This window comes from Stenotrophomonas lacuserhaii, from assembly GCF_039674585.1.
GTDB lineage: Bacteria > Pseudomonadota > Gammaproteobacteria > Xanthomonadales > Xanthomonadaceae > Stenotrophomonas > Stenotrophomonas pennii_A.
The window spans coordinates 1-57671 of sequence record NZ_JBDJNU010000022.1 but is presented as its reverse complement, the minus strand read 5'-3'; the positions used below and the strand labels follow the sequence as shown (position 1 = coordinate 57671).

Below are 57671 nucleotides of genomic sequence, written 5' to 3'. Positions count from 1 at the left end.
TCAACTTCGTGCCGCCCAACTGGATCAACACCTACCGCCACTGGATGACCAACATCCAGGATTGGTGCATCAGCCGCCAGCTGTGGTGGGGCCACCGCATCCCGGCCTGGTTCGATGAAGCAGGCACCTGCTATGTCGGCCGCGACGAGGCCGAAGTGCGGGCCGCCAACGGGCTGGGCGCGGACGTGGCACTGACCCAGGAAAGCGACGTGCTGGAGACCTGGTTCTCTTCGCAGCTGTGGCCGTTCTCCACGCTGGGCTGGCCGAACGAACAGGCGATGGCCGAGCGCGGCTTCGACCGCTACCTGCCGTCGTCGGTGCTGGTCACCGGCTTCGACATCATCTTCTTCTGGGTCGCCCGGATGATCATGGCCACCGACAACCTGACCGGCAAAGTGCCGTTCAAGGACGTGTACTTCACCGGCCTGATCCGCGATGGGCAGGGCCAGAAGATGTCCAAGTCCAAGGGCAACGTGCTGGATCCGCTGGACATCATCGATGGCATTTCGATCGACGACCTTGTGGCCAAGCGCACTGGCGGGCTGATGCAGCCGCGCATGGTGGAGAAGATCGAGAAGGCCACGCGCAAGGAATTCCCGGACGGGATTGCCGCGCACGGTGCCGATGCGCTGCGCTTCACCATCGCCGCGCTGGCCACCCACGGCCGCGACATCAAGTTCGACATGAACCGCGCCGAGGGCTACAAGAACTTCTGCAACAAGCTGTGGAACGCCAGCCGCTTCGCGCTGATGAACACCGAAGGCGCTGCGTTCGAAGGCGCACCGAAGCCGCGCACCGACGCGGAGCGCTGGATCCTCGCGCGCCTGGCGGCGACCACCGCAGAAGCACAGGGCCACTTCGCCGCCTACCGCTTCGACCTGCTGGCGCAGTGCCTGTATGAGTTCGCCTGGAATGAATTCTGCGACTGGTTCCTGGAGCTCAGCAAGCCCGCCCTCAACGGCGCCGACCCGGCCGATGCGGACAGCACCCGCCACACCGTGCTGTACGTGCTGGAAGCGCTGCTGCGCCTGCTGCATCCGCTGACCCCGTTCATCACCGAACAGCTGTGGCAGCAGGTTGCGCCGCGCCTGGGTATCAGTGGCGGTTCGCTTTCGCTGCGTCCCTACCCCAGCGCCGAAGAGTTCGCCGGTGACTACGCCCAGGCCGAAGCGGACGTGGAGTGGCTGAAGGCGGTGATCAGCGCCGTGCGCCGCGTGCGCAGCGAGCTCAACGTGGCCCCGTCCAGGCTGGTACCGCTGCGCCTGCAGGCCGGGCTGGAGCAGGACCGCGTGCGCATCGGGCGCTTTGCCGCCTCGCTGTCGTTCCTGCTGAAGCTGGAAACCATCCAGTGGCTGACCGATGGCGAAATCGCGCCGCCGGCCGCTCCCGCGATCGTCGGCGAGCTGAAGCTGCTGGTGCCGCTGGAAGGCCTGGTCGACCTGGATGCAGAGCGCGCGCGCCTGGACAAGGAACTGGCGCGCGTGCAGGGCGAAAAGGAAAAGAGCGAAGCCAAGCTGGCCAAGTTCACCGACAAGGTACCGGCGGCGGTGGTGGAGCAGGAGCGCGTGCGCCTGGTCGAATGGACCACGCAGTTGGCCGGCCTGCAGGAACAGCGCGCCAAGCTCTGACGCGCGGCGTGGGTCGTGACGGCCGCTGGCCGTCACCTCTGGTCGGTGACGACCATTTGACCTGGTGGGTGACGACCGTTGGTCGACACGCGCTTCGGGCGGACCGCTGCGCTCGCCGAGCATGGCTCGGCGCTACCTGGACACCGCCACGGAGTGACGGCCGCTGGCCGTCATGTGCCCCCCGCTTACAGCGGCGGCATCCGGTCGATGTCGTCGGCCACCAGTTCGATGGCCATCACCAGCGCATCCTCGCGGCCGTCGGCGGCGGGGTAATAACGCGGACGACGACCGATCTCGTTGAATCCTTCGCTGTGGTACAGCGACAGCGCCGGCGTATTGGTCGGCCGCACTTCCAGGAACACGCGCTGCACGCCGCGGTCGCGGGCCAGGCCCACGATGGCGCGCAGCAGTTGCCGCCCGCGCCCGCGTGACTGGTTGAGCGGGTCCACGCAGATGTTCAACAGGTGCGCTTCGTCGGCGGCGATGCTCAACAAGGCATAGCCGACCAGCAGACCGTCCTCTTCCAACGCCAGGCCCGGATAGCCCGCACGCAGGCAGTCCAGGAAGATGCCACGCGTCCACGGATACGGATAACCCCGCTCCTCGATCACCATCACCGCGTTGAGGTCGCTTTCGCGCAGCGCACGCACGCCGGCCTGCGCCGGATGGGCTACCGCGCTCATGCGCCGCGTCCCCTTTTGCGTAGCGCACGCAGCGTCGGCCACAGCGCGCGCTTGGCGGCTGGATCGGCGCGCAGGGTGTCCAGTGGCCAGCTGTCCATCAGGGCCTGCGTGGCCGGGTCATTGGGGTTGCAGCCGGAAGCACGCAGCAAGGCGATCTGCAGGCGGTCGGGCAGGCGGACCGATGGCCGGCGCACAGTGCCCGTGCGCGGCGCGATATCGCGGGTGGTATCGATCGTGTCCATGGCAGCCGGACGCGGTGCAACGGGCGCACGCGGGGCCGCCGGCGCCTGTCGCGGTGCAGCCGGCCGCGAAATCACCGGGGCGACGCTCAGTTCAACCGCAGGGGGCTCGATCGCCTGCGCCATGGCGGCCGCGGTCGCAGCCGCCTCGAGCTCGGCCGCCAGCGCGCCTTCATGCAGCACGCTGTAGCCCATCGCCTGCAGCCAGGCCTGCTGGGCCGGTGTCCAGAGAACGGGCAGCTCGTCGCTCACGCGGCGTCCGGACGCTTTCGCAGGCGCTGCATGGCCCACATGACCAGCCCGGACAGCGCATAGATGACGCCCACCGCCAGCAGGACGCGCGGCAGGTCGATCACCGCGATGGCGATGCCGATCGGCAGCAAGGCCAATACCAGGAACGGCACGCGGTCGGCACGCGGCCCCTTCGCGCCGCCGCCCTTGAAGCTCCAGAAGCGGATCCGGCTGACCATCAGCAGGGCCGACACCAGGGTCACCCCCAGCGCGACGTAGCGCAGCTGCTCACCGGTCCAGCCGAGGGTGCCATCAGCGAACGCCCAGACGAAGGACATCATCAGGCCGGCCGCGGCCGGGCTGGCCAGGCCGACGAACCAACGCTTGTCCACCACCGCCACCTGGGTATTGAAGCGGGCCAGGCGCAGCGCGGCGCAGGCCGCGTACAGGAAGGCAACCGCCCAGCCGACGCGGCCCAGCAGTTCGCCGTCGAACTTCAGCGAGGACAGCGCCCAGTGATACATCACCAGCGCGGGCGCCATGCCGAAGCTGACCAGGTCGGCGAGCGAGTCGTACTGGACGCCGAACTCGCTGCTGGTGCCGGTCAGGCGGGCGACCCGGCCGTCCAGCCCGTCCATGACCGCGGCCACGAACACCGCGATGCTGGCGTACACGAAATCACCGTTCGCCGCGGCGATGATCGCGTAGAACCCGGCGAACAGGCCCGCCGTGGTGAACAGGTTGGGAAGCAGGTAAATGGTGCGCGAACGCGGCGGCGGCGGTGTGATGGGATCCATCCCCCGAGTTTAATCGACTTGCCAGCCGACGGCTGCGGTGCTGCAATCACGCTTTCCCGCCGGTCAGGCCTGGAGTCCCCATGCGTACCCTGTTCTGCTTGAGTTTCCTGCTGCTGGCCAGCGGATCGGCGTTTGCCGGGCCGGTATACAAATGGAAGGACGCCAACGGCGTGACCCAGTATTCGGAGAGTCCGCCGGCCGGCAAGGCCTTTGAAACCCGCCAGCAGACCCGCGATCCGGCCAACCCGTCGGCAGCGGCGGCGACCGACGCCCCGCTTGCCCCGCAGTGCGTCACCGCGCGGGCCAACCTGGCGCTGCTCGATGGCAGCGGCCCGGTCATGCAGGACACCAATGGTGACGGCACGGCCGAAACCGCGCTGGACGACACCCAGCGCACCAACCAGCGGGCACTTGCCGAAGCGGCCGCCAAGGCCTACTGCCCGCAGGCCTGAACCCCGCCCGCCGCCCACGACAGGCGCCGGGCTGGCAGAATAACGGCTTCCGCCGTTAGATGATGCCGACGATGCGCCTGTCCCAGTTCCACCTGCACACCACCAAGGAAACCCCCAGCGACGCCGAGCTGACCAGCCACCGGCTGATGCTGCGCGCGGGGATGATCCGCAAGCTCGCCTCCGGCCTGTACATCTGGTCGCCGCTGGGCCTGCGCGTGCTGCGCAAGGTCGAGCGCATCGTCCGCGAAGAAATGGAAAATGCCGGCGCGGTCGAACTGCAGATTCCGACCATCCAGCCGCGCGAGCTGTGGGAAGCCACCGGGCGCTGGGAAAAATTCGGCCCGCAGCTGCTGAAGATCAAGGACCGCAAGGAGCAGGAATTCTGCTACAGCCCCACTGCCGAAGAAGCGCTGACTGATTTCGCGCGGCAGGAACTGTCCAGCTACAAGCAGCTGCCGGTCAATTTCTTCCAGATCCAGACCAAGTTCCGCGACGAGATCCGGCCGCGGTTCGGGGTCATGCGCGCGCGCGAGTTCCTGATGAAGGACGCCTATTCCTTCCACCTGCATGACGAAGACCTGGTCCGCGAATACGAAAACATGAAGGCCGCCTACAGCCGGATCTTCACCCGGCTGGGGCTTGATTTCCGCATGGTCCAGGCCGATTCCGGCGCGATCGGCGGCGATGCTTCGCAGGAATTCCATGTCATCGCCGATTCCGGTGAAGACGCGCTGGTGTTTTCCACCGGCTCGGATTATGCGGCGAACATGGAAGCGGCCGTGGCCGCCGAACCCGCCACCCGCGCGGCCGCCGGCGAGGCGATGCGCAAGCTTGAAACCCCGACCCAGAAGACCTGCGAAGAGGTGGCCGCCCTGTTCGGCCTGCCGCTGCAGCGCACGGTCAAATCGGTCGCGCTGATGGCCGGTGAAGCCTTCGTGCTGGCCCTGGTCCGTGGCGACCACGAGGTCAACGAGATCAAACTGGCCAAGGTGGCCGGACTGTCCGCCCACCGGTTTGCCACCGAAGCGGAAATCAGCGAACACCTCGGCTGCGTGCCCGGGTTCCTGGGCCCGGTGGGTCCGGCAAGGACGATCCGTGTCGTGGCCGACCCGGAAGTGGCCGCGCTCGCCGATTTTGTCGTCGGCGCCAACGAAGTCGGGTTCCACCTGGTCGGCGTCAACTGGGGCCGCGACCTGCCGGAGCCCGAAATCGCCGATATCCGCAACGTGCAGGCCGGTGACCGTGCCCGCGACGGCGGCGAGCTGAAGATTGCCCGCGGCATCGAAGTGGGCCACGTTTTCCAGCTCGGCCGTCAATATGCGAAGGCCCTTAATGCCACCGTGCTCGATGAGAATGGCAAGGCTGCCGTGCTGAGCATGGGCTGCTACGGCATCGGCATCTCGCGCATCGTCGCTGCCGCCATTGAACAGAACCACGACGACGCAGGCATCGTCTGGCCCGAAGCGATGGCGCCGTGGCAGGTCGTGGTGTGCGTGATCAATCCGAAGGGGGACGCCACCGTGTCCGCGGCCGCGGCCGAGCTGCTGGAAGCGCTGCGCGCCGGCGGACTGGATGCCGCGCTGGACGATCGCGGCCTGCGACCGGGCGCGATGTTCGCCGACATGGAACTGATCGGCATTCCGCACCGCGTGGTGGTTTCCGAACGCGGCCTCGCCGCCGGTACTTTCGAATATCGCTCACGCAGCGCGAGCGAGGCCGAGAGCCTTGATCGCGACAGCCTGATGCGTAAATTGCTGGGATAAAACAATAAAAGCCGGGTTAATCCCGGCTTTTCTTTTGGGCCCGCCCCGAAAAACGCCATTTCCCGTTTGTGCTTGAAGTAAATGCACATTACTCTTGGGCCCGAGCCAAGGACTGGCAGACCCTTTCCATATTGTCTGGAGCACTGCATGAGTATTGATCTTACCGGTCTGTCGGCCCGTGAACTGGGCGCACTGATCCGCACCGCCAAGAAGCAGCAGACCATCGTCGCCAAGCGTCGCCCGATCACCAAGGTCCGCGCCCAGCTGGAGAAGCTGGCCAAGGTCGAGGGCTACAGCATCGAAGAGCTGTTCGGCGGCGCACCGGCACCGCGCGCCCGCAAGACCGCGACCAAGGCACCGTCCAAGACCGCCGGCCGCAAGCTGGGCAAGGTTGCGCCGAAGTATCGCAACCCGGCCAACACCAAGGAAACCTGGACCGGCCGCGGCAAGCAGCCGCGCTGGCTGGCCGAGCTGACCAGCAAGGGCAAGAAGATCGAGGATTACCTGATCAAGAAGGCCTGAAAACCCTCGCGACCATGAGAAACGCCGGCTGCGAAGCCGGCGTTTTTTTTGTGCCCGCAACAGCGTGACGACCAACGGTCGTCCCACCACAGCCCACAGCCCTTCTTTCTTTTCATACGCGGCAGTCAGCGCCGGAATGTGTCAGGGCGCCGGGGGAGCAGGCTATCCGGGACACTGTGAGGCAGGAGCCGAACAGTAGCCTACAAGGACGTACTTGCGGCGTGTCCCGGATAGCCTGCTCCCCCGGCGCCCTATCCGTAGACAAAAAGAACCTGCCAGCCGCGAGGGGGTCCCACCCGTTCGCCAGCAACAAACCTACAACGTCTTCCGCGCCGGAATCAGCAGGTTCCCGAACAACAACCCGGCCACCAGCGCCATCACCACGTTCAACACGGTCAGGAACACCCCCTGCCCCGCCCCGACATCCTGCTGCTGGACCAGCGTCAGCACCCCGCGCAGGCTGGTACTGCCGGGCACCATCATGATGATGCCCGGCAGGCGGATGATCGCCCCGGGCCGCTGCACCAGCCGGCCAAACAGGTTGCCCGCCGCCGTCAGCAGCATCGCCGAAAGGAAGATACCCGCCGGCGCACCCCACGCATGCCCGGCGAATTTCGATATCGCATAGCCGGCCACGCAGGCCGCCAGCACCCAGGGGAAATCGCGCCGACTCGCCTTGAACAACATCGCGAAGGCGAAGGCCGCGATCAGCAACGCCGACCATTCCACCCACGCACCCTGCGGCCGTGACGCACGCACCACCGGATCCAACCCGATCACATCGGCCAGCGTCACCGCGATCATCGCGCCCACCGTCAGTTTCATGATCGTGGTCAGCGCACCGGCCACCCGGGCCGTGCCGGACACCCAGTGCTGGCTGGCCAGTTCGTTCACCGCATTGGTCAGCGACATACCGGGCAGCAGGATCACCAGCGAGGCGATCACCACCGTATTGAGGTTGAGCGCGCCGACATAGGTGGCCACCAGCGTGGCCACCAGGCCCGCCAGCAGGGCCGCCAATGCCTCACTGGCCTCCCTCGTCGCCGCACGCTTGCTGGTCCAGCGCCCAAGCAGGCCGATCAGCAATCCGATCGCCCCCGCAGTGGCGATGTCCAGCCAGGGCAGTTTCCACAGACCCGCCACGCCGGCCGCACCCAGGCTGTAGGACAGCACTTCCTTGATCTTGCCGCGCAGTCCGGGATCAGCGTCGAGCTGGCGCAGCGCGGTGTGCCCCTGGGCCAGACTCATCCTGCCGTTTGCGACATCTTCAGCGATACGGTCGGCCACGCTGAGCTTGTGCAGGTCGTTTTCGCCGGGCGCCAGCCGGATCACCCGGGTGATATCGCTGGAGCCGATCGCCTTGGCCGGATCGCTGAAGCTCAGGATGATCCCGGTCGGGTTCGACCAGGGTTCGCAGTCCAGCCCCAGTTGCTGCGCCAGCGCCACCACGGCGGCCTCCAGGCGCTGGGCGGTGGTCCCGTAGCTGTGCAGGCGCCCGGCGATCTCGCAGACGAACGCCACGCGTTGGGCATAGGTGGCAGGGGGCGAAGCGATCGGGGAGGGGGCGTCAACAGGCATGCGCGGTAGTATTACCCAGCCCCGCCCCGGGCAGAAGGATATTCGGACAGGACCTACGCTGCATGCGTCATGCACACGCTATGCTGCATTCTTGATGCCGACCATGACCTCCGACCAGAACCCGCAGATCGAACGCGATGCCGATGAGCCGGGCCGTATCCGCCTGTCCGGGCGCTGGACCCTGCACACCGCCCTGCAGTCGGCCGAGGTGCTGCGCGAGGTTCCCGAGGGACTGACCGCCATCGACGCCACCGGCATCGAGCAGCTCGATTCGGCCGGCGTGCTGCAGGTGTTGCGCGTGGCCCATCGTGCCGACCTGGGCCAGGACGCGCTGCAGTTCCGCGAAGAACACCAGGCGCTGGTCTGCACGATCGAGGAAGTGGCTGATGACCGGCCGAAGGCGAAGCGCGATTTCGGCGTGCTGGCCGCGCTGGAACGGCTTGGTCGCAGCATGCACGCCACCGGCCAGAACATCGTGGCCCTGGCCAGTTTCCTCGGCGAAAGCCTGGTCAAGGGCGCGCGCCTGCTGAAGGAACCACGTCGCTTCCGGCTGACCGCCACCGTGCACCAGATGGAACAGGTCGGGCTGGATGCGGTGCCGCTGGTGGCCCTGTTGTCCTATCTGGTCGGTGCGGTGATCGCCTTCCTCGGCTCGACGATCCTGCGCGACTTCGGCGCGGAGATCTACGTGGTAGAACTGGTCAACATCGCCTTCCTGCGCGAATTCGCCGTGCTGCTGACCGCGATCGTACTGGCCGGCCGCACCGCCAGCGCGTTCACCGCGCAGATCGGCGCGATGAAGGCGCGTGAGGAGATCGACGCGATGAAGACGCTTGGCCTGGATCCGATGGACCTGCTGGTGCTGCCACGCATCGTCGCGCTGCTGATCACCCTGCCGCTGCTTACCTTCATCGCGATGGTCGCCGGCCTGGCCGGCGGCATCACGGTGGGCGCGTTCGACCTGGATATCCCGCCACAGATGTACATCGCGCGCATGTACGACACGATGGAAGTGCGCAACATGCTGGTCGGCCTGTCCAAGGCGCCGGTGTTCGCGCTGGTGATCGGCCTGATCGGCTGCCTGGAAGGCCTGAAGGTCGAGGGCACGGCGCAGTCGGTGGGTGAGCGCACCACCTCCAGCGTGGTCCAGGCCATTTCCCTGGTGATCATCCTCGACGCCTTCGCTGCGTTGTGGTTCATGCAGATGGGCTGGTGACGGTGAACGACGAACACACCCCTGATGCGCGCGATGGCGACGAAGCGAAGCTGGCCATCCGCGTGCGCGGACTGGTCAACCGGTTCGGCAACCAGACCGTGCACGAAGAGCTGGACCTGGACGTGCGGCGCGGTGAGATCCTCGGCGTGGTCGGTGGCTCGGGGACCGGCAAGTCGGTGCTGATGCGCTCCATCCTTGGACTGCGCAGCCCGGACGAAGGGCAGATCGAAGTGCTCGGGCGCGACGCGCGCGGGGGTGACAGCGAAAGCCGCCTGCACATCCAGCGCAACACCGGCGTGCTGTTCCAGGACGGCGCGCTGTTCTCTTCGCTGACCGTCGGCGAGAACGTGCAGGTCCCGCTGAAGGAGCACCACCGCGAACTGCCCGAGCGCTGGCATTACGAGCTGGCGCTGCTGAAAGTGAAGCTGGCGGGCCTGCCCGCCGATGCCATCAACAAGCTGCCTTCGCAGCTGTCCGGCGGCATGCGCAAGCGTGCCGGGCTGGCGCGTGCGCTGGCGCTGGACCCGCCGCTGTTGTTCCTGGACGAGCCCACCGCGGGGCTGGACCCGATCGGCGCGGCGGCCTTCGACCGCCTGATCAAGACCCTGCAGGAAGCGCTGGGGCTGACCGTCTTCCTGATCACACACGATCTGGACACCCTGTATGCCATCTGTGACCGGGTAGCCGTGCTGGCCGACCGCAAGGTGGTCGCCAATGCACCGTTGGCCGACATCGAGAAACTGGACCATCCGTGGATCCAGGAATATTTCCACGGACCCCGCGCACGTGCTGCGCGCGGCGAACAGACCGAGAGTGCCTGAGTCATGGAAACCAAAGCCAACTACGTGCTGATCGGCGCGTTCACCCTGATCACCGGCCTGGCCCTGCTGGCCTTCGGCCTGTGGGCAGCCAAGTATTCGTCCGACCGCACCTGGCAGGAATACCGCGTGGTGTTCCGCGAGGCGGTCACCGGCCTGACCGTGGGCAGCCCGGTGCAGTACAACGGCATCGCGGTGGGGTCGATCATCGAGCTCAACCTGGTCCCGGACGACCCGCGCCAGGTGGTGGCCAAGATCCGCCTCAACTCCACCACGCCGGTGAAAACCGATACCCGCGCCAAGCTGGCGATCACCAGCCTGACCGGCCCGTCGATCATCCAGCTCAGTGGCGGTACGCCGCAGTCGCCGACGCTGACCTCGGTCAACCGCGATCCCGCGCCGATCATCCCCACCACGCCTTCGGCCCTGCAGAACATCACCGACGTGGCCAACCGCATCGTCGAGCGCATGGACCAGGTGCTGAGCGACCGCAACGTGGCCGCGATCAATGCAACGCTGGCCAATATCGAATCGATCAGTGGCGGGCTGGCCGACCAGAAACAGGGCACCCAGGCGCTGCTGCTCAGCGCGCGCAATGCCGCGCGCAGCCTGGACGAGACCCTGAAGACCACCAACGGGACCATCCAGCGACTGGACCAGAACCTGGTACAGGAGCTGCCGGGCATCATCGAAAAGCTGGACGCCACCATGACCAAGATGGATTCGGCGGCCGGCAACGCCAATTCGATCCTCGGCGAGAACCGGGCGGCCATCAACAGCTTCGCCAGCGACGGCCTGGGCCAGCTCGGCCCGACCCTGACCGAACTACGCGGCCTGATCCGCGACCTGCGCCGGGTCAGCGACCGCCTCGAGAACAATCCCGCGCGCTACCTGCTGGGCCGCGACGCACCGAAGGAGTTCGAACCCGAATGAAGCGCATGCCCTCCCTGTCCGTGACGCGCCTGCTGCTGCCCACAGCCCTGCTGGCCAGCCTGGCCGGGTGTTCGATCCTGTCCGGTGGTGACCGCAACGCAGTGACCATCTACTCGCCGGCCGTGCAGGTGCAGGTGGATCCGTCCTGGCCGACCGTGGCCTGGCAGCTGGTGCTGTCCAAGCCGAGCGCCACGCGCATGGTCGACAGCCCGCGCATCAACGTGCGGCCGAGCCCTTCGGAGCTGGAAATCTACGCTGGCGCGACCTGGGCGCAGCCGGCCACCGACATGATCGAAGACGCCCTGCTGCGCGGTTTCGAGGACTCCGGCCGTATCGCCGGCGTCGGGCGCGCCGCTGCGGGTATCCGCGCTGATTACCGCCTTGCGACCGACATCCGCCGCTTCGAATCGGATTACCGCGGCCAGCCGACGCCGACCGTGGTCATCGAGATCAATGCCAAGCTGATCCATGTGGTGGACCAGCGCGTGGTGATCGACCGGACCTTCCGCCAGGAACAGCCGGTGGGATCGACCGACGTGCCAGCGGTGACCGCAGCCTTCGAAAAAGGGCTGAATGCCCTGACCGCCGATGTGGTGGGCTGGGCGCTGAACAGTGGACAGAAGGATGCGGACGGCGGTTCACTGCGCTGATTGGTTGGCGCTTCGATCGTGCCGGTCGCTGGCCGGCAACGCCCGCTAGCGCGGTGTAATCAGGCGGAAGGTCAGGTTGATCCGTTCGGCCTGTACCCGGGCGCTCTTCGGCAGGGCGTGCTGGTAATGGGCCTGTGTATTACCGGCCATCACCAGCAGGTCCCCATGGCCGAGCAGGTAGGTAGCCTTCAGGGCGTGGTCATCGCGCCTGCGCAGCAGGAAGCGGCGCGCAGCGCCCAGGCTCAGTGAAGCAATCACCGGCTGCGCCCCCAGTTCCGCCTCGTCATCGCTGTGCCAGCCCATGCTGTCCGCACCATCGCGGTAGCGGTTGAGCAGCACGCTGTTGAAGCGCGTTCCCAGCTCCTCCTGCAATCGGTCACGAACGGGCAACAGCACGTCCGTCCACGGATGCGGCAGGAAATCCGCACCGGAATAGCGGTAACGCGCATCCGCATCGCCCATCCAGCAACTCAGCCGCGGTGAATCCACCAACCGCCCGAACATCCGGATCCGGTGCACTTCCCATGGAATGTCCCGCAGCAACGCTGCCTGCAGGGCCCCTGCCTGCGCAGGAGGCAGCCACCCTGCAAGGTGGTGCACATCGGCATCAGGCAGGTCCTGCGGGAACAGCGCGGCCATCAGCTGCGCTTGAACGCCACGCCGGTCTTTTCCACCAGCTCCGCTTCTTCAACGCCCGGCGCGGTTTCCACCAGCACCAGTCCGTCCCCGGTGACATCGAAGACCGCAAGGTCGGTGATGATGCGGTCCACCACGCCGACACCGGTCAGTGGCAGCGAGCATTCCGTCAGGATCTTGTGCTCGCCGTTCTTTGCGGTGTGCTCCATCAGCACAACCACACGCTGCACGCCGGCCACCAGGTCCATCGCGCCGCCCATGCCCTTGACCATCTTGCCCGGCACCATCCAGTTGGCCAGGTCGCCGCTGTCGGTGACCTGCATGGCGCCGAGGATGGCAAGGTTGACGTGGCCGCCGCGGATCATCGCGAAGCTGTCGTCGCTGCCGAAGTAACTGGCGCCCGCACGCGCGGTGACGGTCTGTTTGCCTGCGTTGATCAGGTCCGGATCGATCTCCGCCTCGGTGGGGAACGGGCCGATCCCGAGCAGACCGTTCTCCGACTGCAGCCAGACATCCACGCCGTCGGGGATATGGTTGGCGACCAGGGTCGGCAGTCCGATGCCCAGGTTCACGTACGCACCATCGGTCAATTCACGCGCAGCGCGCGCCGCCATTTCGTCACGGGTCCAGGCCATGTCAGTTTGCCTCCTGGCGCACGGTGCGTTGTTCGATGCGCTTTTCGGGCGTGGGGTTGTGCACGATGCGGTGCACGTAGATACCGGGCAGGTGCACCTGGTCCGGGTCGATGCTGCCGACCGGCACCACTTCCTCGACCTCGACGATGCACAGCTTGCCGGCCATCGCGCAGGCCGGGTTGAAGTTGCGCGCGGTGCGGCGGAACACCAGGTTGCCCGCTTCGTCGGCCTTCCACGCCTTGACCAATGCCACATCGGCGCGCAGCGCGGTTTCCATCACGTAGTGGCGGCCCTCGAACTCGCGGGTTTCCTTGCCCTCGGCCACCACCGTGCCGTAGCCGGTAGCGGTGAAGAACGCGGGGATGCCGGCCCCGCCCGCGCGCAGGCGCTCGGCCAGGGTGCCCTGTGGATTGAATTCCAGTTCCAGTTCGCCGGCCAGGAACTGGCGCTCGAACTCCTTGTTCTCGCCCACGTAGGACGAAATCATCTTGCGGATCTGGCGGGTCGCCAGCAGCTGGCCAAGGCCGAAACCGTCCACGCCGGCATTATTGGAAATCACCGTCAGGCCGCTGACCCCACTGTCGCGCAACGCGGCGATCAGCGCCTCGGGGATGCCACACAGGCCGAAACCGCCAACGGCCAGGGTCTGGCCATCGGCGACCACGCCCTGCAGGGCGAGCGCCGCGCTTGCATATCGTTTATCGCGCTTGCTGCCGGTACCGGAACTATCCATTGCGTTGCTGTCCCACGGTAATGATGACGGCATTCTACCGGCACCCCGGTGCCCGGCTGGGGTGCGGCGCAGCATTTGCCGCCGTGGGCGCAACTCGTAAACTGGCGGTCCCGGTCACGCCTGCATCCCGATGTGCGGCCAGATGCCGCCCTGTTGGAAAGATCGCCGATGTCCGTCCTGTTCGATGAAAATGATCTGTATCGCTGGCTCGACGAGCGCACGATCCACAAGGCGGCCGGCTACCTGGACAGGGTGTATGACCTGCGCATGGAACGGGACCTCCTGCATGCCAAGGTAGAGGGCACTGCCACCCAGCCTTATCGGGTAACCATCAACCTCAAGGCCAGCCTTCGTAGCCCGCACAGTCGCCTTCACGGCCGCTGCAGCTGCCCGGTAGGTGACAACTGCAAGCATGTGGCCGCGGTCATGATGTGTGCCCTGCACGGGCCGGATGAGGATAGCGAAGACGAGGAAATCGAGGCGACGTTACCGCAGCACGCGCAACCGGTTCGCGCAGAGCTGCTCACCCGTCTGTCCGAATGGCATGCTCAGCACGCTGCACGCACGGGGTCGGCTGCGGCAAAGCAGAACCCGAAAAGCGTTGCGTTCGTACTTTCCGTATTCCAGTTCCGCCTCGGCATCCATGCGTACAGGATGCGGCGGACGGCCGACGGCGCGCTGGAGCGGGAGAAGCTGCTCGAGATTACCCCGGAGCTGGTCATCGATCCCCCCGGATATGTTTCGCAACAGGACATCGCCGTGCTGGGGCAGCTGTGGTTGCGCCAGCAGCGCAAGGGCGGTCGGCGTGTAGCCGTGCAGCCGTTGCTGGACATGATCCTGGCCTCCGGCCATGGCTGGGTACAACACCCGGATAACCGGCAATTGCTGCCCCTGCGCGCGGGCCCCGCTCGCGCAGGTCACCTGGAATGGAACGCGGCCGACAGCCCGCTGGGCGTATGCTCCCGGCCGGTGCTGGAGGTGGACGGGAACGCCGACGGGGCGGTAGAAGGCCAGTGCGCCTGTTATCTGGACGAGAGAACCGGCGAGACGGGCCCGCTGCAGCTGGCGGTGGCCAGCCCCGACGCCGACGCTTTCCTTGGGCTGCCGCCGCTGCTGCCCGACGAGCATTCGCTTACCGCGCAGATGCTCCAGCAGCTGGATCCTGCTCTGCCCCTGCCGCCGGCCACCGCCGATGCGATGCCGATCGCCCAGGTGGATGGCATGGTCCCGCACCTGATGCTGCATACCGAAGAGCAACAGCAGACGTGGGGCGCGCGAAGAGGTGAGATGCAGCGGCTGGAGTTCGCAACGGTTTCCTTCGCCTACGGCGACCACTTCAAGCATCTCGATGATCCTTCGCGCTTCGTGCGCGGCGTGGACGGAACGATCGAGCTGCTGCCACGCGATACGACCGAAGAGGCCAGGCGCGAAAGCGAGTTGCGCAGCAGTGGACTCCACCGCCATCCGCAGTCGCCAGCGCTGCTCAGCGGGGCCGGTCCACACTTCCACCTGCGCTCCTACGACTGGGGCAGCTTCATGCTGCGCGAGCTGCCCCGGCTGCAGGAACTGGGGTGGGTGGTCACCGTCCCGGAGGATTTCCGGCACCGCATCACCGTGGTGGACAGCGTGCTCTGGGACGTGCAGCCCGATGACTCAGGCGCTGGCTGGCTGGACGTAGCGCTGGACATCGAAATCGATGGCCAGACGGTGCCGCTGGCCCCGATGCTGGCGCAGCTGCTGCAGACCGATCCGCGCTGGACGCGGGGCGCGCTGGATGCCATCGACGACGAGGAGCGCATCCTGATCGCCTCCCCCACGACGGGTGCGCTGTCATTCCAGGCGGGGCGGCTGAAGCCCGTCGTGACCCTGCTCGGCGACCTGTTTGGCAACGGCGCCGGGCCCCTGCGTGTTTCCACACGCGACAGGGGACGCCTGCAGGCCCTGCAACAGTCCGGAAGCCTGCAGCTGCGCGGCGCCACCGATACCGGCGCGATGGTCCAACGGCTGTTGCAGGAACCCACGCCACAACCGGTTGCGGCGCCCGTCGGGCTGGCTGCCGCCTTGCGTCCTTATCAGCAGGAAGGGCTGGCGTGGCTGCAGTACCTGCGCCAACAGGAGCTGGGCGGCATCCTGGCCGATGACATGGGCCTGGGCAAGACGCTGCAGACCCTGGCGCACGTGTTGCTGGAAAAGGAAGGGGGGCGGCTGGACCGGCCCGCGCTGGTGGTCATGCCGACATCCCTGCTGTTCAACTGGCAGGAGGAGGCCGCGCGTTTCGCACCCGGTCTGCGCGTGCTGGTCCTGCATGGCCCTGCCCGAGAGGCGCTGTTCGAACAGATTCCCGCCCACGACCTGGTGCTGACCACCTATCCGCTGGTGTGGCGGGATGAGGCCGCGCTGCAGGCGCATGCCTATCACCTGTTGATCCTCGATGAAGCCCAGCAGGTGAAGAACGCCAAGGCACGCGCGGCGATCACCCTGCGCACGCTGCAGAGCCGGCACCGGCTGTGCCTGACCGGCACCCCACTGGAAAACCACCTGGGCGAGCTGTGGACGCATATCGACTTTGTCCTGCCGGGCCTGCTTGGCAGCGAGAAAACCTTCAACCTGCATTGGCGCCATCCGATCGAGCGCAGCGGTGACGGCCAACGCGCGCAGCTGCTGGCGCAGCGGGTGCGGCCATTCATCCTGCGTCGGCGCAAGGACCAGGTAGCCACCGAGCTGCCACCCAAGACCGTGATCACCCGCCACGTGTCATTGGAGGGGGGCCAGCGCGACCTGTACGAGACAGTGCGATCGGCGATGCAGGAGAAGGTGCGCGAGGCCGTCGCCGGCCATGGCTTGGCCAAGAGCCACATCGTGGTGCTCGATGCGCTGCTGAAGCTGCGCCAGGTCTGTTGCGATCCGCGCCTGCTGCCCGGCGACGCCACGCCGCGCACGCAGGGTTCGGCCAAGCTTGACCTGCTGTTGACGCTGTTGCCGGAGATGGTGGAGGAAGGACGCCGCATCCTGGTGTTCTCCCAGTTCACGCGCATGCTGGAGCTGATCGCGCAGGCGCTGGACAAGAGCGGACTGGCGTTCGTCACCCTGACCGGCGACACCCGTGACCGGGCCACCCCGGTACGCCGGTTCATGCAGGGAGAAGTGCCGATCTTCCTGATCAGTCTGAAGGCGGGCGGTGTCGGGCTGAATCTGACAGCCGCCGATACCGTGATTCATTTCGACCCGTGGTGGAATCCGGCGGCCGAAAACCAGGCCAGCGACCGGGCGCACCGGATCGGACAGGACAAGCCGGTCTTCGTGTACCGCCTGATCGCTGCCGGCAGCATCGAGGAGCGGATCAGCGAACTTCAGCAGCGCAAGGCGGCACTGGCCGATTCGATCCTGGAAAATGGCGGCGCGGCAGGGGCTGGGTTCAGCGAGGAGGACCTGCAGGCGCTGCTGGAGCCGCTTCCGGGGGCGCCGGCGAAGAAGGCCAAGGCACCAGGGAAACGCGGGTGAAGTTGACCAACTTCAAATCAAGGTGTGAGCTCCCCGATTACCCGCTTGAGCCCTTCCTGCCAATCCGGCAGCAGGATGTCGAAATCCTGCTGCAGTTTGCTGTTGTCCAGCACTGACCATGACGGTCGCTTGGCCGACGTCGGGTATTCCGAGCTGGCAATCGCTTCCACGCTCGGCACCTTGGGCAGTACGCCACGCGCAAGGGCTTCTGCGAAAATCGCCTCGGCAAACCCATGCCAGCTGGTCTGGCCGGAAGCTGTGAGATGCCACGTGCCGGACAGGCCACCCGCATGCTGCAGTGCCTGCGCGGTGACGTCAGCAATCAACGCTGCGGGTGTCGGCGTACCAATCTGGTCGGCCACGACACGCAGCGCAGGACGCTCGGTCCCCATACGCAGCATGGTCCTCAGGAAATTGTTGCCGTGTGCGGCATACACCCACGCCGTGCGGAAGATCAGGTGGCGACCGCCGGCCGCACGCACGCGGTCTTCGCCATCACGCTTGCTTGTGCCATATACACCCAGCGGGGCCGTTGGCTGGTCTTCGCGATAGGGTGCGGTGCCTTCACCATCGAACACATAATCGGTGGAGTAATGCACGAACGGCACACCGGCCCGCGCGCACCAGCGCGCGATCACGCCGGGTGCCTCGGCGTTGGCACGGAAGGCAGCTTCAGCGTCCTGTTCCGCCTTGTCCACCGCCGTGTAGGCGGCGGCGTTGACGACGATATCGGGGCGCACGCGGCCCAACAGCGCAACCAGTGAATCGGGCTGATTGAAGTCCGCAACCTCACAGGTGCTACCGTCGGTCAACGTGCCGCTGCGCGTGGTGGCCACAACCGTGCCCAAGGAAGACAGCGCACGCAGCAGCTCTCGGCCGAGCTGGCCGTTGCCGCCGAACACGAGGATCGTCATGCGGCGAAAACCGGCAGCCGGTCTACCGCGATATCGGCAAGGAAGGGCGCGGATTCATCCTTGGCCGACAGCTGCGGGACGCTGATCGGCCAATCCACTGCGATGTCGGCGTCATTCCAGCGAACGCTGGCGTCAGCGTCGGCTACATACACCTCGGTGCACAGGTAATGGAAAAGCGCGCGCTCCGACAGCACGGCGAAGCCATGGGCAAACCCCTCTGGTATCCAGAACTGCCGCTTGTTCTCGGCGCTCAATACCACCGCCTCCCAGTGGCCAAAGGTGGGCGATCCACGTCGGATATCCACGGCGACGTCGTAGACCTCGCCCTCCAGAACGCTCACCAGTTTTCCCTGTGGACGCGGCCACTGGTAATGCAGGCCGCGCAACACGCCACGCGACGACGATGAGATATTGCTCTGCACGAAGTCCATCGGAAGGCCTTGTGCAGAGAAACGTTCGCGATTCCAGCCTTCGAAGAAGAATCCGCGTGCATCCCCATGAACGCGTGGCTCGAGGACCACACAGCCCGCCAGGCGGGTCTCGATGACTTTCATGGAACCGAACCCCTGAGTGCGAGCTGGTGCAGGTATTGGCCGTAGGCATTCTTGATCAGTGGCGCGGCCAGGGCTTCGAGCTGGGCCACATCTATCCACCCATTGCCCAGTGCGATCTCTTCCGGGCAGCACACCTGCAGGCCCTGGCGGGTCTGGATGGTCTCGATGAAATTGGACGCTTCAAGCAGCGACTGGTGGGTGCCGGTGTCCAGCCACGCATAACCGCGGCCCAGCGGCTCCAGGTGCAATGCACCCTCGTCCAGGTAGCGCTGGTTGAGGTCGGTGATCTCCAGTTCGCCACGCGCGGAGGGCTTCAACTCAGCCGCATATTGGCTGGCCTTGCCGTCGTAGAAATACAGACCGGTCACCGCATAGTTCGAGCGCGGCGTGGCCGGTTTTTCCACCAGCCCGATCACCCTGCCGTCCTTGTCGAACTCAGCCACGCCGTAGCGTTCCGGATCGTTGACCCAGTAGCCGAACACGGTCGCGCCGTTCGCGCGCGCGTCAGCACGCTTGAGCACTTCCGTCAGGCCATGGCCATGGAATACGTTGTCGCCGAGCACCAGGCAGCTTGGTCTGCCGTCCAGAAATTCGCGGCCGATCAGAAACGCCTGGGCCAGGCCATCCGGGCTCGGTTGGGCGGCGTACTGGATGTCCATGCCCCATTGCGAACCGTCGCCCAGCAGCTGCTGGAACAGCGCCTGCTCATGCGGGGTATTGATGATCAGGACTTCACGGATGCCCGCCAGCATCAGCACGCTGAGCGGGTAATAGATCATCGGCTTGTCGTACACCGGCAGCAACTGCTTGCCGACGCCCTTGGTGATCGGATACAGCCGGGTGCCGGAGCCCCCGGCCAGGATGATGCCTTTACGCTGCGTCTGCGTCATGGGTACGTGGTCCTTTGTGGGCTCAGGCGGTGGCGCCGATGCGCTGCAGGCGGTAACTGCCATCCAGCACGCCGTTTACCCATTCCTGATTGTCCAGGTACCAGTCGACGGTGAAGCCGATGCCCTGCTCGAAGGTATAGGCCGGCTCCCAGCCCAGTTCGTCCTTCAGTTTGGACGCATCGATCGCGTAGCGACGGTCATGGCCCGGGCGGTCGGCGACATGGGTGATCTGGCTGCTGCGCGGCTGGCCGTCTTCGCGCGGGCGACGCGCATCCAGCAATGCGCAGATCGCCTGCACCACTTCGATATTCTGCTTTTCCGAATTGCCGCCGACATTATAGGTTTCGCCGATGCGGCCCTTGGCCAGCACGGTGCGGATCGCTTCGCAGTGATCGGACACGAACAGCCAGTCACGCACCTGCTTGCCATCGCCGTATACCGGCAACGGCTCGCCGGCCAGCGCCTTGGCGATCACCAGCGGAATGAGTTTCTCCGGGAAGTGGTACGGCCCGTAGTTGTTCGAGCAGTTGGTGGTGAGCACCGGCAGCCCGTAGGTGTGGTGGAACGCGCGCACCAGGTGGTCCGAGGCCGCTTTGGAGGCCGCGTACGGCGAGTTCGGCGCGTACGGCGTGGTCTCGCTGAACTTGCCGGTTTCACCGAGGGTGCCATACACCTCATCGGTGGACACGTGCAGGAAGCGGAACGCCGCGCCCTTGTCTGCCGGCAATGCTTTCCAGTAGTCGCGCACCGCTTCCAGCAGACCGAGCGTACCGACCACGTTGGTCTGGATGAAGGCACCCGGGCCGTCGATGGAACGGTCGACGTGGCTTTCGGCGGCGAAGTTAAGGACCGCGTCCGGCTGATGCTCATCCAGCAGCCGCTGGACCAGCGCACTGTCAGCTATGTCACCTTCCACGAACACATGGCCGCGATGGCCTTCCAGGCTGCTCAAGGTCTTGAGGTTGCCGGCATAGGTGAGGGCATCGAGATTGACGACCTTCACTCCGCGGGTCACGGCGTCGAGGACGAAATTTCCGCCAATGAAGCCGGCGCCGCCGGTGACAAGCCAAGTGGACACTACCTAGTTCTCCTGATCTGTGCACTGACTGTGCGTTGAGCCGTAGCGTGTTCAGCGAAACAGCATACAACGCGCACCGCCACGCTCTGGGCATGGACCGTGAATGGAGGCCCTGCACCGATGTCGCACTGCAGCAATGAACTGACCGCACCATACGCATTCGCATGGTCGCCAATCGCCAGTTAGAATCGGGGTCCCACCCCCGAACCGGTTGCTGCTGCCAGGACCGGACGACCCCCGATAGTGAAGGACCCGTACCAGATGAAAATCCTCGTCGCGTACAAGCGCGTGGTGGACTACAACGTCCGCATTCAGGTCAAGCCGGACGGCTCCGGCGTGGTGACCGACGGCGTCAAGCTGTCGCCGAACCCCTTTGATGAAATCGCCCTGGAAGAAGCCCTTCGCCTGCGCGACAAAGGCATCGCCAGCGAAGTCATCGTCGCCACCATTGCCCCGGCCGACGCCCAGGCGCACCTGCGCAACGGCTTGGCCATGGGCGCCAACCGCGCCATCCACATCGTGACCGACCAGGCCATCCAGCCGCTCACTGCCGCGCGTGCCCTGCTCAAGCTGATCGAGAAGGAACAGCCGGAGCTGGTCATCCTGGGCAAGCAGGCCATCGATGACGACGCCAGCCAGACCGGCCAGATGCTGGCCACGATCTGGGGCCGCCCGCAGGCGACCTTCGCCAGCAAGCTGGAAATTTCCGGAGAAGCGGGCGCCGACCGCAAGGCCACGGTGACCCGTGAAGTCGATGCCGGCCTGGAAACGCTGGAAGTGGACCTGCCGGCCGTGGTCACCACCGACCTGCGCCTGAACGAGCCGCGCTTCATCAAGCTGCCCGACATCATGAAGGCCAAGGCCAAGCCGCTGGAAACCCTGCAGCTGGCGGATCTGGGCGTTGATGCCGTGGATACCCTGAAGACCACCACCTATGCCGCACCGGGCAAACGCAGCAAGGGCGTGATGGTCAAGGATGCCGCCGAACTGGTAGCCGCACTCAAGCAGAAGGGGTTGCTGTAATGAGCACGATTCTCGTCATCGCCGAGCACCACGACGGCAAGCTCAACGCCGCCACCGCCAAGACCGTCAGCGCGGCTTCCGCGATCAGCGGTGCCGAAGTGCACGTACTGGTGCTGGCTGCCGACCCCGCCGCCGTTGCGGCTGAGGCGGCAAAGATCAGCGGTGTCAGCAAGGTGCTGACCGTGGCCAACGCCGCCAACGCGAACCCGATCGCGCAGGTGCTGGCGCCGCAGATCGCCAAGGCCGCCGCCGGTTACAGCCACGTGTTCGGCCCGTCCACCACCTTCGGCAAGGACCTGATGCCCTGCGTGGCCGCCCTGCTGGGCGTCGCCCAGGTGTCCGACCTGATGACCGTGGAAGGCAGCCATACCTTCAAGCGCCCGATCTACGCCGGCAACGCGATCATCACCGTCGAGGCCCCGGCCGACCAGATCGTGGTTGCCACCGTGCGCAGTGCGTCGTGGCCGGAAGCCGCCCAAGGCGGCAGCGCCAGCGTGGAAGCGCTGAGCGTGGAGGCCACCCTGCCGACCCACACCCGCTTCGTCGGCCTGGCCGCCGCCAGCAGCGACCGCCCCGACCTGCAGAGCGCCAAGCGGGTGGTCTCCGGTGGCCGCGGCGTCGGTTCTGAAGAGAACTTCAAGGTGATCTACCAGCTGGCCGACAAGCTGGGCGCCGCCGTCGGTGCCTCGCGCGCTGCGGTGGACGCCGGTTACGTGCCCAATGAGCTGCAGGTCGGCCAGACCGGCAAGATCATCGCGCCGGAGCTCTATGTAGCGATCGGCATCAGTGGTGCCATCCAGCACCTGACCGGTATCAAGGATGCGGGAACCATCGTCGCGATCAACAAGGATCCGGATTCGCCGATCTTTGAAATTGCCGATATCGGCCTGGTGGGGGATCTGTTCACCCTGCTCCCGGAGTTGGAAGCCGCACTGGGCTGAGCGATGCATCCAGACGCTGGATAATCAATGGGTTATCCAGCGTCATTCGTCGCGGGACACGTTTCGCAAGGATACGGCCTGTATCACCCGTCCTTGCGGAAGCTATCGTTATAATCAGGGGTCAACTCCGTGAGGACTGCATTGATGACCCTTCCGTGCTTCAAAGCCTATGACATCCGTGGTCGCGTTCCGGATGAACTGGACGCGGCTCTCGCCCGCCGCATCGGTGCCGGCACGGCCGCCCTGCTGGGCCCGGGTCCCGTTGTCGTCGGTCATGACATCCGACTCAGCAGCCCGGAGCTCCACGCTGCGGCGATCGAAGGGCTTACCGCCAGCGGCCGCGACGTGGTCGACATCGGGCTGTGCGGGACCGAGGAAGTCTATTTCCAGACATTCCATCGCAAGGCAGCCGGCGGCATCATGGTCACCGCCAGCCATAACCCGATGGACTACAACGGCATGAAGCTGGTCCGCGAGGACGCCAAACCGATCAGCGGTGATACCGGGCTGTTCACCATCCGCGACTTCGCCGCCTCCGATGCGCCGCTGGGCACCGGCCAGGGCCGCGTCACCCGGGATGCTGACAAGTCCGCCTACATCAAGCACCTGCTCGGTTATGTCGACGTCGGCCAGCTCAAGCCACTGAAGATCGTCACCAATGCCGGCAATGGCGGCGCGGGCATCGTCATCGACGAGCTGGCCCCGCACCTGCCTTTCGAATTCATCAGCATCCAGCACCAGCCTGATGGCAGCTTCCCCAACGGCATCCCGAATCCGCTGCTGCAGGAAAACCGTGCCGCTACGCGTGACGCGGTGCGGGAGCACGGCGCCGACTTTGGCATCGCCTGGGACGGCGACTTCGACCGCTGCTTCTTCTTCGACGCCGAAGGCAGCTTCATCGAAGGCTACTACCTGGTCGGCCTGCTGGCTTCCACATTGATCGCACGCAGCCCCGGCGGCAAGGTCATCCATGATCCACGCCTGACCTGGAACACCGTGGAGATGGCCGAACAGGCCGGCGGAGTCCCGATCATGAGCAAAACCGGCCATGCCTTCATCAAGGAGCGCATGCGCGCGGAAGACGCGATTTACGGCGGCGAGATGAGCGCACACCATTATTTCCGCGAATTCTCCTATTGCGATTCAGGCATGATTCCCTGGCTTTTGATCGCCGGCCTGGTCTCCAGCACCGGCAAGACGCTGGGCGAACTGGTCGCCGACCGCATGCAGGCATTCCCCTGCAGCGGAGAGATCAACTTCCGCGTCGATGATGCCAAGGCCACGGTCGCACGGGTAATGGCGCACTACGAGAGCCAGCAACCGGCCATCGACAAAACCGACGGCATCAGCGCCGAGTTCGCCGAATGGCGCTTCAACCTGCGCAGCTCCAATACCGAGCCGCTGCTGCGGCTGAACGTTGAAACCCGTGGTGACGCCGCGCTGCTGCAGTCCCGTACCGATGAACTGACCGCCCTGATCGGCGGCAGTCCAGCCAATCACTGATTCAGGAAGAAACAACATGCTGCCCATTGTTCCCGTGATCCTTTCCGGCGGTTCCGGCACCCGCCTCTGGCCGCTTTCGCGCGAGGCATATCCGAAGCAGTTCCTCCCCTTGGTCGGTGATGACACCATGCTGCAGGCGACGTGGAAGCGTGTTGCCTCCATTGCCGGGAAGCCGCCGATCGTTGTGGCCAACCAGGAACACCGCTTCATGGCAGCCGAGCAGCTGCGTGAGTGCGATGCCTCGCCGCAGGCGCTGATCCTGGAGCCGATCGGGCGAAATACGGCTCCGGCAATCGCCATCGCTGCGCTGCAGGCACTATCCGCTGGCGATGATGCGCTGCTGCTGGTACTTCCGTCGGACCACGTTGTCCGCAACGAGCCCGCGTTCCACGCGGCGGTGCAGCAGGCCGCCGTCGCGGCGGATGCAGGCAAACTGGTCACGTTCGGCATCGTGCCGACCGCGCCGGAAACGGGATATGGCTACATCAAAGCGGTGAGCGGTGACGGCGTCCGCGCGGTCGAGCGCTTCGTGGAGAAGCCCGACCTGCAGACTGCGGAGCAGTACGTCGCCTCGGGCGAGTACTACTGGAACAGCGGCATGTTCCTGTTCAAGGCCTCCCGCTACCTGGCCGAACTGGAAGCACTGCAGCCGGCGATCCTCGCTGCCTGCCGTGCGGCGTTGGACAAAGCCAGCCGGGACAGCGATTTCGTCCGCCTGGATGCCGATGCCTTCGCCGCCAGCCCGAACGATTCGATTGACTACGCTGTCATGGAAAAAACCGCCGACGCCGCCGTCGTGCCGCTTGATGCGGGTTGGAACGACGTAGGCTCGTGGTCCGCGCTGTGGGACGTTTCCGACAAGGATGCGGATGGCAATGCCTACCACGGCGACGTCATCGCGTTGGACTGCAAGGACAGCTACGCCTACGGCAGCCGCCTGATCACCATGGTCGGACTGCGGGATGTGGTCGTCGTCGAAACCGACGACGCCGTGTTCGTCGGCCACAAGGATCGCGTTCAGGACGTCAAGGAGATCGTCGGACAGATCAAACGGGATGGTCGAAGCGAGGCGGCGGCGCATCGCAAGGTCTATCGTCCGTGGGGCGCGTATGACTCCATCGATAACGGCGCGCGGTTCCAGGTCAAGCGCATCACGGTCAAGCCGGGCGCGACACTGAGCCTGCAGATGCATCATCATCGCGCAGAGCACTGGATCGTGGTCAGCGGCACCGCCGAGGTGACCCGTGGTGACGAAGTCATCCTGCTGAGCGAGAACCAGAGCACCTACATCCCGCTGGGCGTGACGCACCGGCTGAAGAATCCGGGCAGGCTGCCTCTGGAGCTGATCGAAGTGCAGTCCGGGAGTTACCTGGGCGAGGACGATATCGTGCGGTTCGAGGACAGCTACGGCCGCGCTTGATTCGACTGGAACGGTGATGCTGAAAGGGCCGGGTAGCGATACCCGGCCCTTTCTTTCTTGCCCGTCAGGCAATCAACACATCCGCTCAGTTGTCACCGAAAAGATCGCGCGTGTAAACCTTGTCCGCGACATCGACGAGCGCATCCGCCATCCGGTTGCTGATGATCACGTCCGACTGCGCCTTGAAATCAGCCAGATCGTTCACAACCCGGGAATTGAAGAATTCGTCGGCATCGAGGGCGGGCTCGTGCACGATCACCTCGATGCCCTTTGCCTTGATCCGCTTCATGATTCCCTGGATGCTCGAAGACCTGAAGTTGTCCGACCCGGCCTTCATGATCAGTCGATAGACGCCAACAACCTTCGGATTGCGGGCGAGGATATCCGCAGCGATGAAGTCCTTTCGAGTCGTGTTGGACTCGACAATGGCGCGGATCAGGTTCTGCGGTACGGCCTGGTAGTTGGCCAGCAGCTGCTTGGTATCCTTCGGCAAGCAATACCCGCCATAGCCGAATGAGGGATTGTTGTACCCTCCCCCGATCCGCGGGTCCAGCGAAATACCTTCGATTATCTGTCGACTATCCAGTCCATGGGTCTGGGCATAGGTATCCAGCTCATTGAAGTAGGAAACGCGCATCGCCAGGTAGGTGTTGGCAAACAACTTGATCGCTTCTGCTTCGGTCGAATCCGTGAAAAGTACCGCGACATCCTTCTTTTCAGCACCTTCCTGCAACAGCGATGCGAACGTCTTCGCCGCTTCGGTGTGGTCACCCACGATGATCCGGGAAGGATGGAGATTGTCGTGCAGCGCACGGCCCTCGCGCAGGAACTCCGGCGAGAAGATGATGTTGCGTGTCCCGAACTGCTCGCGTGCCTTGGAGGTGAAGCCCACCGGAATCGTCGACTTGACGATCATCGTCGCAGCCGGATTGATCTCCAAGACCTGCGCGATGACCGACTCGATCGAACGCGTATTGAAGTAGTTCGTGACCGGGTCATAATCGGTCGGCGTCGCGATGATCACGAAGTCAGCCCCTTCGTACGCGTCGCGCGGATCCAGCGTGGCGCGGAAGTTGAGTTGGCCGCCGGCAAGCGCCTTCTCGATATCCGCATCCACGATGGGCGACTGCCCCCGATTGAGCTTTTCGACCTTTTCTGCGATCAGGTCGAGGGCAACCACTTCGTGGTGCGTGGCGAGCAGCACACCGTTCGAAAGCCCAACATAACCGGTACCCGCGATTGCAATTTTCATCGTGCCTCGATTCAAATCATGATGTAGTAATAGCTCGTGCGGGGTCGGGCCGCGCGCGTAGGAGGCTGCTGCCGCACCTTCCCGAACTCATTGCCTGAGCGAACAGCGCACCGGGGTGCGTCCGCGGCGTCAGTGAACCGCAACGGAGCGCTCACTGCCACCCACTGGAACGGTGGTAGGGACAAGACCATGATCGTGCAACCACGCTCGGCCTTCGAGCACGGCACTGATCCCGATCTGCTGCCCAGCGGCGGCCTCCGGTATCAGGAACGATACCTCACGGACCTCCTGGGGCGCGAGAATCCCGGAACCGGCAAGGTCGACACGCGTAGACCATGCCCCCGGATCCAGAGGAGCGCCGTCGCCGGAAAGTTGCCAGGACAGCCGTAGCGGTTGCGGAAGCCCATCCTGAGTATTCAATGCCATCGCGGTATTGTTGATTACCCGAACCGATACGAGGTAACCGCCCGCAGGACTCTTGCTCATGGAAGCAACCTGAATGGACACACCGGCAGCATTGGCCAGGTCGAGTACCTCGCTGGCGTGTACCTTGCAGGACAGCGGATCGAGTACCACGATGTTCTCCAATGCACCCACCGCCGCCTTGTCCGCCGCCGCTACTCCCCCATTGCCGGTGGCAGCGGTAATACGATACAGGGCCTGGACGCAGGGCGCGACATTATCGCGCGCATGGTATCCCGGCGCGATGTTGCCCGAATAGCCATTCAGAGTGGGCCTGCCGAGATCCTGTGCCAGGATGACACCGTCCAGCTCGGAGACAGCCGGGTTGACCCCCGGTCCCGCCGGATTGAACAGGATGGCGTGGTCCGGCATCGCAGAGGGAAGCCGGCCGCGGAGCGCTTCGATGCGTTCGATGGCCTGGGCCCTGCCGAACTTGTCGGTGCGCAGCGTTGCGGCTTCCACCACCATCATCAGCGCGAACATCGCAGCGACGATCTTCCATGCCAGTGCGCCGGTACGAACGGACTCGACCCCCAGTGCCACCAGCAACGACAGCGGCAGCACCAGCACAAGGCCTATGCGGGCCATTGCACGGATGGAGCCGATTCCCGGCAGCTCAGCCAGGAACAGATACAGCGAATGGCCGCCGACTGCCATCGTCAGTAGCATCAGTATCACGACAGATGAAACGGCGACCCAGCGCACGCGCGACCCGGAACGCAGCAAGCCAAGCGCCGCCAATCCCAGGATGCCCACACCAAAGAATATCTGCTGCTCGTGGCGCATCGGAACGTCATGCCCGATCCAACTGCTTGGCACATGCCAGAGCGCGGAGTAGTCCGCCAGCAGGTAGCTCTGCGGTCTTGGCAGCAGCGACAACACTTCCTCCACGCCACGGCCGAATCCATACAACTTCGAGTAATGAAGGTAGGGATACATCAGCGCGATCATCGCTGCAGCCGCGGCCAAGAGGGTGATCCCCACCAGAAGCAGTTCGCGACGGACGGATGCCTGCCTCCATTGCAACAGCTGAGCCATCCAGCGACGCGGCCCCACGCCCTCGATCGCCCATTGGGCCAGGCACCATGCCACCAGCAGCAGCAGGGTGAAATATCCCAGATAGATCGACGCGTAGAACTGGGCGACCACCGCAACGGCCAGCCCGGCAATCCAGCGCCAGCGTCCGTCCACTGAAAAACGCTGCCACAACAGCAGCGCAACGGGCATCAGGAAACGATAGGTCAACTGAGCATGACCGTGCCGGGCAAGTACCGGCATGGCAAAGGTGAAGGCAAACGCCGCGACCGCACTGGCCAGGGGGGAGAACCGCAGCCGGCGGAAAACAACATGGCAGACCACGTAGTTCGCGACGAAGCCTGTCAGGTACCAGAGGTCGAACGCCTGGTACCGGTCCCAACCCAGCGCCCTGTATGCAGAGTAGATCCACGCTGTTCCCCAATGGTTGTCGGAGAAAGTGAGCGCCCCCGGGACCGGGTAGAAGAACGAAGGACTGAGCAGGCTGGTGTCCAGCCCGATCAACCAGCGATAGAAGTGCTCGAGCACCACGCCGTTGAATCGAGCGTCTGCCATGTCGCCCGGCACGCAGGACAGCTGGCACGTATGCGCCCATGGAACCAGGATGAATCCCACGGCGAACAACAACAGGGGGGCCAACCAACGCGAAGCGACGGTGGAGTGCGGGCGTGCGCCTGCAGGAGGATCGGAGATCGACATTCTTTTCGGTCCGGCTACTCAATGGCACCGATAGTCTGACGACATTCGGCTGTTCCTGAACGGATCGGTCAGGGCGTCGGTGTATTGACCCATAAGCAGGCGATGCGTAGGCAGGAGATTCTGACGATAGAAACGGCTGAAACCAGCCAGACGCTTGCCACGCGGGGTGAGCTTCACGCAGCCAGACTGTATCTCGATGGTCCCGGACTGCAACTGTTCGGTGAGACGGACCTCGACCAGGTGATGCTCCCGCACATACTCTTCGGTGAATACCTGCCGAAACGCATCTTCGCGAATACCTCCCCCCCGCTGGTCAAGCTTCTCCAGGATGTAGAAAGAGAGCGATCGATCGATCACGGTGGGAATGGATATCGCGAAAAGATAACCGCCCAGCAGCCAGATCGCCGCCAACTGGATCAGTTCGAGTCGGCTGAAATCGCGAAACCATTTCAGCAGGTACAGGCCGGCAAAGACCACCACAAGCGCAACAATGGCATCCAGGATGCTGGCGTACAGCACCACACTTACCCGCAGGTAACGCATGTGTACGTAGTAAATCAGCAGCAATGCAACGACGAAGATCGCAGTCGCAAGAAATGCGCGCAGGTACTTGTTCATTTGAACACCAGGAATTTGTTGGCGAGGAAGCTCAGCACCATCTGCATGCCGGTGGCCAGCAGGAAGCCGATCCGGTAGTCCATGCCCAGATGATCGGCCCAGACATACATGACAGTGGCGTGCAGCAGTGCAATAAGCACATAGACCATGATGAAGTGCGCCCCCTGCTTCACGACGCTCGACTGCTGGCCCCGGAAGACGAAGTAACGGCTGCCAATGAACGAAACCGTGATGCCGAACACCGCCGCGATGGCGTTGGCCACACTCGCCAACTGGATGTTCAGCACTTCGATGTTGAACTGCAGCACGCCATAGTGGACGACTGTCGCAACAACTCCGTTGATCAGATACCGCACCACCTGCCCGCCCAGGACACCGTCAACGGCGGCGGGCATGACGCACCTCCTCCACGAACTCATGGTAGCTGCCTGTGCCCAGCACGCCGCCGCTGCGCAACATGCCTGACAGCAGCAGGATGATCAGAGTCAGTGCGGCTGTCTGCAGGAACACAAGCAACAGGATTCCGAACGCGAGCGAGAACCAGCCCGGGGTTGCAAAGCCCAATGCCTTCAGCAGCATCGCGATTACCCCGCCGGCGACCGAAAGCCCCGCCACCAGGGTGCACGCAATCCCCACCCGTACCAGGACGTCTTCGGCGAACACCATCAGGGCGCGGAAACCGTGCAGCGCAAGCCCCACGAAGTTCATCTTGCTACGACCGGCATAGCGGGAACCGCGGTCAAGCGCACAGGTCTGGATGCGCAGCTTGGAACTCAGCACTGAAGCCGCGACATGAGTCCAGGTCTCCTGCATGGAGGCCAGGCGACGGACCGCCGGCATTTTCGCCGCCATGAAATTGCCGAAGCTGATATGTCGACCACTGAGCAGCGAGAACAGCCATTTGTAGACGATATAGAACGCCTTGAACTTGAGCGACTCCACGCGACTTCTGCGCGTTGCCACGACGACGTCGACATCATCGGACGCAAGCCCCTGGACCAGTTGGGAAATGCTTTCCGGTGTGTCCTCACCATCAGAATCCATGGCGACCACGATGACATCTTCACCGAATGTCTCGGCGACATAGCTGAGGCCGATGGCAATCGCGCGCTGATGCCCGACATTGCGACGCAGGCGTACTACAACACCCTCCAAGCCCGCCGCCTCGATCGCCGATACATCCAAGGGGCGTCGAACGGAACCGTCATCGACGGCCACGACATAGGTATCCAACCCTTGGCTGGCCGCCAGATTCCGGAACAGGATGGAAGATGCTTCCACATCTTCATACACCGGCATCACCACGACGGTCCGCATCATCTTCACGCTCACCCCTGCAAACGATGGCGGAAGTAAGCGATGGTTTCCTTGAGGCCGTCCTCGAGGCCAACCTTCGGCTCCCAGTCGAAGGTCGCCTTGGCCAGGCTGATGTCCGGCTGGCGCTGCTTCGGATCGTCGGAGGGCAGCGGACGATACTCGATCTTGGAGGTTCCGCCGACCAGCCGCAACACGGTTTCCGCAAGCTCAAGCATGGTGAACTCGCCCGGATTGCCAATATTCACGGGGCCAGTGAAGTCGGCCGGGCTATCCATCAACCGTAGCATGCCTTCGACAAGGTCATCGACATAGCAGAAGCTGCGGGTCTGCGTACCATCACCGTAGATGGTAATGGGCTCGCCCTTCAGCGCCTGCACGATGAAGTTGCTCACTACCCTGCCGTCATTCGGATGCATCCGCGGACCGTACGTATTGAAGATACGCATGACCTTGATCTCCAGCTGATGCTGGCGCCAGTAGTCGAAGAACAATGTCTCGGCACAGCGCTTGCCCTCGTCGTAACAGCTGCGGATGCCGACCGGATTCACGCGTCCCCAGTAACCTTCGACCTGCGGGTGGATTTCAGGGTCACCGTAGACCTCGCTGGTACTGGCCTGAAGGATGCGTGCGCCCACCCGCTTGGCGAGACCCAGCATGTTGATCGCACCATGCACGCTCGTCTTGGTCGTCTGCACCGGATCGTGCTGGTAATGCACAGGGGATGCCGGACAAGCCAGGTTGAAGATCCGGTCCACCTCGACATACAGCGGGAAGGTCACATCATGCCGCATGAGCTCGAATCGCGGATGCTTCAGCAGGCCGTCGACGTTGGCCTTGCTGCCCGTGTAGAAGTTATCCACGCAGAGCACGTCATGCCCGCCCTCGACCAGGCGATCACAGAGATGAGATCCCAGGAAACCGGCTCCGCCGGTCACCAGTACGCGTTTTTGATCCTGAGCCATGTCTGATGCATTCCTTGGAATAGGTGATGGCGGCCCGACGCAGTGCATAGCCGCAGCGACGCCGCCCAGTCAATTGGAGTGATTGTAAACCAGGTATCTGTTTCTAAAGGGCGTGCAGCGCCTTACCCGGCAGCTTCTGCGGCCGCCAGCATCCATTCCAATGTCTGCTCGAGAGGGGGTGTTTCCCAGTCGCCAATCAGGCGCAGCAGACGCTGGTTGTCCCCGACCAGGATTTTTACTTCGTTTGCACGCACGAAAGCCGGGTTGATGCGCACCTCCAGCGAATGCCCGCTCAGCTCCGCGCACAGTTCGATGATGTGCGCCAGCGTATGGCCGTTTCCAGTACAGATATTTACAATCTGCCCGACCGAATCAGGCGACTGCAGGAGTTGCCGATATGCCCGGACCACCGCTCGCACGTCACCGAAATCGCGAGATACCTCGATGTTGCCAAGCTCCATCACCGGCGCCCGGCGGGCGAAATGCGAGACGATCTTGGGTACCAGGAACTGTTCCCCTTGGCCCACACCGGTGTAGTTGAACGGCCGGGTGATGACAACAGGCAACCTGTCCCGCCACAGTCCCGCGACATGCTCCATGGCCAGCTTGCTGACAGCATAGTCATTTGCAGGCGAGGGCGGCGTGCTCTCGTCAAGCGTTCCTGCAGAACGGTTGCCGTAGATGTTCGCGCTGCTGGCCAGCAGGATCTTCTCTACCGGATGCTCACATCGTTCCAACGCAGACAACAGGTTCCGCGTACCCAAAAGATTGACGTTGTAGAAATCTTCCGCGTTGCCGTGCGCGACAAAGGCGACGGCGGCAAGATGCACCACCATGTCAGCGCGCGCGGCGCTGACGGCAGCCGCCAACGCAGCCTCGTCCCTGAGATCGGCCTCGACGAACTCACCCAGGTCATCCGGACCACGTCGTGACCCCTGACCAATGACCTGACAGCCTTGCGCGCGCAGCTCGGCAACCATGTAGCGCCCGGTGAAACCGGACGCTCCAGTGACCATGACACGCTTGCCTTGCAGGTCAGAACGAGAATCCACGCTCGTTCCTCTTGAGATCGGCCTCAACCATCATCTGGCAAAGCTGTTCAAGCGTCGTCTGCGGCTTCCAGCCGAGAATCCGCTCGGCCTTTTCCGGATTGCCGATCAGCAGATCGACTTCGGCGGGGCGGTGGAACTTCGGGTTGATCCGCATGACGGTCTTGCCGGTCGACGTGTCCACCGCGACTTCGTCGATGTCCTGTCCCTTGAACTCCACCTCGATGCCTGCACCCTTGAAGGCCATGTGGACGAAATCGCGCACGGTTTCGGTCCGATTGGTTGCGAGGACAAACGTGTCAGGTTCATCGGCCTGCAGCATGCGCCACATGCCCTCGACGTATTCCTTGGCGAAACCCCAGTCGCGCTTTGCGTCCAGATTTCCCAGCTCCAGAACGTCCAGCTGTCCCAGCTTGATCTTGGCCACGGAATCGGTAATTTTGCGCGTGACGAATTCACGGCCGCGCAGCGGACTCTCATGATTGAAGAGGATACCGCTCGAACCGAAGATATCGTAGCTCTCACGATAGTTGACCGTGATCCAGTGGGCGTAGAGCTTTGCTACACCGTACGGACTCCGGGGATAGAAGGGAGTCTCTTCGATCTGCGGAACGGCCTGCACCTTGCCAAACATCTCCGACGTCGACGCCTGATAGAAGCGGATCTTCGGATTGACGAGGCGGATCGCCTCAAGCAGATTGAGCGCGCCAACCCCCGTGATCTGGGCAGTGGTGCTCGGCTGGTCAAAACTGACGCCGACGAAACTCTGCGCGGCCAGGTTATAGATCTCGTCCGGCTGGATCCTCTGCACCATTGCCAGCGACGTACCCAGATCGGTCAGGTCGTACTCGACCAGCTCAAGATTGGGGTGGTTGGTAACACCCACTTCGTCAAGCCGCCAGAAATTGACCGAACTCGTACGCCGATAGGTCCCGTAGACTTTATAGCCCTTCTCCAGCAACAACTGGGTCAGGTAAGCACCGTCCTGACCGGTAACGCCCGTGATGATTGCCTTCCTGATGCTCATTGCCACTTCACTCGGTTAGTTAAGAAAATCGTGCGTCCCGCACTGTCCTCGTGGCGATCCACGTTGACCCCTCTCCCCCGGGTCAGACAGACAAATGATCATACCGCATCTGTCCCACCCGGATCTGGGCCGGCTCGCTGTTGCCCGCGGGTGCGGAATTTTGCGCTGAACCGCCTGCCGATGCCCCTGCATCAGTAGTCCCACCCGCCGTTAAGCAGCAGCTGCATGAATCTGGATGCCGATTCGCGCCACGTCAGTCCAAGGTCGACAGGGGCTGCAGGCGGAATCGGTGAGCCGAGCAGCCTTGCCAGTGACTCAGGCCCCTCCAGCGTGAAGTACGCCGCGTGCTCTCTGGCCACCTCGCGGAACACCGGGATATCACTGAGCAACAGGGGAAGGCCGTGCCTGGCTGCCTCGACGATCGGCAAGCCAAAGCCTTCAGCGGACGATGCCTGCAGCAACGCCACGGCGGAGGCGTAGGCATGCTCAAGGTCGGCATCGCTCACTGCCTCAAGCCAGAGCAGGCGCTTTCCCGCCTCGGGATGGTCGCGCAACCTGGATGCCAGGCCCTCCACGTTCCAGCCCTTCTTGCCGATGATCACCAGCATCAGGCTGGATCCGCGCTTCCAGGCCAGCTCAAAAGCATCAAGGGCAAGCCCATGGCCCTTTCGTGGTTCGACCGTACCCACCATCAGGACGGCCGGTTTCGCAAATGCATTGCGGACAGAGCGTGCAGGCTCGCCTGCAGCCCCCCGCTCGACCAGATCGCTGCCCAGATGGACATGCCCGATACGCTGGCCGACGCGCTGTTGGGGCGCGACTTCCTGGATCCAGGCCTGCAGGTCATCGGCCACGGCGCGGGAGATGCAGACGATCACGTCGCAGTTGCGTACGACGTAGCGCAACCACTCCTCGAACACCGCCGGCATGAAATCCACGCAGTGCTGCGGATGGCGCAACGGAATGAGGTCATAGACCATCGCTCCCACACGCCCCCCTGCACGATGCGCATTCGCAATCGAAGCGTCAAAACGCTCGGTCTTGTCCCAAGCCGAGTCAAGCAGAAACAGTACGTCTCCTGCCCGCATGTCTGACACCGGGCTGCGGCCTGCGTCGGGTACGCCGAGCACGTCACGGGTGAATGATTCGGCTGACACCATCATCCCGTCCGCCGCATGCGCTACGGGATGCACCATGAGCCGGGTGGGCTGCTCGCCAAGCAGGCATTCGCGAGCCAGATTGCGCACTACGCGGTGCACGCCGGTTCCATAGTCGGAATGGACCACTTCACTAAGATCCAGGAACAGGCGCGGGGTCCCTTGCGCCTGCAACGCACTGGCCACCGACGTCTCAAGTGCATGGTATTCACGGTCTGTTGGAGAGACCTCTTCGAACACGTCCGCCAGACAACTGGCCAACAGGCTGCCGCTTCGTATCTTCACCGTCTGTCCCGACGACCAGAGCGCATCCACATACGTCCTGGCGGTCAGATCCGGGTCATGGTGACGGCGGATTTCCCCACGGGCGCCTGTCCCCAACGATCTGCAGGCCGCTTCACTTGAAAGCAGCAAGGACAGTGCCTCGGCAAGCTCATCGATGTCGGGCTGGGCTGAGACTTTGCGTACCGCCAGCGGGGAGAGCTCCCGGAATCCAGCGTAGTCGTTGACGATGGTGGGAACGCCATACGCCATACAGTCATACACAGCTTTGGAGGTCTCACCACGACTCTCCGCCCTGAGCTGGACGGCGACATCGGCCGCGACCAGATAGCGTCGATAGGTCTCTTCGGCGACGAATCCGGAGATCTCCACGCGGACTTCCTTACCCAGCTGCTGGATCCTGCGCTGGATCCGCTCGCCGTACTCGCCACCGTCGGCCCCACCGACGAATATCAGGCGCACATCGGACCGGCGATCGGTGGGCAGGCTGGCGACCGCATCAAGCAACACATGATTCAGCTTGGTATCGGCCATGAACCCGAAGCTGACGATCACCTGCTCGGCAGGCGCGATTCCAAGCTCCGTTCGCGCGAGGGACTTTCCTTCCTGGCCAACGTCTTCCGGGAGGCGCAACGGCATCGGCGCGCGGGTGATCATCGCCCGCGAGGCGCCAGGATAGAACGAATCCACCACCTCGGCCGAATGTGAGGAGTGGACGAGAATGCCAGCGGCGCCCTCGATCACCCCGAGCGATGCGGGGAACTGCAGCCGTGCCTCGAGCGGCCCCTCCGCTCTCAGTACCTCCAGGGCGGATCTGCCGTGCGACGTCAGCAGTGCCTTCCTGAAAGCGTCGGGATAGCCGCCATGGCTTTCCATGTACCAGAACATGGAGCTGAGATACACATCGTGGAGGACAACCAGCCCGGGATATTTCCGCAGCAGCTCCACCATGTGCATGTGGAAAGGTGAATTTCCGAACTGATAGACGATATGCGCGTAACGGCCCGCACTGCGATCAAGATCTCGCCAGTGATGGATTCCATAGCGGAAACGGAGGTCCCCGGTCTCGGCAATATCCGCATCGGTATACAGATCAATATCGACGTAGCGCGACAGCGGAGCCAGCAGCTCGGCAACGTAGTCCGCGATACCACTCTTCTGCGGCGGCAGCGGCGTGACCATGGCGATACGCTGGCGGACTCCCTGCCCCATGCGCGGCCCCCGCAGCGCCTTCGCCTTGCGCTCCATTGCCTCGCGCCAGGCTTGCTCGCACAGCGACGCTGAACGATCCCACGTGTACTCCGCTGCCCTCCTGATGCCGAACTCACGCAGCTCCCCGCGGTACTGCTGGTCGTTCAGTGCGCGACCGAGAAGGCGTGCCGCCCCCTCGGGATCGGACGCATCGAATGTTGCGTCCTTGCGCGCCATCACTTCACCCAGGCTCGAGTTATCGGCACATATGGTCGGCGCGCCACACGCCATGGCCTCAAGCACAGGCAGGCCGAACCCTTCATACAGCGACGGGAAGAAGAACGTCTCGCAGGACCTGAACAGGCCGACCAGATCGGCATCACTGACTTTTCCCGTGATGACCAGATCATTCGCGGACAGGCCCGCATGTTGCGCAAAGGCACGCAGCGCCTGCTCGTCGCCGACTTGATTCAGAACCAACTGCACGCCGACGCGCTCGGCTGGCGGAATTCTCGCGAACGAATCAACGGCACCGACCAGGTTCTTGCGGAAATCGCCGTTGCCCGTGTAGATCACGAAGCGGTCACGGATTCCAAACCGCCTCAGCAGGCTCTCACGCTCTACGGTCTCCAGCGCCCTGGCGGTGAACTCGCTGCCAACACCAGCATGGATCACCGCAAGCCGTTCGGCAGGGATGCCCAGCAAACGCATCGCATCCCGACGCGTGGCCTCGGAAATGCAAAGCATGACATCGAAACGCTGCAGGGCCTGGAGACGGGCTTGGTACCACGAGCGGTAACTCGCGTTGTCGAGGTACTGCTCTGAAAAGACCAGCGGGATGAAGTCGTACAGCGTCACCGAGCTGATCGCGCCCGGCACCTGGGCCAGCCCCGCCACCCCGCCAGCATGTTCCACGAAACCCTCGAACAGGCTGTTTGCATGCACGATGTCCGGCGCGAGACCGGCATAGTGGTTCATGCAGAGCACCTCCGCGGCAGGCCGGAGACAGTCGGCCGGATGGCCATGCGGCTGCGTCGGCCCGGCGTAGTAGTAGCGCGACCATTTGTCCCGCGGCAACCGTCCTTCCAGGGCAGACATCACTTCGTTCGCTTCGCGTGGATACGTGCCGTCGAGACCGATGGAGTAATCGGCACCTTGAGCACCAGACAACAGCGCGCCGGTGAGATCGAGCGTGTAACGCCCGATACCGCGATGGCGGGATGCCGTCTGGCACGCCTGCAAATCCAATGCTATCCGCATGATGTACATCCTAGTTGATTGGTGCCGGACACCTGCTGTCACCGCTGGCGCGCGACCGCCTTGATGCTCGTGGTCATCTCATCTCTCATCTGATGACCACTGCCCCCACGCGGGTGCACCAAGCGACCGAAACGCGCCTGAGCGACAACGTCCTGCACGAAACACAAAACTGATTCAGCGCCGATCCGACTGCCGCAGAACAGACAGAGCGCTATTACGAGGTCTTCCGGGAGATCACTGCGTAGTCCAATGGCGCCCTGAACTGCTCGATGATCCGGTTGATCGAGTTGGATCCCGGCTGGCTCTCATCGAGCAGTTCCGGAAACACGACGTCACGGGCCTGGGTAAGTCGATCAATCCGCACGTCCGCGAAGCCACGAGAACGTGTGAGCCACAACAACAGATCCGGCGGAATCGGGTTGCGATGGGTCGGGTCCATGTAGAAGGAGAAAGCACCAACGCTCAGGTTCTCTGGATTGGGCGTTTCGAGAATCAGCATGCCGCCAGGACGCAGAACGCGATGACACTCGTCGATCAGAGCGATCATTGTTTCAAACGCAAGATGCTCGACCAGGTGCATCGAGGTAATGACCGAAGCAGAGCCCGCAGGCATCCCGCGCAGGACCTCGAACGCATCGCCGTGTACGACGTCCAATCCCATCGCGCGACAGGTCTGGACGAACATGCCATTCATGTCTATCCCGCGCCCGGGATATCCGGCGTCGCGAACCAGTTCCAGCCATTCCCCGCGACCGCAGCCTATATCGAGCACCAGAGCGCTGCCCGGATCGGCACCACAAACCAGTTCGACATCATGCAGATACGGACGGACACGCTCCTTGACCAGCTCGCGCGAACCACGGAATGAATCCTCCAGCGCGGCGTACATGACATCCATGTCCGACGCCGCCGACACGGATCCATGCACCTCCGGACCCGGCAGGGCAGCGCCGCTGGCGGATGCCGCATTCGCGACTTGAGGCCTGCCACCCAGCTCCAGGACGTCCAGGCGACCTTCATCGCGGCTCTGCCGCGCATTGATCGCACTCATGTCAAGGTTGAACCGGGCATGGTGATCACGCCCCGCTGCAGCACTCTCCTCTACAGCGACACGCAACGCCTCAAGGCGCTGCTCGTGCTCGCCCGCGAATGACTTTGCGATATCCAGCTGGCCCCTCAATTGCCGCAGTTCTGCTGCGTCATCTTCCAGTCGCTGCTCCAGCAGGCTCATCCTCACCAGCATGCTCGGCCTGCGAGTGGCAGCAGGTTCAGCGGGATCCACTCCTGCCGTCGTCGCCTGCAGTACTTCGGGACCGAACTCGGATTGGACGATCATCTCCAGCGAAGCAAGCCGCGCGTCGTGCGCCTCATCGCGCACCCCCGAGCGGGACTCGGCCAACTGCAGCTGGGTCGTGAGCTCCGCCAGCTGCCGCTCGATCTGCATGCAGCGGCTACTGGCGAGGTTCGATACTTCATTCAGCAGCTCGCCGATCCGCCGGGTTTCCCGGACGTTGCGGGCGAGATTCAGCGATTCGGTGCGGGCCATGCGCGGCAGTCGGATGGCAGCGTGGGCCCACTCGATGACCGGACCCAGAAGACGCTTGCGCTTCCAACGTTGCAGTGTCCACAGAAGGCGCAGTCGATGGATGCGGGTACCCCGCTGCTCGCCCTCCAGCGACCAGCGGAGGGCACCCAGCACCTCCAGCTTGGTTATGCTGCCGTCACGCAACCGCTGCGTATACGTGGTCAATGCCCCCTGATCAGCGGGTCGACCGAGCATTGCACGGTAAGCATTGTCGACGAAGTCCACGTCCTCGTACTGCAGCAGTTCCTGCAGCGTGTACTGCTGTTTATCGGCGATCTGCCCGGTGTCCGGCAACCAGTGCGGCGCCTGCTCCCAGCTTTGCTGCGCATCGCCACTGCGTTGGGCCGATCGCGTTGCGAGCTCATGACGCACCTGTTGCATCAAAGCCCCTGCCTTCATCTCATGCGGAGACGTCATTCCATGGTCCTCACTTCAATAGCACCATCCGTAGCCTCTTCCTGCCATTCAATACGTGATGGCAACCAGGCTGAACCGACGAAATGCTGGTGGGTGATATTGGCAACTTGAAAAACCGTGGCCAGATCACGCCACTGGAAATTCTTGACAAGGTGGGTTTCTGTACTCGACAGGGCTACCGAAACGGAATAGCTGCCGGGTCCCAGGTTGATATGGAACGAGACGCTGAAACGGATACGCTGACCCGGCGACAGGTCCCCAAGGACCTGCTCAGAGTAGTGCGTGTTGGTACCGTAAATGGGTTGCCCGAGCCGATCCCTGATCATGTAACCAAACACCAACCTTTCGATCGGCTCATGGATTTCAACCACGACGTCCAGTGACACAGCTTCTCCCACGCCCACGTATTCAACGGCCTCGCCAGCGGAATTACGCAGGGTGATCGATCCGAAGCTGGCCTCGCCTGTGCCTGAGACCGTCTGCACAGGCCCGCCCTCTTCGCGCACGGTCAGCAGCTTGCTGTTTTCTTTTTCGGCGATCAGGGCATTGTAGTAATCAAACACCTCACGCGGCTCTCCATCGAGCACTTTTTTGCCGGCGACGAGCAGGATGGCGCGGTCGCACAGCGCCTGCACGGCCGTTGGGTCATGCGAGACGAACAGCAGCGTCGTGCCAGCAGCACGGAAGTCCCGAATCCGCTGGAAACATTTATGGACGAAGTAAGCGTCGCCGACCGACAGCGCCTCGTCCACGATGAGGATGTCCGGGCGGGTCGCGGTTGCAACACTGAAGGCGACACGAACCTGCATACCGCTTGAGTAGGCGCGTACCGGTTCGTCGAAGTAGGACCCGATCTCCGCGAACTTCTCCACCTCCGGAACGATCCGCTCGATGTCTTCCCCCGAAAAGCCAAGCAGTCCGGCGGCATGACGGACGTTTTCGCGCCCACTCAGCTCCGGGTTGAAGCCCATGCCGAGCTCGAGGATGGCGGCCACCCGTCCGGTCAAGTGGATGGCACCTTCGGTCGGACGCGCGGTGCCGGTTACCAGCTTCAGCAGCGTGCTCTTGCCTGCACCATTCTGCCCGATGATGCCTACCGCTTCGCCGCGGGCGACCTTGAAGTCGATGCCGCGAAGCACCCAGGTTTCAGCGTCCGGCTTGGGGTTGGCTCCAAACCATTTCGCAAAGCGCTTCCACTCGCTGCCCCAGTGGCGATACGCCTTGCCGACACCGGAGACGAAGATTTCGCCACTCATAGCATGTCCACCATTTCTGCATTTGCCTTGCGGAATACCACCAGCGCCGCCACGCCCATGATGAGCGAGGCCAAGGCCAGCCATCCGAGGTCACTCCAGTAAGGGTCGCGGCCGTAGACCAGCACGTTCTGGTAGCTCGCAATCAACGGGTGCAGCGGATTCAGGCGGAACCAGGCCTGCGTGCTGGCCGGGAGGATCTCCAGGCTGTAGACGATGGGGGTGAACCAGAAGAGTGCCTGCAGCACGACGGGGACGACCTGGCCGATATCGCGTACGAATACATTGAAGACACCAAGCAGGGTGCCCAGCGAGAGCGACAGGACCAACGTGATCAGGATCAGCACCGGCAGCCAGAGCGCATGGGCATCGGGAAAGTGCCCCAGCGCCGCAAACACGAGAAAGATGGCCAGTAGCAACAACGTGTTCTGCACCAACATGGTCCCGGCAAGGATGATGGGCAGGCAGATCCTTGGAAATGCCATCTTCTTCATCAGGTTCGCGTTGTCGATGAAAAGACTGACTGATTTCGTGATCGTCTCGGCGAACAATGTCCAGCCCAACGTGCCTGCCATGAGGTAGAGCGCGTAGGCGTATTTGTTGTCGATTCCCGGAAGCTTGGCGGAGAGCACTTCCGAAAGAATCAGGGCGAAGATGAGGACTTGCGCCAGTGGATGAATGATCATCCACATGGTTCCCAGCTTGCTGCGCAGGAACCTGATCTTCAGATCACTGCGAATCGAGGAAAGGATGAAAAAACGGTATGCCCATATCGAGCGCATCATGTCACCCATGGTTCTCACCTGCGTAGTTCATTTCTTCCTTGATTTCCCTGACTCGATTCAAGATGATGCGCGCCGCGTTTTCAGGCGACAGGCGCCCCAGCACGGCGGTGCGCGCGCGGGCACCCAGCCGGGAGGCCGCGACAGGGTCGTCGGCCAGTTTCCGCATGGCAGCGGAGGCAGCGCCAACGTCTGCCTCTGCCCACTCAGCTCCATCGGGGTGGGGATAGTCCCCATCCCTCACGGGTATCCTGCGGAATCCAACCAGCAGTGCGCTTTCGGAATCCATGAACTCCAGATTGCCGGACCACCCCGTCGCAATGACAGGCTTGCCCAGCGCCATGCACTCCGCAAGCCCGAGACCGAAACCCTCTGCACGATGGAGTGACACGTAGGCATCACAGCAACGCTGCAGGGCGTTCAGGTGGGCACGATCAATGACGTCGTCGCGGATGATGATGCGATCGTCTCCCTCCCCTGCGCTCAACAACGCCCGGAACTTGTCCGGATGGCGGAAACCATTGCTGGATTTCACCAGCAGGCGGACGTCGTCACGATCAGCAGGGAACGCGGCACGGAAGGCCGAAAGGACCGCGAGCGGGTTTTTCCTTTCAATCCAGGAGTTGAAATCAAAGGTGGCAAGGAAGGTGAACTTCCCCTCTTCCAGACCGAAATCCTGACGCTGCAGGCCGCTATCGGGCAGGGCACTCAATGGTAGAGGGACACGCAGCAGGGGCTTCTCGGTGACGCGTCGGAAAGCGTCCTCAACGAATTTGCTGGCCACCATGATCTCATCCACCAAGGCCAGTGCATCAAGCCACTCGTCGGGAATCTTCTCCAGCTCCCAGAACCAGCAGGCGACCAGATAGCGACCTCGTAGCCTTGCCTCGCCGATCTGTTCCAGGGCCGGCTTCAAATAATCAGGATTGACGAAGATGATGCTGATTTCGTGCGGCATATCCGTGCCAATCCACGCATCCAGGCTGGTATCTTCCCAGCCATGTGGAAGCGCCAGGTCGATGTCGTACAGCGCGACATCCGCGCCGGAATCAATCAATGCGCGTGCATACAGTCGAGCACTTTCAGCCAGGCCGAACTGGCCACGCATGTACCCCAGCAGGTTAAGGCCCGGACCACCCGAGTGCCCCGGCATCTTGACAGGATCGAGGGCTGCGCGATTCGCACCCAGGTCCCAACGTGGAGTGCGCGGGAAACGGGCACTTGCGCTCGCACGCGAGGCGAGCAGGGACGAAGCCCAGTTGCGCCATCGCGGAGGAAGCTGCCGGTACACAAGCTGCAGCACACGCTGTTCTCTGATCCATGCCGACAGGTTGAGCAGGTGCAGACCCGGCCTGGCGCCTCGACGGTGCGGCAAACGGTTGGCTTCGTTACTCATGTACCGAAAGCGCCCTTTCCAGATCCACCATCAGATCCCCCAACTCCTCCACCCCGACACTCAACCGCACCAGCCCCGCACTGATCCCAAGCGCCTCCCTCCGCTCAACCGGAATGGAAGCATGCGTCATCACTGCAGGATGGTTCACCAGGCTTTCCACCCCACCCAGCGATTCGGCCAGCGTAAACAGCTCCGTCCGCTCGCAGAACACCTTCGCCGCCTCGAACCCGCCCTTCAGCACGATCGATACGATGCCGCCGTAGCCGTTCATCTGGCGCGTGGCCAGCTCATGCTGCGGATGGCTCTTCAACCCCGGATAGATCACCTTCTCCACCGCAGGCTGGGTTTCCAGCCACTGCGCCAGCGCCATCGCATTGGCGCAGTGCGCCTTCATGCGCAGCGGCAGCGTCTTCAGCCCACGCAGCGCCAGGAAGCTGTCGAACGGGCCCTGCACGCCTCCGATCGAGTTCTGCAGGAAGGCCATCTGCTCGGCCAATTCCGCGTTGTCACCGACCACCACCATGCCGCCGACCATGTCCGAATGGCCATTGAGGTATTTGGTGGCCGAGTGCAGCACCAGGTCCGCGCCGAGTTCCAGCGGGCGCTGCAGCATCGGCGAGGCGAAGGTGTTGTCGACCACGATGACCAGGCCGTGTTTCTTCGCGACCGCTGCGACCGCAGCGATATCGACGATCTTCAGCATCGGGTTGGTCGGCGTTTCAATCCAGACCATCTTCGTGGCCGGGGTGATCGCCGCTTCGAACGCGGCCAGGTCGGTCAGGTCGACGAAGCTGAAATCCAGGCCGGCGGTGCGGCGACGCACGCGCTCGAACAGGCGGAAGGTGCCACCGTAGATGTCATCCATCGCCACCACGTGGCTGCCGGCATCCAGCAGCTCCATCACGGTGGAGGTGGCGGCCATGCCGGAGGCGAACGCGAAGCCACGCGAGCCGCCTTCCAGTGACGCCACGCAGCGCTCGTAGGCGAAGCGCGTCGGGTTGTGGGTACGCGAATACTCGAACCCCTGGTGCTCGCCCGGGCTGCTCTGCGCATAGGTCGACGTGGCGTAGATCGGCGGCATCACCGCGCCGGTGCTGGGATCGGGCGACTGGCCGCCGTGGATGGCCAGCGTGGCCAGCGAAAGCGCGCGCGCGTGGGCCGGCTTTGAAGAGTCAGACATATAAGGGTTTCCTGCTGGGCGCCCAGGTGGTCGCCGTTGAAGGTTCGGGAGTCTATCAGCGCGGCCTTAACGACCTTTGACCCTGATAAACACGTATTCAGTGTGTAAAATCTTCGAACGTCGCCTTACTGAACGCGACGGCGCAGGTAGTTCAGCAGATCGATCCGGGTGATCAGGCCCAGGAACGTATCGCCGTCCATGATGATCGCCACCTGGCCGCGGTCGAACACCGGCAGCAGCGCTTCGATCGGTGACTTCACGTCCAGCCGGTCCAGCTTGCTGACCATCGCGGTGGACACGGTGTCGCGGAAGCGCGCTTCGTCGCCGTACACATGCAGCAGCACGTCGCTTTCATCGACGATGCCGACCAGCGTGTCGCCGTCAACGACCGGCAGCTGGGACACGTCATACAGCTTCATGCGCTGGTAGGCGGTGGTCAGCAGGTCGTTCGGGCCGATCACCACGGTGTCGCGCTGGCCGTACGGGCGCAGGATCAGGTCGCGCAGGTCGCCGTGCTGCGGGCGCTCCAGGAAGCCGTTGTCCAGCATCCAGTAGTCGTTGTACATCTTGGACAGGTACTTGTTGCCGGTGTCGCAGACCAGCACCAGCACCCGCTTCGGCGTCGTCTGCTCCTTGCAGTACTTCAGCGCCGCCGCCAGCAGGGTGCCGGTCGACGAGCCGCCCAGGATGCCTTCCTTGCCCAGCAGTTCGCGGGCGGTATGGAAGCTTTCGGCATCGGTGATGGCATAGGCCTTCTTGACCCGGCTGAAGTCGGAGATCGACGGCAGGAAGTCCTCGCCGATGCCTTCCACCAGCCAGCTGCCGGATTTGTCGTTCAGCACGCCGTCGTTGATGTATTCGGCCAGGATCGAACCCACCGGATCAGCCAGCACCAGCTCGGTCTTCGGCGAAAGCGTGGAAAACGCGCGCGACAGGCCGGTCATGGTGCCCGAGCTGCCACAGCCGAACACGATCGCGTCCAGCTCGCCGCCCATCTGCTCCAGGATCTCCGGGCCGGTGCCGAATTCGTGCGCCGCCGGATTGTCCGGGTTGCCGAACTGGTTGATGAAGTAGGCGCCGGGGATCTGGTCGGCGATGGTCCTGGCCAGGTCCTGGTAGTACTCCGGATGGCCCTTGGCCACGTCCGAACGGGTCAGCCGCACTTCGGCGCCCATCGCCTTCAGGTTGAAGATTTTTTCCCGGCTCATCTTGTCGGGAACCACAAGCACCAACTTGTACCCCTTCTGCTGGGCCACCAGCGCCAGCCCCAGGCCGGTATTGCCCGCCGTGCCTTCCACCAGTGTGGCGCCGGGCTTGAGGTCGCCGCGCTTTTCCGCCGCCTCGATCATCGACAGGCCGATACGGTCCTTGATCGATCCGCCCGGGTTGGCGCTTTCGAGCTTCAGGAACAGCTCGCAGACACCGGTGTCCAGGCGCTGGGCCTTGACGATGGGGGTCTGGCCAATGAGGTCGAGGACGGAAGCATGGATGGGCATTCGGGGGACTTCGATTCGCGCCGCGCAGGGCCGGACATTGGATTATCCGCTGTATGGGCGTGAAGATGGTAGGCCTTGCAGGCCTGCCGGCGGGTAGGCATGTACGCCGAAGCCAAGTGGCGCGGACGACATGGACCGACGAGGAGGTCCACGCCGCCCGCGACAGGGAACATGGGGGGCGAAACAGCCCGGGCACCACGATCGGCGGTGCCCGGGCGGTGGCGGGCTCAGCGGCGCGCCAGCAGGACGGCCATCATCGGCCGGAACGCCCGACGGGGCGTGGATGGGTCAATTCGAGGGGGAGGATTGCGATTGCGGGGCGGTCTCGAGCATGCGCAGGAGACGTTGCTTGGCCAGCAGCTTTTCCCGCTTCATCCGGCCCAGGGTGACATCACTCACGGCGAACACGCCGAGCTCGGCATCCATGCACTGGCGATTCAACTTCCGGTGTTCGTCATGCAGGGTCCGGAACTCCGGATCGCGCGCGCGGCGGGCCTCGATCTCGCTCTGGGACTGATCTTCAAACATGATGTACCTCCTTCAGCAGAAACACGAACGCCCCGGCCTGGCGGCACGGGGCGTCTGTCGGGAGAAGAAGGGCGCGGTCCGCGCGCAGGGCGGCGTTCCGTCCGGCATTCCACACTGGCCCGTGGATGATTGCCTGCTTCGGTTCGTGCCCAGATTGCATCGGCCCGGCCCTCCCGTCGTCCGGTCCGCACGATGCGTCCCGGACGATTGACCCTACGCTTGCCCGAGGGGGCCTACAAGCCCCATGCGACAAAAAACCCTCTTGCGGCGACGAGGGGTTCAGGCAAGTGAGACCGGACGCCCATTTATTAACGAAAACAATACTTTAAGGTGAAACGATCACCTCTGCCGAACGGGCGCGGGTGGACGCCGCCTTCTTGCCGGCGACCTGGATGCGGTTGCTGGCGACACCTGCCGCGACCAGTGCGTCGCGCAGCGCCTCGGCACGTCGCTGGCCCACGCCGTTGGCGCTGTCATAGGCCTCGATCCGCACCCGCCCCTTGCGACCGATGTTCAGGTACTCGCCGAGTGCCTTCGCTTGGTTCTTTGCCGCGTTGGACAGGGCGGCCTGGCCATTGGCATAGGCATCACCGGTCAAGGTGAACACCTCACCGCGGCTGTCGAATTTGCTGGCCGGCAGCTTCTGCCCGGAGACCAGTTCGGCCTCTTCGCGGGCCAGCTTGGCGGCGTTCTGCTGTGCGGCGCTGAGGCGCTGCTGCTGCTTGCCGGCCACGCTGGTCAGGGCATTTTCGGCGTCCTGGCGGGCCAGCGCTTCGCTTTCGGCAGCCAGGCGCAGGCGCTCGGACTCTTCAGCCTGGATCTGTGCCTGCACGCGCAGGCGCTCGGCCTCCTGGCGTGCTCGCGCCGCCTCGCGACGGCTGGCCTCGATCAGCAGATCGCTGCGGGTGCGCTCCAGCTGGTCCACTTCACGCTGGGCCAGGGCGGCGCGCACGGCGGTCTCGGCGATCTCCACCCGGCGCTCGGCGAGGTAGCGGGTCAGCTCCTGGTCGCGGCGCTTGGCGTTGCTGAAGGTGCTGATCGCCTGCTGCGCCTGCATCCGTTCAAAGGCGCCCAGGTTGGCCGTGTCCGGGTTGGCCGAGATCGCCATCAGGCGCTGGTTGAGCTGCATCACCAGTGGGTCATCGGCGGCGACGGCCAGCAGCGGCAGGGCCAGAAGTCCGGCAGCGAGATAGATCGAACGTGCACGCATCAGCGGTTTTCCCCGGTTTCGAGCTGGCGCTGCAGCTGGTTGACTTCGTTGCGGCGCAGCTGCAGCTGCGAGGTCGCGGTGGCTTCCTCGCTGCGTGCACGGGCCAGGTCGGCGTCGGCGGCAGCGCGCAGGGCCATGGCTGGCGCGTTCTTGCGCTCGCGGCGGTCGTCGGCGGCGCGCTGGGCCTGCTGCAGCCCTTGCCGGGCCATGCCGATCAGGTCCGGCGCGTACTGGTCGGCATCTGCCTGGGTGGCGCGGTCCACCGCCTGGCGGGCCTGGGACAACTCAAGCGCCCCGTCCTGGGCGAAAGCCGTGGCGGGGGCGGAGAGTGCGAATGCCAACGCCATCACATACAGGCCATGGCGCATTTGTGCGAAGCTACGTTGATTCATTTGGGGAGGCCGTGCCGGTTGTTGTGCACGGCCATTGTCGTCATGCCGACGCCATGCTTGCAACTTGAGCCGTCGGCGACTCGTTTTTGGGGAAAAACGCGATGGATATCGGCTACTTCCTGAAGCTGATGACCGAAAAGAACGCTTCGGACATGTTTTTGACGACCGGCGCGCCGGTCTATATCAAGATTGAAGGCAAGCTCTACCCGCTGGGCAACACCGGGCTGCCGCCGGGCATGGTCAAGAAGATCGCCTATTCGCTGATGGACGAAGGCCAGGTGCCCCAGTTCGAACGCGACCTGGAGCTCAACATGGCGATCGCCCTGGCCGACACCGGGCGCTTCCGCGTGAACGTGTTCAAGCAGCGCGGCGAAGTCGGCATGGTCATCCGTGCCATCCGCAGCCGCATTCCCAGCATCGAAGAGCTGAACCTGCCGCAGGTGCTGAAGGACGTCATCATGACCCCGCGCGGGCTGGTGCTGGTGGTGGGGTCCACCGGCTCGGGCAAGTCGACCTCGCTGGCGTCGATGATCGACCACCGCAACAGCACCACGACCGGGCACATCCTCACCATCGAGGACCCGATCGAGTACCTGCACAAGCACAAGATGTCGATCGTCAACCAGCGCGAAGTCGGCCTGGACACCCACGCCTTCCACAACGCGCTGAAGAACGCGATGCGTGAAGCGCCGGACGTGATCCTGATCGGCGAAATCCTGGATGCGGAAACGATGGAGGCCGCGATCGCCTTCGCCGAAACCGGGCACCTGTGCCTGGCCACGCTGCACTCCAACAACGCCGACCAGACCATCGAGCGCATCCTGAATTTCTTCCCGGAAAGCGCCCACCGCAATGTGTTGATGAACCTGTCGCTGAACCTGCGTGGTGTCATCAGCCAGCGGCTGGTGAAGGGCCACGACGGCCGCCGCCTGCCGGCGACCGAGGTGCTGATCAACACGCCGATGATCCGCGACCTGCTGCGGCGCGGCCAGGTGCACGAGATCAAGGCGGCGATGGAAGCCTCGCTGGAAGAAGGCATGGAAAGCTTCGACCAGTGCCTGTTCCGGATGGTCAAGGACGGCATCGTCGACATCGAAGAAGCACTGCGCGCGGCCGATTCACGCGACGGCCTGGCACTGAAGTTCCGGCTGTCCGAAGGCAGCAGCGGCGAGCACGATCCCTACGCGGACTTCTCCGCCGGCCAGCCGACCATCTCGCACGGCTTCTGAAAAAAGGGGACGGAGGGGATTAAGTCGTTTTCGACCCGACACGGTCGAAAACGACTTAATCCCCTCCGTCCCCTTTTTAGTCAGGCGGCGTCGGGCTGGTTTTCGGGGCGGGCGGCGTCGAAGGCGGGCAGCGCCAGGCAGGCCGCTTCGATGCGGCGCAGGGTCGGATAGCCGGCCAGGTCCAGTCCGAAGCGATGCGCGTTGTACAGCTGGGGCACCAGGCAGGCGTCGGCCAGGCCGGGCCGGTCACCGTGGCAGAACGTGCCGGTGCCCGGGCTGGCGGCCAGCATCGTCTCCATTGCCGACAGCCCTTCGGCCATCCAGTGCAGGGTCCACTGCGTGCGCGCATCCGCGGCCCGCTGCAACGGCCCTTCCAGGTACTGCATCACCCGCAGGTTGTTGAGCGGGTGGATATCGCAGGCCACCAGCTGGGCCAGGGCACGCACCCGTGCGCGCCCGACCGGATCGGCCGGCAGCAATGGAGTATCAGCGAACACCTCGTCCAGATATTCCAGGATCGCCATCGACTGGGTCAGTACCTGCCCACGATGCTGCAGCGTCGGCACCAGCTCCTGCGGGTTCAACCGGTGATAGCTGTCCCGATGCTGCTCACCGCCGCCGCGCACCAGGTGCACCGCGTGGCCCTGCCAGGCCAGGCCTTTCAGGTTCAGCCCGATGCGCACGCGGTAGGCCGCGCTGGAACGCCAATAGGTATGCAGGACGATCCCGCCCTGCCCGCCCGGCGCAGGCGCCGATGCGCCGCTCACGGCGTGGCGGCCTGCTCGATGCGCTGTTCGATGGCACCGAAAATACTGGCCCCGTTGGCATCCAGCATCTCGATGCGCACCACGTCGCCGAACGACATGAACGGCGTGCTCGGCTTGCCGTCGCGCAGCGTTTCCACCGTGCGCAGTTCGGCGAAACACGAAGCCCCCTTGCCGGTGTCCTCGTTGGCGATGGTGCCCGAACCGACGAGGGTACCGGCGCCCAGTGGCCGGGTCTTCGCCGCGTGCGCCACCAGCTGGCCGAAGTTGAACTGCATGTCCACGCCCGCTTCCGGCGCACCGAACCACGTGCCGTTGACGTGGGTCACCAGCGGCAGGTGCAGCTTGCTGTCCTGCCACGCATCACCGAGCTCATCGGGAGTGACGAACACCGGCGACAGCGCCGAGCGCGGCTTGGACTGCAGGAAACCGAAGCCCTTGGCCAGCTCGCCCGGGATCAGGTTGCGCAGCGATACGTCGTTGACCAGCCCGATCAGCTGGATGTGCGTGGCCGCCTGTTCCGGGCTGACGGCCATCGGCACGTCATCGGTGACCACGACGATCTCCGCTTCCAGGTCGATGCCATGGTCTTCGCTGACCACCTTCACCGCATCGCGCGGACCATAAAAACCGGCGCTGGTCGCCTGGTACATCAGCGGATCGGTATAGAAGCTGTCGGGCACCTCCGCGCCACGCGCCCGGCGTACCCGTGCCACGTGCGGCAGGTAGGCACTGCCATCCAGGAATTCATACGCACGCGGCAGCGGCGAGGCCAACGCCTGCATATCGATGTCGAACACCCCATCGGCATCGCCGGCATTCAGCGAATCGGACAACGCCTGCAACCGCGGCGCGCTGCGCGACCAGTCTTCCAGCGCCGCCTGCAACGTCGCGGCGATACCCGTGGCGCGCACCCCGCGCTGCAGGTCACGCGAAACGACGATCAAGGTGCCGTCGCGGCCGCCTTCCTTCAAAGAACCAAGCTTCATGGGCACATCCGGCTGAGGTGGCAAACAAGTTTCAAGTGTAATCAAACCCCCGCGACGGCGGAAAGCTGCGCCGCCGCATGGCGAGGAGTGTATGCCGCGCATGCGGTTCATCGGACACCTCCTCGCGCGCCCCCACCCTCCCGCCGAGCACGGCTCGGCGCTACCAGCTCTCCAGACGCCAAGGAACCTGTCAGAGGGCCGGGCGGGGAGGCTTTGCGGGGGCGTTGAGCGCCATGGATGGCACGAAACGAGGCCCGCAGGATGCGGCCTTTGCCGTCCCCCGCACAGCCTCCCCGCCCGGCCCCACCCGGATCCGGCTTTTGCGCCGGAGCACAACCTGAACACGCACCTTTGCGCCGCATCTCATTCTTCGGTTAGACTTCGCCGGTCTGCAGCGGCCGTCCGTTTCCCTCCGGGATCGCCGGCGAGCCAGGTCACCCGACCCCTCGCCCGCCCCCACTCCGGCGCCGTTCGTCACGCATTCCAGCCTGCGCTCTCCGCGCCGGCTGCACCCAATTTCTCGCAGCGCGGTTCACGGGAACGCTCCGAGTCAGCCGATCTCATCGATCTGCCCCCGCTTGGTCATTCGGCCAGGCGTTCTCTGTTTTTGGAGCTTTCTCGAATGTCTTTTGAATCCCTGGGCCTTGCGCCCTTCCTGCTGCGTGCGCTTTCCGAGCAGGGCTATGAAACCCCCACCCCGATCCAGGAGCAGGCCATCCCGCTCGCCCTGGCCGGCCGTGACCTGCTGGCCGGCGCACAGACCGGCACCGGCAAGACCGCCGCCTTCGGCCTGCCGCTGCTGCAGCACCTGGCCACCAATTCGCAGGAAGTGTCCAACGGTGGCCCGCGCAAGCCGCGCGCCCTGATCCTGACCCCCACCCGCGAACTGGCCACCCAGGTGCACGACAGCCTGCGCGGTTACAGCAAGTACCTGCGCATTCCGAGCGCCTGCATCTACGGCGGCGTCGGCATGGGCAACCAGCTGGACATCCTGCGCCGTGGCGTGGACCTGCTGGTGGCCTGCCCGGGCCGCCTGATCGACCATATCGAGCGTCGCAGCATCGACCTGTCCGGCATTGAAGTGCTGGTGCTGGACGAAGCCGACCGCATGCTCGACATGGGCTTCCTGCCGTCGATCAAGCGCATCCTGGCCAAGCTGCCCAAGCAGAACCGCCAGACCCTGCTGTTCTCGGCGACCTTCGAAGAGAGCATCAAGCAGCTGGCGATGGAGTTCATGCGCAACCCGGAGCAGATCCAGGTCACGCCGAAGAACACCGTCGCCGAACTGATCACCCACCGCGTGCACCCGGTCGATGGCGGTCGCAAGCGCGACCTGCTGCTGCACCTGCTCGCCCAGGACAGCCGCGAGCAGACCCTGGTCTTCGCCCGCACCAAGCACGGCAGCGACAAGCTGGCCGCGTTCCTGGACAAGTCCGGCATCAAGACCGCCGCGATCCACGGCAACAAGAGCCAGGGCCAGCGCCTGCGTGCACTGGCGGACTTCAAGGCCGGCCGCGTGACCGTGCTGGTGGCCACCGATATCGCCGCGCGCGGCATCGACATCAACGAGCTGCCGAAGGTGATCAACTTCGATCTGCCGATGGTCGCCGAAGACTACGTGCACCGCATCGGCCGTACCGGCCGCAACGGTGCCACCGGCGAAGCGATTTCGCTGGTTGCCCAGGATGAAGTCAAGCTGCTGCGCCAGATCGTGCGCCTGCTCGGCCGCGACATGGACATCCGCGACGTGCCGGGCTTCGAGCTGCAGGTGCCGATCCGCTGGGGCAACAGCGCCCCGGGCAAGGCCGACAGCGATATGGGTGACCGCGGCGTGCGCAAGACCTCGCATGCCCGTCGTCCGCACGGCGATGCCCCGCGTCACGCCCATGCAGGCCCGAAGAAGGCCGGCGGTGGTCGTCGCGAAGGCGGCGGTGGTGCCGGCCAGGCGCGTGCCGCGCAGGGCCAGGGCCAGCGTCGTGGTGGTGGCGGCCGCAGCCAGGGCAGCAGCAGCCGCGCGGTCTGATCCGCGCCATGCGCAGTTGACGATTTCGGTCGTCGCGCCTGATTGAGAGGGACGGAGCGCGAGCTTCGTCCCTTTTTCGTTTGCGTCCGCCGAGCATGGCTCGGCGCTACCGATTCTCCGCGTCCGCCGAGCGTGGCTCGGCGCTACCGATTCTCCGCGTCCGCCGAGCATGGCTCGGCGCTACCAACGGGCTGTTTCAGAAGCGGTAGGCCACGGTCACGCGTGTATTGCGGCCCGGCTCGCTGTACCGGCCGATGCCCTGCTCGTTGACGTAGCCATACAACGTGTTGGTGCCTTCGTAGATACCGCGCACGCGCTGCCACAGGTAGTACTCACGATCGGTCAGGTTGTACACGCCGGCACTGACCCGTAGCTGTTCGGTGACGTTCCAGCTGCCCACCAGGTCCAGCACGGTGTAGCCGTCGGCCTTGCCGACCCAGTCGGGCGTCCCGCGCGTGCCGTCGGCCAGCGTGGTGTAGGCATCGTCGGCGTCCTTGCCCCACGCGTGGGTCAGGTTGGCGGTGACGTTCCACACCGGCGACGGCGCGTAGCGCAGGCCGACCACCACGCTGGCCGGGACGATGCTTTCCAGCGGATCCCCGTCGGCCTTCTCGCCTTCGCTGTAAGCGGCGGCAATGCGCGAGGACCATGCATCGCTGAACTGCCAGCGGCCTTCCAGCTCGGCCCCCTTCACCGTGACCCTGCCGGCGTTCATCGGCATCGTCGCGTTGTAGCTGTACTGGATCGGCGCGGTGGCGGTGGTGCGGTAGCCGTTGGCGTACGCCTGTGCGGTGATCACCGTCTCGATGAAGTTGCTGTAGCGGTCGCGGAACAGCGAGAAACCCAGCTGGCCCCGGTCGCTGCTCCAGCGGTAGCCGAGTTCCACGTTGAGGCTCTTTTCCGCGTCCAGCTCCGGGTTGGACGACGACGTATCGAACTGCACCTGGGCACCGGTGATGGCATCGAAAGCAACGGTGCTGCCGGTCGGTGAGTACAGATCGGCCACGCTCGGCGCGCGGAAACCGCGGCCGACCTGGGCCCACACGGCATGGTCGGGCAGGAAGCGGAATTCGGCGCCAAGCTGCCAGCTCGGCGCGGAGAACCGCAGGTCGCGCACGCTGCCGGTCGGGTCGACGAAGGTGGCATCCACCGTCGGCGAGTAGTCATAGCGGTCATAGCGCGCACCGCCGCTCAGGATCAGGCGCTCCTCCATCAGGGTCACGCTGTCACGCAGGTACAGGTTCCAGTTGCGTGCATCGGTCTTCGGTACCTGGCGCGGATCCTGGTCCACGGTGGCGATGTCGCCGGCCGCGGTCCAACGCGTATCCACGGCAGTGAAGTCGACATCGCGGGTCTGCCAGGCCAGGCCGTAGACGATGTCATGGCGCGCGCCGGCGTTGTCCAGCACCTTGCTGAAATCCAGCGCTGCACGGTCCAGGGTCTGTTCGGTGGAGCGGTTCTCGCTGCGCAGGCACGGCACGGTGCGGCCCGGGCAGCCGCTGCCGGCGAGGATGGTGGTCAGCCCACGGCTTTCGGTGACCTGGTGGTCCAGCTGCGCTTCCATGCTGTCGAACAGCGCATTCTGCGGGCGATACTGCCAGCGCATGCCATAGCGGTCACGGTCGTTGCGGTCGTCACCACGGCGCTCGAGGTAGCCTGGCGAATAGACGCGCGACAGGTTGTCCACTTCATTGCGGGCGCGGCCGCGCTCGATCATGAAACCCAGCGTGTTGCGCTCGTCCAGCTGCAGGTCCAGCTTGCCCAGCAGGTTGTCGCGGGTGCTGTCCACCGGGTCCGGCGTACGCCGGCCGACACCGATGCGGTCTACCGTGGTGTCGTACCAGCTTTCCGATTCGTGGCCTTCGCGGCGGGTGTAGACCAGCATCGATTCGGCGATGCCGCTGCGGTTGGCGAAGGTCAGCGTGCCCATCGTTTCATCGTTGGAACCGCTGTAACCGAACTTCATGCCGACGTGCGTATCGTTGCCGGCCGGCTTCAGGTAATCGGCCGGGTCCTTGGTGGTGAACACCACCGCGCCGCCCAGCGCCCCGCTGCCGGCGGTGATGGAGTCGGCGCCCTTGATCACCTGCAGGCTCTTCAGGGTGTCGATGTCCACGTCGCCGCGACCGCCGCGGAAGAACTCGTAGGAACGCGCGGTCTCGACTGATTCGCCCAGGCTCAGCCCGTCGACGGTGATCGCCACGCGGTCGCTTTCCAGGCCACGGATGTTGAAGCCGTTGTCACCGAAACGCCCCATGTCGACCACGCTGACGCCGGGAATGTAGCGGATCGCCTCTTCCATGTTGTTGGCCATTCCCGCGTCCAGGTCGGCAGCGGTGAGGACGGTGACGTTCTGGTTGCGCGAGGTGCTCTTCTTCGCGCGTTCGGCTTCCACGCGCACGGTATCGAGGGTACCGGCGTCTGCCGGCGCACCGGCATGCGCGGCGGGCATCGCGGACAGGCTGGCGAGCACCGCCAGCGAGAGCAGGGAAAGGGACAGGTTCATCGGGAAAGCTCCGCAGGGAGAAAGGGCTGGACGTACGCCGTTCCTGGCTGTCGGCGCGTCGAGCGCCGGTGCGGGCTGGGAGGTCGTGGAAGTTCGTGTTCCGGGCGCGCGAGGCGTGGTCGCGGCGCCGTGGTGCCGGCGGCTTGCCGGCACCGGCGTGGATCAGGGTCTGGCGACCGGTTCCGGGTCGCGCGCATCGACGATGCGGTCGCCATTGGTGTCGGCGCGCTCGAACAGGCGCTTGCCCGACACCTGGTACTCGGCGAAGGTCATCTGCCCGTCCTTGTCGGTGTCCAGCGCACCGAAGCGAACGCCTGCCTGGCGGGCACCGGCCTCGCGCACCGTGGCGCGCTGCGCATCCAGGCGGCCGGCAAACTCGGCGGTGTACTCGGCCAGATCCAGCTGGCCATCGCCGTCGGCATCGGTGGCGGCGAAGGTCGCGGTACGCGCGGCATCGAACTCGGCCCGGTCGACTACCCCGTCACCGTTGCGGTCATACAGTTCCAGCATGCCGTTGGCGGTGTGCGAGGTCGGCATCTTCAGCGGATCGCGGTTGGTCGCCGCCGCGCTTTCGCGGGTCGCTTCCTGGCTCTTCTGGTAACCCGCCCAGGTGCGTTCGCCGGCCGCGTCGAACTCTTCGCGGCTGATGCGGCCGTCGTTGTTGCGGTCCAGCGCCTTGAAGCGCGTATCGGTCTGCCGCAGGTGGCCTTCGCGGGCCTTGGCCAGGCGCTCGTCGAAGCGCTGCAGGTATTCGTCGATGTACTCCTGCTTGTCCACGCTGCCGTCGCCATTGGTGTCGGTCGCGGCGTAGCGGGTACGTCGGAAGGTCTCGAACTGCGCCCAGCTGACCGCGCCGGTGTCCTGCGGATCAAACTGTTCAAGGAAGTCGGCGGCCGCGGAGGACGGCGCCTTCGCACCGGCCTGGGGCGCCTGTGCGGCAGCGCCGGTGGTCGTGGCCAGCAGGGCCATGAAGATCACGCTCTTGTTCATTCGGGTGGGCCTTGGAAGAAGGGTTTACGGTTCCAGCACGCGGAAGCTGAGCGTGTAGTTGTTGCCGTACTGCGGTGCGGCCGCGCCTTCGGGTGCCGCGCCGCGGTAGCGGATCAGCGCCAGGTAGGCGCCGGCATGCTGCAGCGGCAGGCTGGCCTTGCCGGCGGCATCAGTGGTCAGCTCGATCGGTGCCGGCTGCGCCTGTCCATCGCCAAGCGCGCGGTTGATCTCGACCTTCTGCGCCGGCAGCGGCTTGCCGTCGTAGCGCACTTCGAAGTGGAAGTGTTCGCCGACATACAGGTCGCTGGGGTGGGTCACCGGCACCAGCTCCAGGCCCTTGCCATACGGTGCGAGCGCTTCGGTGGTCGGCGCGCCGGCGGTCAGGTACACCTCCGAACGCGACAGGCTCTGGTAATGCGAGACGATCTTCGCCCCCGCCGGCAGCGGCGCGGACGGTTCGCGGCTGCTTTCCACCTTGCCGTTGACCTCGAACGTGCGGAACACCGCCCCCAGGCGGTTGCCGGTGCTGAAGCGGTAAGTACCCTTCTTGCCCGGCAGGCGCTGTTCCACCACCGCGCGGGTCTTCAGCAGGTGCACGGTGTCCGGCGCATGCTGCACGCCATCCGGATCGGTCACCACGAAGGTGCTGTTGTCGAACACCACTTCAGGCACGAAGAAGGTTTCGGCAAAGCTGGCATCCAGGGTCACCAGGCTGGTGGGTTGGATCTGGAACGTCGCAGGCGCCAGGAACGGCGTATGCGCATGGGCAGGCATCACGGCGGCGGCCAGCATCAGGCCGGCCAGCAGGCAGGTTTTCATCGGCATCTCGATTGGAAGGCACCGGCCCCAGTCCGGCGGCGCACACTCTATGCCTATTGCGAATGATTCGCAATACGATTGATAGGGCTGCGAGCGGCGGGGCCCCTCGCGGCGGGTGGGTCTGGAGCGGGTTGCTGGGTTGGCGCCGGGTGGTGGGGCTGGTCGGGGGACGGCAACAGCCGCATCCTGCGGGCCTCGTTTCGCGCAATCAATGGCGCTCAACGCCCCCGCAAACCCACCCCGTCCCACCGTCGACAGGTCCATGCTGGCCCGGGTAGCGCCGACCCATGGTCGGCGGAATGTGCCAGGCAACGGCCCGCTGCGCTCGCCGACCATCGGTCGGCGCTACCGCTTTCTTCTTTTTTTATTACGCGGCCGGCGGCCACCGGAACCTGTCATGGGCCGGGCGGGGAGGCTGTGCGGGGCCTTGAGCCGCAGGAGCGGCGAAGAGCTACATGGATGT

At 64.4% G+C, this 57671-nt stretch carries 48 protein-coding genes and 1 pseudogene (1 of these 49 running past the window's edge); 15 read left to right on the top strand and 34 right to left on the bottom strand.

The features are described from left to right. Positions 1-1628 carry the 3' portion of a valine--tRNA ligase gene (locus ABE522_RS10375; protein ID WP_346591622.1) on the top strand. Its footprint begins 1213 nt before the window's first position, so only the last 1628 of its 2841 coding nucleotides appear in the window; its start codon lies beyond the left edge, outside the window; its stop codon occupies positions 1626-1628. Between the two features lie 185 nt (positions 1629-1813). Here ABE522_RS10375 and rimI read toward each other — a convergent pair whose 3' ends face one another. Genes rimI through pssA form a run of 3 tightly spaced genes read right to left on the bottom strand, consistent with a single transcriptional unit; the run spans position 1814 to position 3578 of the window. Next, positions 1814-2311, bottom strand: coding sequence for a ribosomal protein S18-alanine N-acetyltransferase (gene rimI, locus ABE522_RS10370; protein WP_346591621.1), 498 nt, complete (start codon positions 2309-2311; stop codon positions 1814-1816). Next, positions 2308-2802 (bottom strand): hypothetical protein, encoded by a 495-nt coding sequence (locus tag ABE522_RS10365; RefSeq protein WP_346591620.1) that lies wholly within the window; start codon positions 2800-2802, stop codon positions 2308-2310. Before ABE522_RS10365 ends, rimI begins: the two co-directional genes overlap by 4 nt. Then, positions 2799-3578: a CDP-diacylglycerol--serine O-phosphatidyltransferase gene (gene pssA / locus ABE522_RS10360; RefSeq protein WP_057508407.1), complete on the bottom strand. Its 780-nt coding sequence runs from the start codon at positions 3576-3578 to the stop codon at positions 2799-2801. The genes ABE522_RS10365 and pssA overlap by 4 nt, the downstream gene beginning before the upstream one ends. A gap of 80 nt (positions 3579-3658) precedes the next feature. On the opposite strand from pssA, the gene ABE522_RS10355 reads away from it, so the two are divergent. The 3 genes and pseudogenes from ABE522_RS10355 to ABE522_RS10345 all read left to right on the top strand — a co-directional run. Then, a complete protein-coding gene (locus ABE522_RS10355; RefSeq protein ID WP_346591619.1) occupies positions 3659-4030 on the top strand; it encodes a DUF4124 domain-containing protein in 372 nt (123 codons plus the stop codon). A gap of 71 nt (positions 4031-4101) precedes the next feature. After that, positions 4102-5793, top strand: coding sequence for a proline--tRNA ligase (locus tag ABE522_RS10350; protein ID WP_346591618.1), 1692 nt, complete (start codon positions 4102-4104; stop codon positions 5791-5793). A 147-nt stretch (positions 5794-5940) separates the two neighbouring features. Next, a pseudogene (locus ABE522_RS10345) lies at positions 5941-6309 on the top strand (H-NS histone family protein); the annotation flags it as partial. Between the two features lie 321 nt (positions 6310-6630). On the opposite strand, the gene ABE522_RS10340 reads toward ABE522_RS10345, so the two are convergent. Next, positions 6631-7893, bottom strand: a complete 1263-nt coding sequence (locus tag ABE522_RS10340; protein ID WP_346591616.1) for a threonine/serine exporter family protein — start codon at positions 7891-7893, stop codon at positions 6631-6633. 103 nt (positions 7894-7996) lie between these two features. On the opposite strand from ABE522_RS10340, the gene ABE522_RS10335 reads away from it, so the two are divergent. Genes ABE522_RS10335 through ABE522_RS10320 form a run of 4 tightly spaced genes read left to right on the top strand, consistent with a single transcriptional unit; the run spans position 7997 to position 11510 of the window. Beyond that, entirely contained in the window at positions 7997-9109 is a 1113-nt protein-coding gene (locus tag ABE522_RS10335) for an ABC transporter permease (RefSeq protein ID WP_346591615.1), read from the top strand. Further along, the gene (locus ABE522_RS10330) at positions 9103-9930 is read left to right on the top strand and encodes an ABC transporter ATP-binding protein (RefSeq protein ID WP_346591627.1); all 828 of its coding nucleotides are present in this window, start codon (positions 9103-9105) and stop codon (positions 9928-9930) included. The genes ABE522_RS10335 and ABE522_RS10330 overlap by 7 nt, the downstream gene beginning before the upstream one ends. 3 nt (positions 9931-9933) lie before the next feature. After that, entirely contained in the window at positions 9934-10860 is a 927-nt protein-coding gene (locus ABE522_RS10325) for an MlaD family protein (protein WP_042613801.1), read from the top strand. Positions 10861-10865: 5 nt separating this feature from the next. Further along, positions 10866-11510, top strand: a complete 645-nt coding sequence (locus tag ABE522_RS10320) for an ABC-type transport auxiliary lipoprotein family protein (protein WP_346591614.1) — start codon at positions 10866-10868, stop codon at positions 11508-11510. A 45-nt stretch (positions 11511-11555) separates the two neighbouring features. Here the strand turns inward: ABE522_RS10320 and ABE522_RS10315 are convergent, their stop codons facing one another. Genes ABE522_RS10315 through ABE522_RS10305 form a run of 3 tightly spaced genes read right to left on the bottom strand, consistent with a single transcriptional unit; the run spans position 11556 to position 13514 of the window. After that, positions 11556-12149, bottom strand: a complete 594-nt coding sequence (locus tag ABE522_RS10315) for an alpha-ketoglutarate-dependent dioxygenase AlkB family protein (protein WP_346591613.1) — start codon at positions 12147-12149, stop codon at positions 11556-11558. Beyond that, complete coding sequence (locus ABE522_RS10310) at positions 12149-12781, bottom strand: CoA transferase subunit B (RefSeq protein ID WP_346591612.1); 633 nt, start codon at positions 12779-12781, stop codon at positions 12149-12151. Before ABE522_RS10310 ends, ABE522_RS10315 begins: the two co-directional genes overlap by 1 nt. Before the next feature lies 1 nt (position 12782). Continuing rightward, positions 12783-13514, bottom strand: a complete 732-nt coding sequence (locus tag ABE522_RS10305) for a CoA transferase subunit A (protein ID WP_346591611.1) — start codon at positions 13512-13514, stop codon at positions 12783-12785. Positions 13515-13682: 168 nt separating this feature from the next. On the opposite strand from ABE522_RS10305, the gene ABE522_RS10300 reads away from it, so the two are divergent. Next, positions 13683-17015 carry a DEAD/DEAH box helicase gene (locus ABE522_RS10300; protein WP_346591610.1) on the top strand — a complete coding sequence of 1111 codons (3333 nt, stop codon included), beginning with the start codon at positions 13683-13685 and terminating at the stop codon, positions 17013-17015. A 17-nt stretch (positions 17016-17032) separates the two neighbouring features. On the opposite strand, the gene rfbD is transcribed toward ABE522_RS10300, so the two are convergent. Genes rfbD through rfbB form a run of 4 tightly spaced genes read right to left on the bottom strand, consistent with a single transcriptional unit; the run spans position 17033 to position 20451 of the window. Next, positions 17033-17929: a dTDP-4-dehydrorhamnose reductase gene (rfbD, locus tag ABE522_RS10295; RefSeq protein ID WP_346591609.1), complete on the bottom strand. Its 897-nt coding sequence runs from the start codon at positions 17927-17929 to the stop codon at positions 17033-17035. Next, the gene (rfbC, locus tag ABE522_RS10290; protein ID WP_346591608.1) at positions 17926-18483 is read right to left on the bottom strand and encodes a dTDP-4-dehydrorhamnose 3,5-epimerase; all 558 of its coding nucleotides are present in this window, start codon (positions 18481-18483) and stop codon (positions 17926-17928) included. Before rfbC ends, rfbD begins: the two co-directional genes overlap by 4 nt. Further along, complete coding sequence (gene rfbA, locus ABE522_RS10285) at positions 18480-19373, bottom strand: glucose-1-phosphate thymidylyltransferase RfbA (RefSeq protein WP_346591607.1); 894 nt, start codon at positions 19371-19373, stop codon at positions 18480-18482. Before rfbA ends, rfbC begins: the two co-directional genes overlap by 4 nt. A gap of 22 nt (positions 19374-19395) precedes the next feature. Continuing rightward, positions 19396-20451, bottom strand: a complete 1056-nt coding sequence (gene rfbB / locus ABE522_RS10280) for a dTDP-glucose 4,6-dehydratase (protein WP_346591606.1) — start codon at positions 20449-20451, stop codon at positions 19396-19398. A gap of 261 nt (positions 20452-20712) precedes the next feature. On the opposite strand from rfbB, the gene ABE522_RS10275 reads away from it, so the two are divergent. The 4 genes from ABE522_RS10275 (at position 20713) to ABE522_RS10260 (ending at position 25338) form a co-directional block, all read left to right on the top strand. Next, positions 20713-21474, top strand: coding sequence for an electron transfer flavoprotein subunit beta/FixA family protein (locus ABE522_RS10275; protein WP_101100276.1), 762 nt, complete (start codon positions 20713-20715; stop codon positions 21472-21474). Beyond that, positions 21474-22415, top strand: a complete 942-nt coding sequence (locus ABE522_RS10270) for an electron transfer flavoprotein subunit alpha/FixB family protein (protein WP_346591605.1) — start codon at positions 21474-21476, stop codon at positions 22413-22415. Before ABE522_RS10275 ends, ABE522_RS10270 begins: the two co-directional genes overlap by 1 nt. 144 nt (positions 22416-22559) lie before the next feature. Then, a complete protein-coding gene (locus tag ABE522_RS10265) occupies positions 22560-23918 on the top strand; it encodes a phosphohexomutase domain-containing protein (RefSeq protein ID WP_346591604.1) in 1359 nt (452 codons plus the stop codon). A gap of 16 nt (positions 23919-23934) precedes the next feature. Further along, a complete protein-coding gene (locus ABE522_RS10260; RefSeq protein ID WP_346591603.1) occupies positions 23935-25338 on the top strand; it encodes a mannose-1-phosphate guanylyltransferase/mannose-6-phosphate isomerase in 1404 nt (467 codons plus the stop codon). An 85-nt stretch (positions 25339-25423) separates the two neighbouring features. On the opposite strand, the gene ABE522_RS10255 is transcribed toward ABE522_RS10260, so the two are convergent. The 18 genes from ABE522_RS10255 to ABE522_RS10170 all read right to left on the bottom strand — a co-directional run bounded on the left by ABE522_RS10255 (position 25424) and on the right by ABE522_RS10170 (position 47864). Beyond that, positions 25424-26590, bottom strand: coding sequence for a nucleotide sugar dehydrogenase (locus tag ABE522_RS10255; protein WP_346591602.1), 1167 nt, complete (start codon positions 26588-26590; stop codon positions 25424-25426). A gap of 129 nt (positions 26591-26719) precedes the next feature. Continuing rightward, a complete protein-coding gene (locus ABE522_RS10250; protein WP_346591601.1) occupies positions 26720-28786 on the bottom strand; it encodes a DUF6311 domain-containing protein in 2067 nt (688 codons plus the stop codon). Between the two features lie 18 nt (positions 28787-28804). Beyond that, positions 28805-29404 (bottom strand): hypothetical protein, encoded by a 600-nt coding sequence (locus tag ABE522_RS10245; protein ID WP_346591600.1) that lies wholly within the window; start codon positions 29402-29404, stop codon positions 28805-28807. Then, positions 29401-29799, bottom strand: coding sequence for a GtrA family protein (locus ABE522_RS10240; protein WP_225212072.1), 399 nt, complete (start codon positions 29797-29799; stop codon positions 29401-29403). The genes ABE522_RS10245 and ABE522_RS10240 overlap by 4 nt, the downstream gene beginning before the upstream one ends. Continuing rightward, entirely contained in the window at positions 29783-30721 is a 939-nt protein-coding gene (locus ABE522_RS10235) for a glycosyltransferase (protein ID WP_346591626.1), read from the bottom strand. Before ABE522_RS10235 ends, ABE522_RS10240 begins: the two co-directional genes overlap by 17 nt. Positions 30722-30732: 11 nt before the next feature. Further along, the gene (locus ABE522_RS10230) at positions 30733-31683 is read right to left on the bottom strand and encodes a UDP-glucuronic acid decarboxylase family protein (RefSeq protein ID WP_346591599.1); all 951 of its coding nucleotides are present in this window, start codon (positions 31681-31683) and stop codon (positions 30733-30735) included. Positions 31684-31805: 122 nt separating this feature from the next. Next, positions 31806-32735, bottom strand: a complete 930-nt coding sequence (locus ABE522_RS10225) for an NAD-dependent epimerase/dehydratase family protein (protein WP_346591598.1) — start codon at positions 32733-32735, stop codon at positions 31806-31808. Further along, a complete protein-coding gene (gene gmd / locus ABE522_RS10220; protein WP_346591597.1) occupies positions 32719-33759 on the bottom strand; it encodes a GDP-mannose 4,6-dehydratase in 1041 nt (346 codons plus the stop codon). Before gmd ends, ABE522_RS10225 begins: the two co-directional genes overlap by 17 nt. Positions 33760-33950: 191 nt before the next feature. Continuing rightward, positions 33951-37649, bottom strand: coding sequence for a glycosyltransferase (locus ABE522_RS10215; protein ID WP_346591596.1), 3699 nt, complete (start codon positions 37647-37649; stop codon positions 33951-33953). Positions 37650-37863: 214 nt separating this feature from the next. After that, positions 37864-39651: a class I SAM-dependent methyltransferase gene (locus ABE522_RS10210; protein ID WP_346591595.1), complete on the bottom strand. Its 1788-nt coding sequence runs from the start codon at positions 39649-39651 to the stop codon at positions 37864-37866. After that, entirely contained in the window at positions 39648-40907 is a 1260-nt protein-coding gene (locus tag ABE522_RS10205; RefSeq protein ID WP_346591594.1) for an ABC transporter ATP-binding protein, read from the bottom strand. The genes ABE522_RS10210 and ABE522_RS10205 overlap by 4 nt, the downstream gene beginning before the upstream one ends. Beyond that, positions 40904-41698, bottom strand: coding sequence for an ABC transporter permease (locus ABE522_RS10200; protein WP_346591593.1), 795 nt, complete (start codon positions 41696-41698; stop codon positions 40904-40906). Before ABE522_RS10200 ends, ABE522_RS10205 begins: the two co-directional genes overlap by 4 nt. Next, positions 41691-43082 (bottom strand): glycosyltransferase family 4 protein, encoded by a 1392-nt coding sequence (locus tag ABE522_RS10195; protein ID WP_346591592.1) that lies wholly within the window; start codon positions 43080-43082, stop codon positions 41691-41693. The genes ABE522_RS10200 and ABE522_RS10195 overlap by 8 nt, the downstream gene beginning before the upstream one ends. Further along, positions 43075-44262, bottom strand: a complete 1188-nt coding sequence (locus ABE522_RS10190) for a cystathionine gamma-synthase (RefSeq protein WP_346591591.1) — start codon at positions 44260-44262, stop codon at positions 43075-43077. Before ABE522_RS10190 ends, ABE522_RS10195 begins: the two co-directional genes overlap by 8 nt. A 125-nt stretch (positions 44263-44387) precedes the next feature. Further along, a complete protein-coding gene (locus tag ABE522_RS10185; protein WP_346591590.1) occupies positions 44388-45758 on the bottom strand; it encodes a pyridoxal-phosphate dependent enzyme in 1371 nt (456 codons plus the stop codon). A gap of 288 nt (positions 45759-46046) precedes the next feature. After that, entirely contained in the window at positions 46047-46286 is a 240-nt protein-coding gene (locus ABE522_RS10180; RefSeq protein ID WP_346591589.1) for an HP1242/YdcH family protein, read from the bottom strand. A 325-nt stretch (positions 46287-46611) separates the two neighbouring features. Next, entirely contained in the window at positions 46612-47496 is an 885-nt protein-coding gene (locus ABE522_RS10175; protein ID WP_346591588.1) for a hypothetical protein, read from the bottom strand. Continuing rightward, the gene (locus ABE522_RS10170; protein WP_101100164.1) at positions 47496-47864 is read right to left on the bottom strand and encodes a DUF4398 domain-containing protein; all 369 of its coding nucleotides are present in this window, start codon (positions 47862-47864) and stop codon (positions 47496-47498) included. Before ABE522_RS10170 ends, ABE522_RS10175 begins: the two co-directional genes overlap by 1 nt. A gap of 125 nt (positions 47865-47989) precedes the next feature. Here ABE522_RS10170 and ABE522_RS10165 point away from each other — a divergent pair, with 125 nt between their 5' ends. Further along, positions 47990-49117: a PilT/PilU family type 4a pilus ATPase gene (locus tag ABE522_RS10165; RefSeq protein ID WP_042613770.1), complete on the top strand. Its 1128-nt coding sequence runs from the start codon at positions 47990-47992 to the stop codon at positions 49115-49117. An 80-nt stretch (positions 49118-49197) separates the two neighbouring features. On the opposite strand, the gene maiA is transcribed toward ABE522_RS10165, so the two are convergent. Both maiA and ABE522_RS10155 read right to left on the bottom strand, forming a co-directional pair. Continuing rightward, a complete protein-coding gene (gene maiA, locus ABE522_RS10160; RefSeq protein ID WP_346591587.1) occupies positions 49198-49884 on the bottom strand; it encodes a maleylacetoacetate isomerase in 687 nt (228 codons plus the stop codon). Further along, positions 49881-50870 (bottom strand): fumarylacetoacetate hydrolase family protein, encoded by a 990-nt coding sequence (locus ABE522_RS10155; protein ID WP_346591586.1) that lies wholly within the window; start codon positions 50868-50870, stop codon positions 49881-49883. The genes maiA and ABE522_RS10155 overlap by 4 nt, the downstream gene beginning before the upstream one ends. A gap of 622 nt (positions 50871-51492) precedes the next feature. On the opposite strand from ABE522_RS10155, the gene ABE522_RS10150 reads away from it, so the two are divergent. Next, positions 51493-52893 (top strand): DEAD/DEAH box helicase, encoded by a 1401-nt coding sequence (locus tag ABE522_RS10150; RefSeq protein ID WP_346591585.1) that lies wholly within the window; start codon positions 51493-51495, stop codon positions 52891-52893. Positions 52894-53089: 196 nt separating this feature from the next. Here ABE522_RS10150 and ABE522_RS10145 read toward each other — a convergent pair whose 3' ends face one another. The 3 genes from ABE522_RS10145 to ABE522_RS10135 all read right to left on the bottom strand — a co-directional run bounded on the left by ABE522_RS10145 (position 53090) and on the right by ABE522_RS10135 (position 57208). Beyond that, complete coding sequence (locus ABE522_RS10145; protein WP_346591584.1) at positions 53090-55399, bottom strand: TonB-dependent hemoglobin/transferrin/lactoferrin family receptor; 2310 nt, start codon at positions 55397-55399, stop codon at positions 53090-53092. 162 nt (positions 55400-55561) lie between these two features. Next, positions 55562-56389, bottom strand: coding sequence for an EF-hand domain-containing protein (locus tag ABE522_RS10140; protein WP_346591583.1), 828 nt, complete (start codon positions 56387-56389; stop codon positions 55562-55564). Between the two features lie 24 nt (positions 56390-56413). Beyond that, complete coding sequence (locus ABE522_RS10135) at positions 56414-57208, bottom strand: DUF4198 domain-containing protein (protein ID WP_346591582.1); 795 nt, start codon at positions 57206-57208, stop codon at positions 56414-56416. Positions 57209-57671: the final 463 nt, after the last annotated feature.

What these genes read in the sequence shown, in the direction of transcription:
- rimI (WP_346591621.1), bottom strand. Translation starts at nt 2,311, where the DNA reads ATGAGCGCGGTAGCCCATCCGGCGCAGGCCGGCGTGCGTGCGCTGCGC.
- pssA (WP_057508407.1), bottom strand. Translation starts at nt 3,578, where the DNA reads ATGGATCCCATCACACCGCCGCCGCCGCGTTCGCGCACCATTTACCTG.
- ABE522_RS10355 (WP_346591619.1), top strand. Translation starts at nt 3,659, where the DNA reads ATGCGTACCCTGTTCTGCTTGAGTTTCCTGCTGCTGGCCAGCGGATCG.
- ABE522_RS10350 (WP_346591618.1), top strand. Translation starts at nt 4,102, where the DNA reads ATGCGCCTGTCCCAGTTCCACCTGCACACCACCAAGGAAACCCCCAGC.
- ABE522_RS10340 (WP_346591616.1), bottom strand. Translation starts at nt 7,893, where the DNA reads ATGCCTGTTGACGCCCCCTCCCCGATCGCTTCGCCCCCTGCCACCTAT.
- ABE522_RS10335 (WP_346591615.1), top strand. Translation starts at nt 7,997, where the DNA reads ATGACCTCCGACCAGAACCCGCAGATCGAACGCGATGCCGATGAGCCG.
- ABE522_RS10325 (WP_042613801.1), top strand. Translation starts at nt 9,934, where the DNA reads ATGGAAACCAAAGCCAACTACGTGCTGATCGGCGCGTTCACCCTGATC.
- ABE522_RS10320 (WP_346591614.1), top strand. Translation starts at nt 10,866, where the DNA reads ATGCCCTCCCTGTCCGTGACGCGCCTGCTGCTGCCCACAGCCCTGCTG.
- ABE522_RS10315 (WP_346591613.1), bottom strand. Translation starts at nt 12,149, where the DNA reads ATGGCCGCGCTGTTCCCGCAGGACCTGCCTGATGCCGATGTGCACCAC.
- ABE522_RS10310 (WP_346591612.1), bottom strand. Translation starts at nt 12,781, where the DNA reads ATGGCCTGGACCCGTGACGAAATGGCGGCGCGCGCTGCGCGTGAATTG.
- ABE522_RS10305 (WP_346591611.1), bottom strand. Translation starts at nt 13,514, where the DNA reads ATGGATAGTTCCGGTACCGGCAGCAAGCGCGATAAACGATATGCAAGC.
- ABE522_RS10300 (WP_346591610.1), top strand. Translation starts at nt 13,683, where the DNA reads ATGTCCGTCCTGTTCGATGAAAATGATCTGTATCGCTGGCTCGACGAG.
- rfbD (WP_346591609.1), bottom strand. Translation starts at nt 17,929, where the DNA reads ATGACGATCCTCGTGTTCGGCGGCAACGGCCAGCTCGGCCGAGAGCTG.
- rfbC (WP_346591608.1), bottom strand. Translation starts at nt 18,483, where the DNA reads ATGAAAGTCATCGAGACCCGCCTGGCGGGCTGTGTGGTCCTCGAGCCA.
- rfbA (WP_346591607.1), bottom strand. Translation starts at nt 19,373, where the DNA reads ATGACGCAGACGCAGCGTAAAGGCATCATCCTGGCCGGGGGCTCCGGC.
- ABE522_RS10275 (WP_101100276.1), top strand. Translation starts at nt 20,713, where the DNA reads ATGAAAATCCTCGTCGCGTACAAGCGCGTGGTGGACTACAACGTCCGC.
- ABE522_RS10270 (WP_346591605.1), top strand. Translation starts at nt 21,474, where the DNA reads ATGAGCACGATTCTCGTCATCGCCGAGCACCACGACGGCAAGCTCAAC.
- ABE522_RS10265 (WP_346591604.1), top strand. Translation starts at nt 22,560, where the DNA reads ATGACCCTTCCGTGCTTCAAAGCCTATGACATCCGTGGTCGCGTTCCG.
- ABE522_RS10260 (WP_346591603.1), top strand. Translation starts at nt 23,935, where the DNA reads ATGCTGCCCATTGTTCCCGTGATCCTTTCCGGCGGTTCCGGCACCCGC.
- ABE522_RS10255 (WP_346591602.1), bottom strand. Translation starts at nt 26,590, where the DNA reads ATGAAAATTGCAATCGCGGGTACCGGTTATGTTGGGCTTTCGAACGGT.
- ABE522_RS10250 (WP_346591601.1), bottom strand. Translation starts at nt 28,786, where the DNA reads ATGTCGATCTCCGATCCTCCTGCAGGCGCACGCCCGCACTCCACCGTC.
- ABE522_RS10245 (WP_346591600.1), bottom strand. Translation starts at nt 29,404, where the DNA reads ATGAACAAGTACCTGCGCGCATTTCTTGCGACTGCGATCTTCGTCGTT.
- ABE522_RS10240 (WP_225212072.1), bottom strand. Translation starts at nt 29,799, where the DNA reads ATGCCCGCCGCCGTTGACGGTGTCCTGGGCGGGCAGGTGGTGCGGTAT.
- ABE522_RS10235 (WP_346591626.1), bottom strand. Translation starts at nt 30,721, where the DNA reads ATGCGGACCGTCGTGGTGATGCCGGTGTATGAAGATGTGGAAGCATCT.
- ABE522_RS10230 (WP_346591599.1), bottom strand. Translation starts at nt 31,683, where the DNA reads ATGGCTCAGGATCAAAAACGCGTACTGGTGACCGGCGGAGCCGGTTTC.
- gmd (WP_346591597.1), bottom strand. Translation starts at nt 33,759, where the DNA reads ATGAGCATCAGGAAGGCAATCATCACGGGCGTTACCGGTCAGGACGGT.
- ABE522_RS10215 (WP_346591596.1), bottom strand. Translation starts at nt 37,649, where the DNA reads ATGCGGATAGCATTGGATTTGCAGGCGTGCCAGACGGCATCCCGCCAT.
- ABE522_RS10210 (WP_346591595.1), bottom strand. Translation starts at nt 39,651, where the DNA reads ATGACGTCTCCGCATGAGATGAAGGCAGGGGCTTTGATGCAACAGGTG.
- ABE522_RS10205 (WP_346591594.1), bottom strand. Translation starts at nt 40,907, where the DNA reads ATGAGTGGCGAAATCTTCGTCTCCGGTGTCGGCAAGGCGTATCGCCAC.
- ABE522_RS10200 (WP_346591593.1), bottom strand. Translation starts at nt 41,698, where the DNA reads ATGGGTGACATGATGCGCTCGATATGGGCATACCGTTTTTTCATCCTT.
- ABE522_RS10195 (WP_346591592.1), bottom strand. Translation starts at nt 43,082, where the DNA reads ATGAGTAACGAAGCCAACCGTTTGCCGCACCGTCGAGGCGCCAGGCCG.
- ABE522_RS10190 (WP_346591591.1), bottom strand. Translation starts at nt 44,262, where the DNA reads ATGTCTGACTCTTCAAAGCCGGCCCACGCGCGCGCGCTTTCGCTGGCC.
- ABE522_RS10185 (WP_346591590.1), bottom strand. Translation starts at nt 45,758, where the DNA reads ATGCCCATCCATGCTTCCGTCCTCGACCTCATTGGCCAGACCCCCATC.
- ABE522_RS10180 (WP_346591589.1), bottom strand. Translation starts at nt 46,286, where the DNA reads ATGTTTGAAGATCAGTCCCAGAGCGAGATCGAGGCCCGCCGCGCGCGC.
- ABE522_RS10175 (WP_346591588.1), bottom strand. Translation starts at nt 47,496, where the DNA reads ATGCGTGCACGTTCGATCTATCTCGCTGCCGGACTTCTGGCCCTGCCG.
- ABE522_RS10170 (WP_101100164.1), bottom strand. Translation starts at nt 47,864, where the DNA reads ATGCGCCATGGCCTGTATGTGATGGCGTTGGCATTCGCACTCTCCGCC.
- ABE522_RS10165 (WP_042613770.1), top strand. Translation starts at nt 47,990, where the DNA reads ATGGATATCGGCTACTTCCTGAAGCTGATGACCGAAAAGAACGCTTCG.
- ABE522_RS10155 (WP_346591586.1), bottom strand. Translation starts at nt 50,870, where the DNA reads ATGAAGCTTGGTTCTTTGAAGGAAGGCGGCCGCGACGGCACCTTGATC.
- ABE522_RS10150 (WP_346591585.1), top strand. Translation starts at nt 51,493, where the DNA reads ATGTCTTTTGAATCCCTGGGCCTTGCGCCCTTCCTGCTGCGTGCGCTT.
- ABE522_RS10145 (WP_346591584.1), bottom strand. Translation starts at nt 55,399, where the DNA reads ATGAACCTGTCCCTTTCCCTGCTCTCGCTGGCGGTGCTCGCCAGCCTG.
- ABE522_RS10140 (WP_346591583.1), bottom strand. Translation starts at nt 56,389, where the DNA reads ATGAACAAGAGCGTGATCTTCATGGCCCTGCTGGCCACGACCACCGGC.
- ABE522_RS10135 (WP_346591582.1), bottom strand. Translation starts at nt 57,208, where the DNA reads ATGAAAACCTGCCTGCTGGCCGGCCTGATGCTGGCCGCCGCCGTGATG.